This window comes from Collinsella sp. Sow4_E3 (assembly GCF_052116285.1).
Taxonomy (GTDB): Bacteria; Actinomycetota; Coriobacteriia; order Coriobacteriales; family Coriobacteriaceae; genus Collinsella.
This window is the reverse complement of the sequence record NZ_JBQKLJ010000006.1, coordinates 1-57,671: the sequence shown is the minus strand read 5'-3', so window position 1 is coordinate 57,671 and position 57,671 is coordinate 1. Positions and strand designations below refer to the sequence as shown.

Below are 57,671 nucleotides of genomic sequence, written 5' to 3'. Positions count from 1 at the left end.
GGCGTTGTTGATAAGCCACGCGCCCTGGCCCATGTAGGACAGCAGCAAGCAGCACTTAACGAACGGCCAGGTTGCGTAGATGTTGCCACGGCCCACGTGGCCCATGTCGGAGTAGAGCGCCTCGGCACCGGTGGTGGCGAGGAAGCAGCTGCCCAGAATCATGATGCCCGCATGGTTGTTGGGGCTCAACAAAAAGGCGATGCCGCGCACCGGGTTGAGGCACAGCAGCACGGCGGGGTGCTGGAAGACAAAGAACAGACCCGTGCCGCCCAGGAACAGGAACCACAGCGTCATGATGGGGCCAAAGGCGTGGCCGATCTTGGCCGTGCCGATGCGCTGCACCAAGAAGAGCGCAATGATGATGGCAAGCGTGATGGCCACGACGCGGGCCTGATCGTCGCCCAGCACGGCATGGACTGCCGGAATGGTGCGCAGGCCTTCGATAGCCGTAGTCACGGTAACGGCAGGCGTGAGGATGCCATCGGCGAGCAGTGCCGCGCCGCCCAGCATGGCGGGGATGATGAGCCATTTGCCGCAGCGCTTAACCAAGCTGTACAGAGCAAAGATGCCACCCTCGCCATGGTTGTCGGCGCGCAGCGAGATGAGCACGTACTTGACGGTCGTCAGCAGCGTGACCGTCCACACGACGAGCGAGAGCGCGCCGAGCACGAACTCCTCCGTGACGCTTCCGATGCCGCCGTTGCCGGCAACGAGCGCCTTGGTTACATACATGGGGCTGGTGCCGATATCGCCATACACCACGCCCAGCGTGACGAGCATCGCCGAGATGCTCACAGGAATCGCAGCGTGCGAGGCTGCCTCCTTGGCCTTTTGTTCCATAAGCCGGTTTCCTCCCAACTTTAACGTTCGAGGGGATTATAGATAATCGTCCCATGTTTTAATGCACTGTTTTCCCAGCTAGATAAACATTTATACGGCCTTTAGGCCACCGCGGCGATATGGAATGTGACAAAGGGACTGTCCCTTTGTCACATTCGTCATTTTCCGAGCCAGTTTTTGAACCACCACTCCATGGATCGGCTCATCTCGGCCATAAAGGGGCTCGTGTGCTTGCGGGTGTATATATCCACGACGCGCTCCCCCACCTCGCGGGCATGCGGACGGAACATCGCGTCCATCTCGGCCACCTGCGCATCCATGGTCGCGGCATCGGCGCGGCGATAGCGCTCCTCGTGCACCAGGTTCACCACGGGATGCGCAATCGCCGGGCGCTCCTTGCGGGGCGTGCCGATGATGAGCATCGACAGCGGCATGGTATAGGGCGGCAAGTCCAGCAGCGCAGCAACTTCCTCGGCGTTCTCGACGACATCGCCGATATAGCAGCTCCCCAGCCCCAGGGCCTCGGCGGCGACCACGGCGTTTTGGGCAGCGATCACGGCATCCTGCGCCGCGATGGCAAAGTCGCCTAAACCCGGCGCGCGGCGGGGCGCCTTGCCCGTGCGCTCGACAAACTCGGGCTCAAAGCAACCCACGTGCTCAAACAGATCGATCCACTTGGCATAGTCGACCACAAATATAAGTGCCCAGGGCGCCTTGGCGATCATGGGCTGGTGGTCGCACAGGTCGGCCAGGCGATCGAGCGTTGTCTGCTCGCGGATACTCACGATGGAATACATCATCATGGCGCCTGCCGACGGCGCGCGGCTCGCCGCATGCAGAATCGCCGCCCGCTGCTCGTCGGTCACCGCTACGGGACGGTCGTTGTCATCGCGCGCAAAGGCGCGCGTGGACGAACGGTGCTCCAAAACGTCCAGCACCGCGTTGCCCGTGGTCTCGACCGGATAGCCGCCCGCGCCCATGCCAGCGCCCACGTCGCCCGCACTCGTCATACAAACCTGCTCGTTCATCGCCTTAACCTCGCCATTTCTTTAAGAAGCCTTTACGTTTCCGTGTAATTCCCGTCCATTATCGCGCAGGTCGCCACTACATTGTGCCACACCGCCACACATGCGCGCTAATATGGCTGGTTGTTGTGCGCAGCCACCAATCGCAGCGCATATCTTGGTAACAATCGGGTAAACCCCCGCTTTCGTAGTTTTAAGTTTGTGAGGAGTCTCAGCATGTTCGCAGCCGCCATCTCGCTCGTCGGTCTTGCGGCGACCGTCTTCCTTGTCTTGCGCGAGGCCAAGGCCATTCGCGCGCAGTCGGGCACCGTTGCCAAGGGCGCTCTTGGATGGAGCGTCGCCTTCGGCCTGTTCCAGCTCTTTTTGACCATTTGGGGCGCCATGGGCCTCGTCGCCCAAAACGAGCCGCTCGCCTTTGTGATGCTCATCCTGACCAACGCCATCCTCACCGGCTGCGCCTGGGCCAGCATCGCACGCGACCGCATCGCCCCGCGCGTCTTTGCGTTCGCCGCGCCCGACGCCCCCGCCCCCACCGGCAAGCTCGCCCGTCTGCGCGGCGCCTTTGTGGGCAAACCGCTCGTCGCCGCCGTGCTGTGCCTGCTGCTCGCCGGCGTCTTTGCGCTGCTGGGCATGGAGGTCTCGTCCAACCACGACTTTACCTGGGTCTACCCCCTGTGCATACTGCTCGAGTGGGCCATCATCACCACGCTCATGGTCGGCCTGTTCTTCCTGTTCCAGCGCCGCGGCGCAGCTCCCGCCGTCCTGACCTTCGCCCTCTTTATCCTGGGCATTGCCGAGTTCTTCGTCATCACGTTTAAATCCATGCCCATCCAGCCGGGCGACCTTTCGGCCATCTCCACCGCCGCCGCGGTCGCCGGCAACGGCTACACCTACTCGATCTCGCTGTTCTGCGTGCTGTCCATGGGCTTTACCGCCATCGCCATGCTGCTATGCGAGTACGCCGGCCTGGTAGCACCGCACCGTCAGAAGGGCGCCGCCAACGCCAAGCGCATGCTGCTCACCAACCTGCTCGTGGCGGTGCTGTGCCTGGGCGGCGTGACCGCGCATGTCACGCTTATCGACTACTACAACACCCTCGGCATCACCGTCTACACCTGGCGCCCGCTCGAGAGCTACTGGCGCGAGGGCTATCTGCCTGCCTTTATTAGTGCGGCACAGTCCATCAAGCCGCCCAAACCCGCCAACTACTCCGCCGACGACGCCAAGGCAACGCTCAAAAAGTATGCCAAGGCCTATGACAAGTCCGATGCCGCCACAAGCGACGCCCGTACCGCCGCCCAAGAGCAGTTCGATAGCGAGAAGCCCACGGTCATCGCCATTATGAACGAGACCTTCTCGGATCTTTCGATCTATCAGGAGATGCACGCCGGCTACGAGGGCCCGCAGTACTTTAAGAACCTGTCCGACTGCCTCAGCCGCGGCAAGCTCTACGTGAGTGCCTACGGCGGCGGCACCGCCAATACCGAGTTTGAGTTTATGACCGGCAACTCCATGGCCAACCTGGGCTCGGGCGTGTACCCCTACACCATCTACAACATGGAAACGACCGGAAACCTGGCAGAGCAGTTCAAGTCGCTCGGATATTCCACAACGGCCATGCACCCCAACCACGCAACCAACTGGAACCGTGAGAACGTCTACAAGGACTTTGGCTTTGACCAGTTCCTGTCTATCAACGACTTCCAGGGAGCCGACACCTTGCGCGGCATGGTGACCGACCAGGCAACCTACGACAAAATCCTTGAGCTGCTCAACCAGAACGCCGACCCGCAGTTCATCTTTGACGTGACTATGCAGAACCACTCGGGCTACGATACGGGCCTGCTGCCGGCAGATAAGCAGATGCACCTGAACATCGACACGACCGATCTGGACGCCAAGACCATCGAGGACGGCACACTCTCCGATGTCGACGAGTACGTCTCGTGCATCGAGCAGTCCGACCAGGCGCTGCGCTACTTCCTCAATGCCCTGCGCAATCTCGACCGCAAGGTGGTCGTGGTGTTCTGGGGCGACCATCAGCCGTTCTTCCCGTCCAAGTTCAACGATAAGTGGTTTACCGGCGAGGACGACGCTACGCATCAGGAGCGCCTGTGGCAGACCGACTACATCATCTGGGCCAACTACGACGTTGCCGGTTGCGACCAGACGAGCGAGGTCGACGACCTGTCCATCAACTACCTGTCCACCCAGCTGATGCAGCTGATCGGCGCACCACTGACCGACTACCAGAAAGCGCACATGACGCTGCGCAAGTCGCTGCCCGCCATCAACTCGGTGGGCTACGAGGACGCTAGCCTGCGCTGGGCGCTCTCCTCCAACGTCACCGGCGAAGACGCCGTCGCCGCGGCGGCCACCAAGGCGCGCGAGGATTACGCCAAGATGCAGTACTACGAGATGTTCCGCGACGGTAAGAACGTGTACACCGAGCACCTCCAGACCGAGGCCAACGAGACCGACCCCAACCTGGCGCCGGGTACGACCAAGATCAAGTAGCGGCGCGTCTTACCTGGTTCGTCTGCCCGGCGGCGCGGAACGTAAGGTTCCCTGCTCGGACAGTCCTGCTCGCACGGAGAGCACATTGAGTGCTCTCCGGCTCGTGCGGAACTCGCGATGAACCTTACGTTCTGCGTCGCCGGGCAGACGCCTCGGTGTTGAAGCGCGGCTTGTCATGGGGGCATCTGTAACATATATAAGATGAAGGCCACGTCATGTGGCCTTTTTTGCATCCGGAAACCGTGTCCCGGAATCTGCCTTCGGAATGGGACGCAGTTTCCGCTTGAGGGCCTGTTGGGAAAGCGCATCCCACTTCAAGAGTAAATTCCGGGTCGCACATTCCGCTAAGGCTCTCAACCGGAAAGTGCATCCCACTCCAAGCCTTAATTCCGGGACACAGTTTCCGGACAAGGCGTAAAGCGGAAAGTGTATCCCAGTCTGAGCGCCGATTCCGGGACGCACTTTCCGAAACCCTGCCCATCTGGAAAGCCCGTCCCACGCTCAATACATCCAGCGGATGCAGGAGAGCGTGTCTTCCAGGACGGCCTCGTCATCGGGGTGATGGAAAATGTCGCCCCACACGCTTGCCACGGTTGCTCCCGCGAGTGTCAAGAAAAAGCCTCGAGGATTTCGAGGCTTTCGCTTCTGTATTATTTCGCACGCGCGGCAGCGATAGACCTACTCGCCCAGCACGGCCTTCTTGGCGGCTGCCGCCATGTTGTCCAGATCTTCCTTGGTCGGATGGTCCTTCGCGGCAACCCAGTTGTCGAGCAGCAACTTAGCGCGGGCGTTGTCGGGATCTTGCTCGAGCATGGCCTCGTAGCGCTGCTTGACCGCAGGGCCCATCTTGCCCTGGCACATCGCCCAACCTACAAGCTCGGCATCATTGGCCAAATTGGAGGTCACGCGATCGATAATCTGCTGATAATAGCTCTGGTCGGCGCCAAAACCGCAGGTGCCAAACAAAAAGACGCGCTTGCCGTGCAAGGTGGAGAGCAACGCCGCGACCGAAGGCGTGCACGCGCCCTTGTCACACCAAAAACCGACGAGCACCGTGTCGGCCGCACAGGCGCCCTGCGCCTCGAGCGCAACCTGATCTGCATCCGCATCGTCGCTCAACGCCGCGGCATGGACAAACTCAACACCCGCAGCCTGCAGAGCGCGCTTGATCGCGCCCGAAACCATCCTGGTATTGCCGCTCTTACTGTTAACCACCAAAGAGCACGTCATAGTCACGTTGCCTCGTTTCCCCCAAAACTAAAGCCACTAATGCAATTTATTAGATGAATATCTTAGTACCAACGTGACAGATGTAAACCACCGGCCGCTAATCGGTGGCCCCTACTGGGCAAACTGGCTGCGGTAAAGATCGGCATAGAAGCCGTCTGCCGCCAGCAGCTCGTCGTGTGTGCCGCGCTCGATAATCTCGCCGTCGCGCATCACCAAAATGCAGTCGGCGTTGCGAATGGTGCTCAGGCGGTGCGCCACCACAAAGCTTGTGCGACCGGCCATGAGCTCGTCGAATGCCGCCTGCACCTGCAGCTCGGTGCGGGTATCGATGCTCGAGGTCGCCTCGTCCAGCAACAAGATCGCCGGGTCGGTGAGCATGACGCGCGCGATGCACAGCAGCTGTTTTTGACCCTGGCTAAACGTGCCGCCGTCCTCGCCAATCACCGTGTCGTAGCCCTGCGGCAGCTGCACGATAAACTTGTGCGCATGCGCGCGCTTGGCAGCTTCGATAACCTGCTCGCGCGTGGCATCGGGACAGCCGTAGGCTATGTTATCAGCCACCGTGCCCTCGAACAGCCACGTATCCTGCAACACCATGCCAAAGGCACGGCGCAGGCTTGCGCGCGTGTAGTCACGCGAGGAACGGCCATCGACCGCAATGCGGCCGGCATCGATATCATAAAAACGCAGCAGCAAATTGATGAGCGTTGTCTTGCCACAGCCCGTAGGGCCGACCAGGGCAAAGCGCATGCCGGGCTTGGCCTCGATGCAGATATCCTGCAGCAGCTTGCGGTCGGACACGTAGCTAAAGTCCACATGCTCAAAGGCGACCTCGCCCTGCGGTGCGGCAAGCTCTATAGCGTCCGACGCGTCGGGCTCCTGCTCGCGCGCATCGAGCAGCGCAAACACGCGGCGCGCCGAGGCATACGCCGCCTGGATCTGCGTAATAACGTTGGTGACCTCGTTGAACGGCTTGGTGTACTGGTTAGCATAGGACAGAAAGATCTGCACGTCGCCCACCGTAAGCGCCGCGGGCACGCCCGTGATCACGCCCACGCAGCCGATCACAGCGACCACGGCATAGATGATGTTATTGATAAAGCGCGTGCCGGGGTTGGAGAGCGAACCCATAAACTGCGCGCGCTCGCCCGCGGTGTAGAGCTCGGCATTGAGGGCATCGAAGCTCGCTTGCGCGTTGGAGCCATAGGCAAAGGCGTCGACAAGCTTCTGCTCGCCCACGTACTCCTCGATATGACCACCGAGCTGGCCTTGGATGCGCTGCTGTGCCGTAAAGCTTTTGTTGGAGAGCTTGGCAATAGCCCCGGCTGCAAAAATGGAAAGCGGCGTGACGAGCACCACCACGAGCGTCATGGTCAGGTTGATGGAAAGCATAAACGCGAGCGTGCCCACAATGGTGATAACGCCGGTGAAAAGCTGGGTAAAGCCCTGCAGCAGGCCATCGCCCACCTGATCGACATCGTTGACCACGCGGCCCATGAGGTCGCCGTGGGCATGGCTGTCGATAAAGCTGAGCGGCATGCGGCTGAGCTTGTCGCTCGCCTCCACGCGCATGTCGCGCACCGTCTCGTAGGACAGGCGGTTGACGCAGTAGCCCTGCAGCCACTGGAAAGCCGCAGCACCTACGACGACAATCGCGAGCTTGGTGACAAGCGGCAGCAGCGCGTCGAAGTCCACCTGCCCGGCGGCGATGATCAGGTCGATGCCCTCGCCGACGAGGATGGGCGTGTAGAGCTGCAAGATCACCGAAGCGGCGGCACTCACAAACGACGCTACAAACGAAATGCGGTGCGGACGAACATAGCCCAGCAGGCGGCGGGTCACCGCACCCACGGGATAGCGCTCGGGATCGCCGGGCTGACGCGGGCCGTCACCCAAGTCACTGAGGTTATCGTTGCCGGACACGTTGGCCGTCATCGTGGCGACCGAACCGGAGGAAGTGTAGGGATTCATTTAGCAGCCCTCCTTTGCGCAGACGGATGCGGGGGCGGTCGGAGCGCCTGGGGCGGACGCGGGGCTTGGAGCGGGCGTGGGCGCCGTACTCCCCTGCTGACCCTCGAGCTCCTCGCGGCGAAGCTGCGACTGGCAAATCTCGCGGTAGAGCTGGCAGCTTGCATACAGCTCATCGTGCGTGCCCAAGCCCGCGACCGAGCCGTGGTCGAGTACGCAGATCACGTCGGCGTCGCGCACGGTCGAGACGCGCTGGCTCACGATGATGGTCGTCAGCGGCAGCCCGCCCTCGGCGGTACCGCACACGCTTCGTTCGCGAATGGCACGGCGAAGCGCCGCGTCGGTCTTAAAGTCGAGCGCCGAGGCGGAGTCATCCATGATCAGGATCTGCGAAGAGCCCACCAGGGCACGTGCGATGGTCAGGCGCTGGCGCTGGCCACCGCTAAAGTTCTTGCCGCCCGCCTCGACCGGGGCATCTAAGCCCTGCGGCTTGTTGCGTACGAACTCGCTGGCCTGCGCCATATCGAGCGCCGCCCACAGCTCCTCGTCGATTGCCGCCTCGTCGCGCCAGGTCAGGTTGCTGCGGATGGTGCCACTCACCAGCGACGCGCGCTGCGGGACGGTCGCGACCACGTGGCGCAGCTGGTCGAGCGGCCAGGTGCGCGCGTCGGCGCCCATCACGCTCACGCTGCCGGCGCTCGCATCGTACAGGCGCGGGATAAGCGAGACGAGTGTGGACTTGCCGCTGCCCGTGCCGCCGATAATGCCGAGCGTTTTGCCCGCCGGCAGCTCCAGGGTCACATCGTTGACGGCGTTGGCAGCGCCCGCGCCAAACGAAAAGCTCGCATGGCTCAAGCTCAGCGCGGGGACTGGAGCCGAGCCACCCGCCAGTTCGCTCGGCTTGGGCAGCGCGACCGGCTGATTGCCCTCGTCGGTAATGCTCGGCTCACAATTGAGCACCTCGTTGATGCGCGACGCGCTGGCGCTCGCCTTGGTAAAGACCACGACCAGGTTGGCGACGTACACGATGGAGGTGAGCGTCTGCGTCATGTAGTTCACAAACGCCATGACCTGGCCCTGCGTAAGCTCGCCCACGTTGACCTGGATGCCGCCCACCCACAGGATGGCGCACACGCCTAGGTTCATCACCAAAAACGTGACGGGGTTAAGAATCGACGAGAGCTTGCCTACCGCGATGGCAGTATGGGCCTGGTCGTCGGCGGCTTGGGCAAAGCGCTCACGCTCGTGATCTTCGCGTACAAAGGCGCGAACCACGCGGGCACCCGAAAGGCCCTCGCGGCAGATAAGTGCAACGCGGTCGAGCTTTGCCTGCAGCTGCTTGTAGTACGGAATGCAGCGCGCCATGACAAACCAAAACACCAAGCCGATGGCGGGCGTGCAAATCAAAAAGATCACGCCGAGCTTAAGGTCGATGGCGAGGGCCGCGCACATAGAGCCCACCGCCAAGAAGGGCCAGCGAATGAGCATGCGCACGCCCAGCGCCACGGCAAGCTGCACCTGGTTGACATCGTTGGTGATGCGCGTAATGAGCGACGGCGTGCCAAAGCGGTCGAGCTCGGCATAGCTCAGCTTATTGATGTGCTGGTAGAGTGCGCCGCGGATGTCGGTGCCCATGCCCTGCGAGGTGAGCGCCGCCATCTTTTGGCAGACGAGCGTAAACGAGATGCCGATCACAGCCATGGCGGCGAGCACCATACCGTAGTGGACGACGGCGTTGACATCGCGTGCGCCAATACCCTTATCGATCATCTGGGCAATCACGAGCGGCGTAAACAGGTCAAAAATCACTTCGATCAACTTACACGCAGGGCCAATCACCATATACCGGCGAAACTTACCACCAAAACGCCTGAGCAGCTCAATCATAAAAAGGCGCTCCCTATCATCATCTCTCTTCAATCTGATTCATGATAGTACGGCGAGCCCTGGAGATGCGTAAGCAACTCGTTACAGATGTAAGGGCGACGGTCACTAGCGCCCAAGGCATGTAGCAGCCGATGCTTTGGCAACGCCAGCGAGCGCCGCAAGACACGGGATTCAATTCTTCAGATAAATGCGCCCTCTACGGGTGATTTTTGGACGAAGTGGTCCCGGTGCCGGCGGGCTGTTTGGTAGTCGAGCGATCCCGCAGGCAAAGCCGAGGACCAGCGAGACACCAAACAGCCCGCCGGCACCGGGACCGCATCGCGGCACCAAAAAGCGCCCGTGCGCTCGATGGATTCGGATGCCCGACAGAGGCTCCTTATGGCTGCTTCCTTCCGGACCTGACCAGATTCGGAACATGTCGTCATCCGAACCCATCGAGCGCGCTTGGCGCTCGGTATATCTTACCCGCTCCTGCCCGATGGGGCAAGGTAGCTAATTTGGGACGGGGCCAAAAAGACTACTTTTGAGTTGCGGTGGAATAGTTCCTGTTTTACGGCCAAGGCCAAAAACAGGAACTATTCCACCGCAACTTATTGAGACTTGCCTGGATAAACTTAAATACGGCCGAGGTCGTAGGCTCGAGCGGCTGCCTCGCCGGCACAGATGAGGTTGGTTGTGGCTTCCTGGGGGTCGAGCGCTTGGTCAAGGGGCATGGGTCTGCGGCAGACCGGCAGAACCAAGTCGATACCCTGTCCATACACCGCATCCAAGCTGTCGGCACGACCGCCTACGGCGGCGACCACCGGCTTGCTATATCGCTTCGCACGACGGGCCACGCCCACCGGCGCCTTACCGGCGGCGGATTGCTCGTCCATATTGCCCTCGCCCGTTATGACCAGATCGGCATTGCGCACGCACTCGTCAAACCCAATCAAATCGAGCACCGTCTCCACGCCCGAGCGCAGCTCCGCACCGAGCGCCAGCAGCGCGGCACCCAAGCCACCCGCCGCGCCCGCGCCGGGCACGCCGAGCACCGAGCCAAATGCCCGTGCGCCCTCGGGTGTGCGCAACAACCCCTGAGCCCGCGCCCTAGCAATCGCCGCATCGAGCAGGCGGCCATAGCCGACCATCCATCCGTCGTACCCGCGCAGCGCCTCGACGTCACCCGTCGGCAGGCCTTTCTGCCCGCCAAACACCGTCAGGGCTCCTCGGCGCCCCACGAGCGGATTCTCAACATCGGAAAGCACCACGATACGCACGCCATTCAGCGCCCGAAGCGCTGGCGCCAAATCGATACTCACCACGTGTTCGAGACCCGCAAGACCGGGGGCGATATTGCAGCCACGCTCATCGACAAGATGCGCGCCCAGCGCCTGCAGCATACCGGCGCCGCCATCGTTGGTAGCGCTGCCGCCCAAGCCAATATAGATAGTCTTTGCCCCAGCACGGACCGCGCGAAGCATGAGCTCGCCCACGCCATAGGTCGAAGCCGCGATCGCCGCCGATTCCGTGCAGGGCGAATACCCAATGCCCGCCGCCTCAGCCATCTCAACTACAGCCGACTCGTGCTCGCCGTCCACCAGCATCCGGGCAGACACGCGATCGCCCAAGGGCCCTGCAACCTCGCAGGTCACAAGCTCGCCGCCGCGCGCGGCGACGGCATCGAGCGTTCCCTCGCCACCATCTGCCAGCGGCAAAGCGCTCAGCTCGGCATCGGGCCACACCTGGCACACGCCTTCGGCAACGGCCGCCTCCGCCTGTGCACTCGAAACGCTGCCCTTAAAGGAGTCGATCGCCAGCAGCACACGGCGGGGCCGGCGCTGCACAGGACCAAAGTTGAGCGTCTCGTCGGCGAGATTCCCAACACCCGCAAGTGCCTTGGCATGAGCGACATGCGCCTCAAGATCGGCCCCACAACCGCAGACAGCACCATCGGTGTCACGCAGCCCACTAAAATAGCTGCTCAGTACCCTGCGACACTCGTCTGCCAGCACGCCGGCGGTCACATTAAACCGATGGTTCAGGCGCGAATCGGCATTGAGGTCATACAGCGAGCCCACCGCGCCCGCCTTGGCATCGGCCGCGCCATACACGCAACGCCCCACGCGCGCGTTAACCATAAGCCCCGCACACATGCAGCAGGGTTCGAGCGTCACGTAGACTGTACAATCGGAAAGGCGCCAACGCCCAAGCGTCTGAGCGGCGGCGCACAGGGCCAAAAACTCGGCATGTGCCGAAGGGTCCTGGTCGAGCTCACGGCGATTATGCGCCCTCGCGACAATCTCGCCCGCACGCACCACCACAGCACCAATCGGCACCTCGCCCACTGTCGCAGCGGCGCGCGCCTCCGCCAGCGCCTCGCGCATGAACTTCTCGTCGATTTCGGTGATCGTCATCGTTCGCCTTCCCTGTTGCAAATTCAAAACGATGCTATCATTACGACTCACGGAGAGATGGCAGAGCGGTTGAATGCGGCGGTCTTGAAAACCGTTGAGCGCGAGAGCGTTCCGGGGGTTCGAATCCCCCTCTCTCCGCCACCTTAGTGATTCACCGGCGTCATGGTGCGCTCAAACAGCGCATCGACCACGTCGGCCATCTCGGGTCGACGCTCAAGATCGTGGCCCGATTCCCACCAATTTGTGAACACTCGAATAATGCCACCGGCGATAAATTCCGATGTCGTCTCGAGCGAAACGGGCGCCAGGGCGTCTTCGGCAAGCGATCTCATCACGCGCTCACGGATGGAATGCGCGATGCGGTCGCAAATCATGCCGGTCAGCATGCCCGACATGCTGCTCGCCAAAAGGTTATCCATGAGCTGCTCATGCGCCAGAACCATATTCATGGCATCGTCAAAGACCTCATGGCGAAGCGCCTGTACATCCACAAGCGGCTCCGCGTCCGCTGCGTCGGTCTGGTTTTGCGGCAAGCCCGTCATAAGCTCATCGATATAGAAGGCAAAATAATCGTTTTTATCGCGAAAATGCTTATAGAACGTCGTGCGGCGAATCAGGGCCCGGTCGCAAAGCATGGCAACCGTCAAATCCTCAAACCGATGCTCTTCCAAAAGCTCGGTAAAGGCGTCGAACAGGGCACGATAGGTTTTCTTGATGCGAAGGTCCATCCGTATCGCCATCCTCAAGGCGTAGACAGCATTCCGTAATTTGTCGCATATCTTACACCTGTACCAACCGTTCGATATTGGCGCCCCCTCCCTGGTTGAAACAAAACGCTTACCGGAAAGTTCGGCACCGCCAAAGGTTGCGGGTATACTAGATACGTTATACCAACAACGGCCGGCGCAAAACGCCGCTGCCATTCGAAACGGAGACATCATGCTTCCCGTCATCATCGGTATCGTTGTTGTCGTTGTGATCGTCTGCGCCATCGCTGGCATCTACAACAACATGGTTACCAAGCGCAATCGCATCGATAACGCCTGGCAGAACATCGACACGCAGCTGCAGCGCCGCAACGATCTGATCCCCAACCTGGTCGAGACCGTCAAGGGCTACGCCAAGCACGAGCAGGACACGCTCGCCGCCGTGATCAACGCGCGCAACACCGCCGTAAGCGCCACCACCCCCGAGGCCAAAATGGAAGCCGACAACGTGCTGACCGGTGCACTGCGCCAGCTCTTTGCCGTGGCCGAGGCCTACCCCGACCTTAAGGCGAACACCAACTTTATGCAGCTCCAGGCTACGCTCGAGGACACCGAGAACAAGGTGAGCTACGCGCGCCAGAGCTACAACGACTGCGTGCTCAGCTACAACAACGCCATCCAGACGTTCCCGGCCGTTATCTTTGCCGGCATCTTCCAGTTTAAGGAGCGCCAGGGCTTCGAGGCCGCCGAAGCTGCCCGCCAGGCACCGACCGTCAAGTTCTAACAGATCCGCAGCGTATCCTTAATCGGGTATATGCATAAACCGCATAAACCGTCCCGTCGAATGCATACTTCGGCGGGACGGTTGCTTTTTGCCCACAGGTACCCCAGAGGGCGGCGTGCAAATTTTGGAGTTTTCAGCATCCTGGAGCCCAAAGGAACAGGAACGGGCCCACAAAACCGCGTTGAAAACCCTGATTCTGAGCCCTCAGCACCTCAGGGATCACTCATTTTCTACAGGATGCGGCTCACGGCGCCTGACTTTCGCCCAAAATCCCGTATGCATGCGCACCCGGCTGCTGAAAACTCCCAAAAATGTACGCCCCGTCCCACCCCAGGCGAGCGGCAACCGGAAAACCGCGCACGCGCCTCTTCCTGGTGCGCGGTTTTCCTACAGAACTGCACGGGGTCACTAGGGCCAAGCTCCTTATGGAGCCCACACCCAGGCGCACTCCGCAGGACGAAAGAACCCCCGCCGCACGTAGTGCGCAGCGGGGGTTCTTTCATGTCCGAGGACACGCCGGAAAGGAAGGTCGCCCTCGGGCCGAACATACAAGACAGCTTACGCGACGGTGTAAACCCAGTTGTGCTTATCCTCGACAGCACCAGACTGAATACCAGTCAGGGTCTCGCGAAGTTTCTTCATAACAGGGCCGATCTCGGTGCAGCCAGCCGGGAAGGTCACGGTCTCGTCGGCACCATAAACCTTGTTGTCAATCTCGCCGACCGGGGAGATAACAGCAGCGGTGCCGCACAGACCGCACTCGACAAAGGTGCCGGCCTTGACCTCGGCCCACTCGACGGGACGCTGATCAACGGTCATGCCCAGGTCCTGAGCGACCTGAACGAGCGAGCGACGGGTGATGGAGGGCAGGATCGAGTCGGTGTGCGACTGCGGAACGACGAGGGTGCCGTCCTCTTTCACGAACAGGACGTTGGCGCCACCGGTCTCCTCGACATAGGTGCGAGACTCGGAGTCAAGATACAGGTTCTCGGCATAGCCCTCGCGATGGGCCTCCATCGTGGGCTTAAGGGACATGGCGTAGTTCAGGCCGGCCTTGATGTTGCCGGTGCCATGCGGGGCTGCACGGTCATACTCGGAAACGCGCAGCTTAACGGGCTTAAGGCCGCCCTTAAAGTACGGACCGACCGGAGTCACGAGAATGCGGAACGTGTACTCAGGAGCAGGAGCCACGCCAATCACGTCACCAGAGCCAATCATAAACGGACGCACGTACAGGGTCGCACCGGAGCCGAAAGGCGGAACCCAGGCGGCGTTGGCAGAAACGACCTGCTTGACGGCCTCAACGAACTTGTCCTTGGGGAACGGGGGCATCTCGAGGCGCTGGGCAGAGTTATACATGCGCTCAGCGTTCATGTCGGGACGGAAGCAGACGATGCTGCCATCCTCGGCGGTGTAGGCCTTCAGGCCCTCAAAGACCTCCTGGCAGTAATGGAAGATGCCGCCGCACTCGGAGATATGCATGGTGTGGTCGGTGGTCAGGCCGCCCTCGTCCCACTCGCCATCCTTCCAATGAGCCTCGTAGCTGTAATCGGTCTTCATGTAGCCAAAGCCGAGGCTACCCCAATCGATATCCTTCTTCTCGACAGTCATATGTCGCTCCTTACATACACAGTTGCATACTCGCGAACCCGCACGCAAGGACCGAGACCGACCGTGTCGCAACGTCGCACGCCCGGAGCGTAGAGCCGGACGGGACACGCGGGCAACATCGAAGCCGATGGCACGTCGATTCGCATGGACGAGATTGTACTCCCCGCGCGCGTCGGATAAAACGTTTTTCTTTAACTAAGTAAAGTATTTTCATTTGACCGAAGCAAAAGAGGCCCGCCACCGTAAGCGGTGACGGGCCTCTTTGACACTATTATTCGCGCCGGCTCGAGTTAGGCGTTCTGTTTGCCCAGCTTAGCCTTAACCAGGCCGACTACAGTCGGGATGATCGACACGGCTACGATGCCAATGATCAGCAACTCAAAGTGCTCCTGCACAAAGGGGATGCCGCCAAAGAAGTAGCCCAGCAGTGTAAAGACCGTCGACCAGGTAATGCCACCCAGCACGTTAAAGATGACGAAGTTGCGCCAGTGCATGCCACCCATGCCGGCGATGAAGGGCACAAAGGTGCGGATAAACGGGAAGAAGCGGCCGAGGAAGATGGCCAGGTGACCCCACTTGTCCAAGAAGTCCTCGGACTTTTTGATGCGCTCGGGCGTCATGGCCTTGACCTTGCCCGAAGCGATGATCTTTTTGCCAAAGAAGTGACCGATCATAAAGTTGCACTGGTCTCCCAGGATGGCAGCGGCCCATGCTACGGCCAGCAGGGCCACGATGTTAAAGCCACCGTTATGGGCAAAGAAGCCCGAAGCAAACAGCAGTGAATCGCCGGGAAGGAACGGGAAGAACACCACGCCTGTCTCAACGAAGATAATGAGGAACACGCAGCCGTAGGCCATAAGCGGGCCGGCGGCGATCCAGCTGGCAATCGCGGTGCGCGGGTCTTTGAGTAGCTCGGCGATAAAATTGATGAAACCCATGAAGTAAAACCTCTCAGTTGTGGGCGCGGATACGTCCAAGTTGACCAGTATACGGTTACGGTGCCCCCTCGTGCGCAACCCCACAAAAGCATGACTCCATTACCAGCAAGTTTGCATAACTGACACCTGTCATGCAAAGCCGCCAAGATTATTCTTCCTAATCCCTAGCGAATCGCTATACTTTATTGAATCGCATTGCCATGGCGCTAAGGGAGGGCGGCCGGTGAGCTTTATCAATACCATTCGCGAGGACATCAAGACCGTCCAGACGCAGGACCCCGCCGCGCAAAACGGTCTGGTCATCTTCCTTTCCTATCCTGGCCTGCACGCCAAGTGGAACCACGTGCCCGAGCACTGGCTGTGGGAGCACGGTCATCGCTCGCTCGCCCGTGTGCTCTCGCAAATCACCCGCCACATCACCGGGGTCGAGATTCATCCCGCTGCACAGATCGGCAAGCATTTCTTTATCGACCACGCCATGGGCGTCGTCATCGGCGAAACCACCATCGTGGGCGACAACTGCGTGCTCTACCAGGGCGTCACGCTTGGCGGCACCGGCAACGAGACCGGCAAGCGCCACCCCACCCTGGGCAACAACGTCACCGTGGGCACGGGCGCCAAGGTGCTCGGCAACATTCGCATCGGCAACAACGTCAAAATCGGCGGCAACTCGGTTGTCGTCAAGGACGTGCCCGACAACTGCACCGTCGTGGGCGTACCGGGACGCATCATCAAGCGCAACGGCTGCCGCGTGTTCGAGGAGAGCTTCGACGCCAAGCAGCACCGCGAGTACATGCCTGACGATGCCGCCGAGCAGTCCGCCCTCAACCGTCAGGGCATCACCGAGAACGCCCGCCGCGTCAAAGAACTCGAGCAAGAGGTAGCCGAGCTCAAAGCCCTCGTTGCCAAACTTGTGGACGAACGCTAGACGCGGACGGCCAATGACAACATTCACGCCAGCGCAAAGGCGCGCCAGGGAATCTATCCCCGGCGCGCCTTATTTCCGATGCGACAAGGGGGCCGTCCCCATGTCGCATTATGCGAACTGGCTCAGATAGAGGTCGGCGTAGGCGCCCTCGGCAGCCAGCAACTCCTTATGAGTGCCCTGCTCGATAATGTTGCCGTGATCCATGACCAAGATCAGGTCGGCGTCCACGATCGTCGACAGGCGATGCGCGATCACAAAGCTGGTGCGCCCGCGCATAAGCGCGTCCATGGCGCGACCGATGGCGAGCTCGGTACGCGTGTCCACGCTCGACGTCGCCTCGTCCAGGATGAGAATCGCCGGGTTGTTGAGCAGCACGCGTGCGATGGTCAGCAGCTGGCGCTGCCCTTGGCTAATGCTCTCGGCATCGTTGGCCACCCGCGTGTCATAACCCTGCGGCATGGTGCGCACAAAGAAGTCGACCTGCGCGGCGCGCGCAGCCGCCACGATCTCGTCGCGCGTCGCCTCGGGACAGCCGTAGGCGATGTTTTCGGCAATCGTGCCATCGAATAGCCAGGCGTCCTGCAGCACCATGCCAAACTGCTGGCGCAGCTCGCCGCGGTCCATACAGCTCGTGTCCACGCCGTCGAGCGTAATGCGGCCGCCATCGATCTCGTAAAAACGCATGAGCAGGTTGATGAGCGTGGTCTTGCCCGCGCCCGTGGTTCCCACCACGGCGATCTTCTGGCCCGGCTCGGCGGTAAACGACACGTCACGCATAAGCGGCTTGTCGGGCGAATAACCAAAACGCACGTGCTCAAAGGAGACGCGGCCCTCAATGCGACCCGGCAGCCTGGCAGCCTCACCCGGCAGCGGATCGGCTTCCATCTCGGGCTCATCGAGCAGGTCGAACACGCGCTCCGCACTCGCCAGCGCGCTCTGCAGTGAGTTGAAAGTGAACGACAGCTGCGTCATGGGTTCGGACGCCCCGTAGATAAACTGGAAGAACGCCTGGAACACGCCGACGGTCATATGCCCGGCAACCAACATGCTGCAGCCCACAAGTGCAATCACGATCTGCGCCAAGCGGCCGATAAAGCGCACCGCGGGACCGACGGCATTGATCATAAAGTCGGCCTTGGTACTCACGCGCGCTAGCTCCCTCGAGGCCTCGTGCACCTCAGCAGAGCTCTGATGCTCGCGGTTAAATGCGCGAATCACCAAACGGCCCGAATAGCCTTCCTCGACCGCGCTCGTGATTTTGGACACCCACTCCTGACGCTCGCCCGTCACATCATGCGTACGGCGCGAAACCACCTTGGTTACCAGCAGCGATACCGCCGTAAAGCCCAAAAAGACCAACGTGAGCTTGACGCTATAGACAAACATCATGATGATGGCACCCGTCACGGTACCGATCGATACCAGCAGCTGCAGCAATCCGCGCTGCATACTCTCGGACATCTTGTCCAAGTCGTTGGTCGCGCGGCTGACCACTTCGCCGGGGCGATGCGCGTCAAAGTAGGCGAGCGGCAGGCGGCTGAGCTTCTGCGCGATGCGGTTGCGCAGACGCAGGTTGAGTCGCTCGGCGACGCTCGACATCAAAAAACTCTGCAGCGCATAGAACGATCCGGCGGCCGTCCAGATCAAAAAGTAGACAAAGATGGTCTTACCGCACTGATCCCAGGTGATGCTGAAGGTCGTTCCGCTGGCAAACGCCACCTGTATATGGCCCCACAGCTCGTCGATAACATGAGCGCTATATGCCGGCGCGGCGGTGTTAAAGATGACGTAGAACACAATGCTCGCGAATACAATATAGAAGCGCCAATGGTCGCCGGCGGCCTCGCTCCACAAGCGACGCACCGTCGCCCAGGTGTCCCGGGGCGTCTCGTCCTCTTCTTCGTCGTCCACGTCGCGCATACGCTCTGCCTCGGCACGGGCGCGCTCGTCCTCGGCACGCTCGTTTTCCTCGTACAGCGCCTGGCGACGAGCCTCGCGCTCGGCCGCGGCCCTGGCGGCGGCATCCAGCTCGGTCGACGCGGCAGACTGCTCGACCGCTTCCTCGGCCGCGTCCACAACGACGGCATCGATAGCGTCGCTGCGCTTCTTGAGCTCCTCGGTCATGCTACTCACCTCCCTTCATCTGCGATTCCGCGATGGCGCGGTACACCTCGCAGGTTTCCATAAGTTCCTCGTGCGCGCCCAGGCCCACGACCTCGCCATCCTTGAGCACGACAATCTGGTCGGCATGCAAAATCGTCGAGATGCGCTGCGCGATGATGAGCACCGCGGCGTCGCGCGTCTCGTCCTGCAGCGCATGGCGCAAGGCCGCATCGGTTTTAAAGTCCAGGGCCGAAAAACTGTCATCGAAGATATACAGATCGGCATGCTTCATGAGCGCACGGGCGATTGCCAGACGCTGGCGCTGGCCGCCCGAAAAGTTCGTACCGCCCTGGGCAACCGGAGTATCGAGCCCCTGCGGCTGATCGAGCACAAAGGTGCTCTGGGCAACCTGCAGCGCATGAAGCATGTCCGCCTCGGTCGCGTCCTCGTTGCCAAAGCGCAGATTGCTTGCCACGGTGCCCGAGAACAGCCACGCCTTCTGCGGCACATAGGCGATGCGCCCGCGAATCTCATCTTGCGAAAGCTCGCGCAGATCGATGCCGTCCAGGCGAATGGCGCCCTTGGTGGCATCGTGGAAGCGCAGCAGAAGCTTTGCCACCGTCGACTTGCCCGAGCCCGTCGAGCCCACAATCGCGGTCGTCTGACCGCGACGACAGGCAAAGCTCAGGTCGCACAGGGTGTCCTCGTCGGCGTCGTCAAAGCGAAACGACATGTGGTCGAACACGGCAACAGCATCCGCATCGTCCTCGGAGGCAGGCGTCCCGTCACCCAGCGTACGCTCGCCGTCCACGATGCTCGGCTCAATCTCCAACACCTGCTGCGCACGGTTCAGGCACGCGGCAGCACGCGGAAGCGTCAGCACCACCATCTGGGCCATCATCACAAAGAACAGGATCAGAATTGCATACTCCAGCACCGCCGAGATACTCGCAATCTGCATGGCGTGGGCGCCCACCCGGTTACCGCCCACCCACAGCACCGCCACCTCGGCGATGTTCATCAAAAAGAAGCTGGAGCTGTCAAGGCCCACAAACAGGTGGTTAACCTTTATGGCGTTGGCGGCGTAGTCGCTAAACACCTCGTCCAGGCGCCGCTCCTCGTGATGCTCTTTATTAAAAGCACGAATAACGCGCACGCCCACAATATTCTCGCGCAGCACCACGTTCATGCGGTCGATAAAGCCCTGTAGGCGCATAAAAATCGGTGCCGCATTGGCAACCGTAAAGACCGCCGCAACCAGCACGATCGCAACCACGACGCCCAGAAGCACGCCCATAGCCGGATCGATAAACCAGGCGAAGATGATGCCCGCCACAGCCAAGAACGGCACGGGCAGCACCAGCTGAATCGTCTGAAGGACAGCCTGTTGAATCACGTTGATGTCGTTGAGTGAGCGCGTGATCATCGATCCGGTGCCAAAGCGCTCAAAATCGCTGGCAGACAGCTCGAGTGATTTGTCGTAGACGGCATTGCGGATGTCGCAGGCCACGTTAGCCGCCAGACGCGCCGAAAGATAGCAGCCCAGCACCGTGCCGCCGCTAGCCATGCTCGTCGCGATAAACATGTATAGGCCGTTGCATAAGATGTAGTCGACATCGCCCGTGGTAATACCGGTGTTGACCATGTTCGCTAGCATCGTGGGAACCAACAGCGTACCGACGTTATCCACCAGCAGCGCCAGCAGCGTCACTGCGACAAGCCCTCGATAGGGCTTCAAAAACCTCATTAATAGTCGCACGACTCACCCTCACCTTGATTCTCGGCAGCGATATGCTGCTTAAAGACATCGCACTCATCGCCGAGCGCATGGGAAAATTTTTCGATGAGGCGCATGATTTCGCGCTGTTCCCAGGGCTCGAGCACTTCGAAGGCCTGTTGCTCGGCTTCTTGCGCCGGCAGCGCATATTGCTCGGCAAACCGCATGCCCGCTTCGGTCAAACGCACAATCTTGTTCTTACGGCTGCCTTCGGCAAACTCCAACGTTGCAAAGCCCCGCGCCGTCAAGGTTTTAATTGCCGAGTTGATGGTCTGCTTGCTGTAGAACCATTCGCTTGTCAGACGGCTTACGGCAATACTGCCGCCTGCCGTGCTGGTATCGACGAGCATCCAGTAAGCGCAGTCCGAAAGGCCGCAGGCGCGCGAGAACTCCGAATAGATATGGTCGAGTCCATTGAGCAACCGGTCGAAGTCGACCGGCGTAACCGCACTATTCATCTATCCCACCATTCGATTGTCCGATTTTTGACCAATTTCGTGTCTCTAGATTAGTCCGAGTTTTGACTATCGTCAACAGGCTCTCCGCAAATGCTTACGCTTTTATGGCCTATCGGCAGAAAAAGACCGCCGGCGCGGGGGCGGCGCCAGCGGTCACGTGAAAATCGGGTTTCATTGCCTGTTAAGCGGCGACAGCCTCGTAGACCGTAGCGCCCGAGAAGCTATCGTGCAGGCTTTTGCCGCAGATCCAAGGCAGCTCGACGACCTCGCAGAGCGTGTTGACCAGCTCGGAGCAGTCAGTAAAGTGGCCCTTATCGTTGAGGGCCTCGCAATCCTGAACACGCCAATAGCCATCGGTGTGCGTGATGTAGTACTCGTGATCGTCAATCGTCACAAAAGCGCGTGTCTTGGAACGCAGCAGCTTCAGAAATCCTTCGAAATCGGTCTCGACGACATCTCCAGCCTGGAACATGATAGTTACCTCCTGGCCCGGCGCCACCACGGCGCGTTGATAAACGTTGGTACTTCTTTAGTAAAACCTTTATCAGAGGTTATGCGTTCGTCATTTAGGCAAGTGGTAAAAACCGCAGGGCAGACGGGATAAAACGTTTAACCATCCCATTGGTTTGTCACATTTTAAAGGTACTTTTATGCAAACCCACTTTCCCAATTGGAATCTATCCTTTTGCCGGGCAATTGACCGTCTATCGTTTGAGCCCGACGGGTATGAACGGGGCATCTGCAACGCCACCGCAAGGAGACACCATGGAGACTATCGAAGCACTCATTCACCGCCGCAGCTGCCGCAAATACAGCGATCGTCCCGTCGAGGCCAAAAAGCTTGCACGTATTATCGAAGCCGGCCAATATGCACCGAGCGGCATGGGCCGCCAGCCGGTGACGTTTGTCGCCGTCACCGACCCCGCGACCGTCGAGCGTCTCTCACAGCTCAACGCCCAGGTTATGGGCAGCAACAGCGACCCCTTCTATGGCGCCAAGACCGTTGTGGTGGTGCTGGTTGACCGCAGCGTGCCCACACATCTGGAAGACGGCTCACTCGCCATGGGCAACTTGCTCAACGCCGCCTATGCACTGGGTGTCGATTCGTGCTGGATTCACCGCGCGCATGAGGTCTTTGACTCGCCCGAGGGCCTGGAGCTGCTGGCCAGCTGGGGCCTGCCCGCCGACGGCAGCCTGCGCGGTGTCGGTAACTGCATTCTGGGCTATGCCGAGGACACGCTACCCGAGGCAAAGCCGCGCCGCGACAACGTGGTGTACGTTAGGTAACCTGTTCCGCCGTTCTACCGAACGGCGGACCTGCTGACGCTGCGCGGGCCGCATTCACGCCAATCTGACGTTCTTTTTCGAGGGCGCGACCAGAAGGTCAGCGCCCTCTCATTTCACGTCACCTTGGCGCAAATGCGGCCCGCTCGCTGTTGGCGACTGACATCGAATGAGCTGCTGCTGGCATTCGACACTTGGGCAGCTAAAAGGCCCCGTCCCAAATTTGCTACCCCACTAGCAACTTATCTTGCCGATGGATTTGTCGTCGTTTCATTCGTTCGAGTTGCTTTGGCGCCATCGCCCTGTTCGCCCTCGTCCTTTTGCGCATCGGCAATGGTGGCAGCGGCTGCGACCATACCGCGCTGGGGCGCGACGCCCGTCTGGGTCTGAACGCCCTCGACAACTTCTGTGCCTGCATGCGCGAGCTCGGGCGACTTAAACATTGCGTCCAGATTGGCCCCGCCGCCGGCGTAACCGAGCGCCGCGAGCGCGATGACAATCACCGCGACAACGACCGCGATCGGAACATAGCGATGCCAGCCTGCGGGATTGAGGCCGCTACGGCGAGCAGCGCCACGGCTAATGTAGCCGAGCGTTCCATCGTGCTTGAGCTTTGACCCCACCACACGCTTACGGCCCCACAGCGATGATTCGGCCTGCATGGCCAAGCGAGCGCTTGCCGAAGGATAACCATATTTAGTGCGTTTGAACGAGCCGTCGAACCCCGAGGCGCTTTTGCCCCACGTCCGTGAAGTCGTGCGACGGTTGACCGGCGCCGCGGGCTTTCGAACCCGATTTGTTTTTGAAGTCTCCGCCATACTCCCCGCACGCCGTAACACAGTCGAAACAATACTGCTTTGGACTGTATCACACGCGCCGCGCGCGGTCACGGGCGCCTCGCTTAACGGTCGTCGTCCTTCAGCAGGCGCCACAGGGTCGTACGGCTTATGCCTAGCACTTCGGCAGCTCGGGTCCTGTTGCCGTGAAGGTGACCTACGACCAGCCGCGCGATATCGCGCTCGGTATCGGCCAGTGGGCGCAAGATATACAGATCGCTATCGAGCGTCGGGGCACCAAAGGTCGCGGTCTTGATAACGTCCTCCTGAGCGAGCACCTCCTCCGCCACCGCCCGCTCGGCCGTACCCATCCTCACTAATATATAAAGTCGTTCCGAAACCTCACGAAGCTGTAGATAGTTACGGGGCCATCGATAGGCATCGAGTGTCTTTGCCGCCCCGGACGACAAGGCGGGTGTTGCCGTCTCAAACATATCTGCCAGATACTCCAGATAGCGCGCAACCTTTTCCGACGCGCCGCCCTGCTCGGCAATCGCCGGCGCCACACTCACTGCACAGGCCAGACGCTCGGTTACAAAAGCAGCCTGATCGCTTTCGCCGCCGCCTGGCATGTCGTTTGCCGTCAACACCACATGGCAACGAGTTGCGAGCGCCGTGTCGATCATTGCGGACACGAGCTCGCGCAGGCGTTGGGGGCCAACAGCATGCCAGCCGCCCATGCAAAGTGTCAGCCCCGTTTGGAATAGCGGCGATTCGGAACTTTTGAGCAGATGGCGCCAACCGCGATCCGTAAGCTCATCGAGCGCAACGGACACAAAGGGCTGATCGGCATAGGGTCCATCCAGGTACAGGCGTTTTGCAATCTGATCCTGTCCCGCGCCCAGCTCGCCCTCGAGCATAAGGGGCACTCCGTGCGCATAGCTCTCCCGTACGGGGGCAGCGACCGCTGCCGCGTCTTCGACGATGCCGTACGCGCTCGATTCGTAGCGGGCCTCAACTTCGTCGGCGTTAAGCCACTCGATGCCCGCATGCGCCGCGGCGGCGCGCACCTCGCGGACCACGATGACCCAAAGGCCCCCGCCCTCTTTATCGGTGGGGCGAACGGTCAGGCTCAGGCGCGTACCCGCACGCCCCATAACCAGACGCGCGCCGTCTCCTATGCGGTCGAGGCGCTCAGCGACAAAAGCCGCCACATCCCGCTCAAGCGCCGCGTCATTCATGGTCGAGATCGCGACGTCCCCGCGCGCATCGATTGCCAATGCCGAGGCCCCGGCAGCAGCTAGGGCATCGCTCAAGATCTTCAGCTTGGCATCGCTATCCATGATTTGCCCCTGTCCGCTGCGACGTACAACCGCCGACGGTCGCACGACCGAGTGTTTCAAAATTGAACGATATTGCTCACCAAACACTATAGGGCAGAAAGCGCCATCCTGCGAGTATAGGTGTTGCCCCGCATCGCCATCCTGGCGGGGCGATAAGAGCTCTTCGGGATCTATTAACCTGCGGACAAGCCATACCCGCAAGAGCTCCTATCGCTCCACCGCGAGGATGCGGCCACCGGCAACCAGCACGTAAATGGGCTACTTCTCTACCAGATTCCCAGCACGTGCTGCATTCCCAAACCCATGCACGCAATGCCAATCCAGCAGCAAAAGCCCAATGCGATGGGCTTGCCGCCTTTTTTGACCAGCTCGACGATATCGGTATTAAAGCCAATAGCCGCCATGGCCATCACGATAAAGAACTTCGACAGCTCCTTGATGGGCGCCGTAACGGACGCGGGAAGCTGAAACACTGTGGTGACCACACTCGCCAGCACAAAGAACAGCACAAACATGGGAAACGCGCGCTTAAGGGAAAACGTGCTTTTGGCGTCGCCGCCGGCCTTGCGCGCCAGATGCATCTGCCAGCATGCGAGGACCAACGTGATGGGAATAATGGCCAGCGTCCTGGTGAGCTTGACTACCGTAGCGCTCTCGAGCACATTGGCGCCGGGATGCATACTGTCCCAGGCGCTCGCCGCAGCCGTTACAGACGAGGTGTCGTTGATAGCGGTACCGGCAAACAGGCCAAAGCCCTCGTTGGTCAGCCCAAGCATGCCTCCAAGCGTTGGAAACACGAGCGCCGCGATAACGTTAAACAGGAAGATGACCGAAATAGCCTGGGCAATCTCGCGATCGTCGGCATCGATGACAGGCGCGGTCGCGGCGATGGCGGAACCGCCGCAAATCGACGAACCCACACCCACAAGCGTCGCGATCTTGCCCGGCACGTTCATAACGCGGCAGAGCACAAAAGCGATGACGAGCGAGGTCAAGATCGTAGCCACGATAATCGGCAACGACTGGGCGCCTTTGGACAGAATCTGCGAGAGGTTCATGCCAAAGCCAAGCAGAATAACCGCGTACTGCAAGACTTTTTTAGACGTATAGGTGACGCCGGCGGCGAGCTGTTCGCGACGATTCTTGGGAAAGACGAGCGCCAGAACCATGCCAAAGAGGATGGCAAATACCGGCCCACCGACCACCTCAATCTGTTTGCCGAGCAACGACGCAGGGATGGCGATGATCAGGCAGAACAAGACACCCTTCCAGCGCTCGCGTACGATATTTACCAGTTGCATACGGGATTCCTTCTTTCTATTTCACGTTTGCGACGGCTTATGATACGGCAACATCGAGCACAGCCATGCGCAAAAACAGACTAAAATGCCGCAATAGTTCTCGGGCAACAACCGAATTACCCAGCGCGGAGAGCTGATTCGCGGCATAATTAACAACTGACATATGAGTGTGATAGAACAGTTGCGAGGCACTATGGAAGAATCGATGCACGTCGGCGAGCAGGAAACGAGCCTACAGGACCAGTCCTACCACACCATTCGACGCAAAATAGTCTACCTGGACTACAAGCCGGGCGAAAAGTTGGGCGTCAAGCAGCTTTGTGACGACCTAGATATGGGGCGCACCCCTGTGCGCGAGGCACTGGTGCGTCTGGCGCAAGAGGGCCTAGTGCGCACCGTGCCCCAAAGCGGCACCTATGTCTCGCCCATCAACCTCACCCTTGCCGAGAGTGCCTGCTACATTCGCGAACACCTGGAAAAGCAGGTGATTGTGGAGTGCTGCGCCCGTGCCACCTCGGTAGGCGTCGAGCAGCTCGACCGAGCCATCGCGCTGCAGGAAAAAGCCATGGCCGAAGAGGACCGCATCGGCTTCTTTTTAAGCGACAACCTCATGCACCGCATGATCTTTAGCATCGCGTGCCGCAGCACCGTGTGGTCGTGGCTCGAGGCGACCAATGCCGACCTGGAGCGCTTCCGCTGGCTGCGCGCCGCTACGCAGGCGCTCGACAATCAGGAGATTGTTAACGAGCACAAGCAAATCCGCCGCGCCATCGCCGGTCGCGATCCTATCGAGGCAAGCTTTTTGGTCAGCAAGCACCTGCATATGATGTTCCGCAACCAGACCGAGGTCCTGGACCAATATCCCGAGTACTTCGAGACCAGCAAGCTCCGCTAACCTGCCAAAAAGGGACAGGTTTATTTTGGCAGGTTTTATCTGGGCAAATGCAACAAGGCCCAGCTCCGCCGCAACGAAGCCGGGCCTTAGTTGTTAGGACGTAGGAACTCGATTACTCTACTGTGACACTCTTGGCCAGGTTGCGGGGCTGGTCAACGTCGCAACCGCGCAGGATGGCAACCTCGCGGGCGAGCAGCTGCAGCGGAACGCTCGCCGTGATGGGGCTGAATACGTCGCGGACGGCCGGCACGCGAATGACGCAGTCGGCGATCTTGTTGATTTCCTCGTCGCCCTCGGTAGCAACGACGATGACCTTGGCGCCGCGCGCCTTGCACTCCATGAGGTTCGACACCGTCTTGTCGTATGTTGCGCTCTTGGTTGCAACCGCGATAACGGGGAAACCCGGGTCGATCAGCGCGATAGGGCCGTGCTTCATCTCGCCGGCAGCATATGCCTCGGCATGCAGGTAGCTGACCTCCTTGAGCTTGAGCGCGCCCTCGTAGGAAATGGCGGCGCCCATGCCGCGACCCACGAACAGTGCAGACTGCGCGTCCTTGCAGACAAGCGCGGCCTCGTGCACGGCCTCGGTCTGCGTATCCAGGATCCACTGGATCTGCTCGGCCGTATCGGAAAGCTCGCGGAACAGCATGCGCGCCTGCTTGGTGGTCAGACGGTACTTAACCTGCGCCAGCAGCAGGGCCAAAAGCGTAAGGCTCACGACCTGACCGATGAAGCTCTTGGTCGAGGCAACTGCAATCTCCTTGTTGGCCTTGGTGTAGATAACGCCGTCGCTCTCGCGCGCCACCGGGCTGCCCAGCACGTTGGTGATGCCAAAGACCTTGGCGCCCTTGATGCGCGCATCGCGAATGGCGGCAAGGGTGTCGGCCGTCTCGCCCGACTGGGACACGGCCACGACAAGCGTCGTCGGCGTGATGATGGGGTTGCGATAGCGGAACTCGCTTGCCGCCTCGACCTCGGTAGGAATACGAGCCCAACCCTCAATAAGGTTCTTGGCGATAAGTCCGGCATGGTAGCTGGTGCCGCAGGCAATCACATACACGCGGTCGATATCGTTGAGCTCCTCGAGCGAAAGGCCCAGCTCGTCGATATCGAGCTCACCGGCGGGGGTCATGCGGCCCACCAGGGTATCACGCACGACGCGAGGCTGCTCATGGATCTCCTTAAGCATAAAGTCGGGATAACCGCCCTTTTCGGCCATATCCAGGTCCCAGTCGATATGGGTAAGCTTGGGCTCAATCACGTTGCCAGCCTCGTCGGTATACTCGACGCCTGCGGGCGTAAGCTTGGCAAACTGACCGTCTTCGAGCACCACGACATCGCGGGTGGCATCGATAAGCGCGATCACGTCGGAGGCAACGTAGGAGCCGGTTTCGCCGACACCGACCACAATCGGGGAGTCCTTGCGGGCCACGGCGATCACGCCGGGCTCATCGGCAGAAACGGCGGCCAAACCATAGGCGCCCACCACGTGGGCGCAGGCCTCGCGCACAGAAGCCATCAGGTCGTGTGTCTCGGCATAGGCCTCTTCGATCAAGTGCGCAAAGACCTCGGTGTCGGTCTCGCTCTTAAAGTGATGGCCGCGGCCCTCCAGCTCCTCACGCAGCTCGGCGAAGTTCTCGATGATGCCGTTGTGGACGATGGCGATGCGACCGTCGCAGCTGGTGTGGGGATGGGCGTTGACAACGGAGGGCTTGCCGTGGGTAGCCCAGCGGGTGTGGCCGATGCCGCAGGTGGCGTCGCTGTCGACATTGGTAAGTTCGCTCTCCAGGCCCGCGACCTTGCCCACGCGGCGAATGACGTCGAGGTGAGCCGCCGTGCCCTCGCCCACCTCGAGTGCGACGCCCGAGGAGTCATAGCCGCGATATTCCATACGCTTAAGGCCCGTGACAAGGATGTTCTTTGCAATATCAGAGCCGGTGTAGCCGACAATTCCGCACATAGGATAAATCCCTTCGCTCGCGTGACTGTAAAACGTCCACGCACAAGGGGCGCTGAGACGTATAACGTTCGAGTATTGTACTCACGCAAGCGCAAGCTGATATACCAGAAGTGGTATCTCAACTTAGATACCACCCGATGCACACACGTTCAGCCGGTCCAAACCACCACAAAGGTGCCTGCCCCCTTCGTGGTGGTCGCGTTGGCAATAGCGTTTCCCCAGATAAAACCTGCCAAAATAAACCTGTCCCTAATTGGCAGGTTTTGACACCCCAGGGACGGGCGATGCTACAATCTGGCTTGTACTTGAAACGCATCAAAGGGGCCGCTATGGCAAAGGTAAAAATCAGCGACGTCGCGCGCGAGGCAGGGGTCTCGCTGGGCACGGTATCCAACGCGCTCAACCATCCTGAAAAGCTGCGCCCCGAGACCCTCAAACTCATCAACGAGACCATCAATCGCCTTGGCTACCTGCCCAACCAAAGCGCCCGCCAGCTCGCAGGAGGCACCACTAAGTCCTTTGGCCTGGTCCTCCCCCGTCTCGACCACGGCTTCTCGCTCCAAATTGCCAGCGGTGCCCATAACGAGGCCCGCAAGCACGGTTACGACCTGCTTATCGCCAACGCCGATAACGACGATATTCTCGAAGACCATTACCTGCGCTACTTTATGGGCACGCAGATGTCCGGCGTCATGGTTCAGCCCATGGCATCCCCCGATTGGCACCCCGCCATGACCATGATGCCCGTGCCGATTGTCCATCTGGACATCCACTGTTCCGAGCCCGGTTACTACGTGGCCGCCGACAACGAGGCACAGGGGCGCATTATCGCCGAGCTCGCCATTGCCCGCGGCGCACGCCATATCACCGTTGTGGGCAGAGCGGCATTTATGCAGCTCACCCTGCGCGTGCTTGGCATTCACAAGGCCCTCGCCCTTCATCCCGACATCAAAATTGAGGTCATTGACGCCGGAGAATGGAATACCGCAGCCGACGGCTACAGTATCGGCACTCAAATTGCCGAGCGTTCCACCGATGAGCGTCCGGATTTTGTCATCGGCCTAACCGACGTATTGGCCTCGGGTGTTATCTCGGCGTTGATCGACAAAGGCATCTCCGTCCCCAAGCAGGTTCGCGTGGCCGGCTGCGACGGCAACCCGCTTGCATGGAGCGGGTCGGTCCCTCTCACCACAGTGGCACCGCCGGGTTACGAAATTGGCCGCAAGGGCGTGCAGCTGCTCGTGGAGCAGATCGAGAACACGGCGCCGACAAAAACCAAACGCGTCCGTATCGGCTCCGCCGCACGCACCGTCACCGAGGTCACAGCCGCCGAGGACATCAACCGTCAGGAACTCGTGCGGCCGTTCCTCTTAGAGCGCGCCAGTACCCAGGCGGGCAGCCAAGCCGAAGCCACCGCCATCAACCTGGGCGCGTATCTATAGCACGTCGACCAGTATGCCAAAACGCAGCTTAAGCAAAAGAGGCCCGGCCATTGCCGGACCCCTTATGCTTAAGCGTAAATGTGGGCAATTGCCCGTTTCAACGCCGCAGCTGTCTAGCGCACGGCCTTGACCGCCGCCGCAAGGTCGAACAGCGTATCGAGCACGGCCTCGCAGCCATCCACCACATTCTGCGGCAGCGGCACAATGTCGGGGACGGCAAAGACATGGCAGCCGGCCGTAATACCCGAGACGCAGCCGTTGCGTGAATCCTCGACCACGGCGCATTCCTCGGGGGCGAAGCCCGCGCGCTCGCAAGCAAGCAGATACATCTCGGGGTCGGGCTTGCCGTGCACGACGTCCTCGCCGCAGGTCACCGTCTCAAACTTGTCAAAAAGGCCGACCATCTTAAGGTTGCGCTCGGCCGTAGCGAGGCGCGACGACGTCGCTAGACCCACGTGATAGCCCGCAGCCAGCAGCTCGCCTATGCACTCGGCGGCACCGGCCTTAAGCTCCAAATCGGTCTTGACCATCTCGTCGCGAATCTCCTTGTGGCGAACATAGATCGCCTCGGTGGTTTCATGGCTGCCGTAATGCTTATCAAGGATGTCCATGACATCGGGCAGAGTGCGGCCGATAAACTGATGGATCAGCGCATCATCAATCGCGACCCCCAGCTCGGCAGCGCCCGCCTTCCATGCCTTGATGCCCAAACGCTCGGTATCGACCAGCGTTCCGTCCATGTCAAAAATTACAGTCTTGATCATATCGGTCCCCTAACCGGATTGCATTACGGCCACTCTAGCGCACTTTACAAACTTGTATATAACGTATATAGCATATTGCACTATCGTTACATAGGCAAAAGTCATATGACGAGCAGTCCGATAGGATTATAGTTTTCGACCGAGTACTCAATGGTAAGGATTGTTTTATGCTTTCAGACACTACCGCACCTGCAAAGGAGCTTCAGGACAAACTCGCGGCGCTCGAACAGCTGCTTTTGGCATACGGACGCGTCGCCATCGGCTTTTCCGGTGGCGTCGACAGCAGCTTTTTGGCCGCGGTCTGCGCCCGCATCATGCCTGCCAGCACGCTTCTCGTTCACCTCACCACGCCGCTCATCGGCACGCCCGAACAGACCTCGTTTGAGCGATCCGTTGACAGGCAAACCAATGAGGGACCGCATTTTAAGCTCCCCGTGCTCAATCTTTCGGTCGATCAGCTGCAGCTCCCCCAAGTAGCCTGCAACGACGCCAACCGTTGCTACCACTGCAAGCACGCCGGCTTTACCGCCATCGTCAACCACGCTAAGTCGCTCGGCTTTCCCACCGTCATCGATGGCAGCAATGCAAGCGATCGCGGTGACTACCGTCCCGGCATGCGCGCTGCCAAAGAGCTCGGCGTACGCTCCCCTCTTATGGAGGTCGGCTTTACCAAGGACGAAGAGCGCGAGCTGCTGCGCGCATGGGGCTATCCCGTTTGGAACCTGCCGGCGGGAGCCTGTCTTGCCACGCGCGTCCCCACAGGCGAGGAGCTTACGCACGAGAAGGTCGATTTAATCCGCGCCTGCGAGGACTACCTGCACGATCTTGGTCTGTCGCAGGTACGCGCGCGCTTGGTCGGCGGCCGCATGCGTATCGAGGCCGCTCACGCAGATGTCGCCAAAATTGCCGCCCTCGGCGGTGCTACCGTCAATGCCGAGGGCAAGACCCCGCTGCCCGCCGCCATCGAGTCCGCGCTGCGCGAGCTGGGCTGCGCCCACATCTCCCCCGAGGTCACCCCCTACATCCACGGCAATATGAACCAGTAACCTACCAAAAAGGGACAGGTTTATTTTGGCAGGTTTTATCTTGGGAAACGCGAAGAGTGCCACGCCAAATCACCGTTACGGACAGGGAGGCATTCATGCAGCTCGCCCTGCGCATACTTGGCATCCACAAGGCCCTCGCCCTGTATCCCGATATCAAAATTGAGATCATTGACGCCGGAGAGCGGAATGCCGCAGCCGACGGCCACGGCATCGGCGCCCAGATCGCCGAGCGCGCCGGCACCCAGGCAAGCGGCCACTCCGAAGCCACCGTCATCGATCTCGGCGCATACCTTTAGCGCACGGCCTTGACCGCCGCCGTCAGGTCGAACAGCGTATCGAGCACGGCCTCGCAGCCATCCACCACATTCTGCGGCAGCGGCACAATGTCGGGGACGGCAAAGACATGGCAGCCGGCCGTAATACCCGAGACGCAGCCGTTGCGCGAATCCTCGACCACAGCGCATTCCTCGGGGGCAAAGCCCGCGCGCTCGCAGGCAAGCAGATACATCTCGGGGTCGGGCTTGCCGTGCACGACGTCCTCGCCGCAGGTCACCGTCTCAAACTTGTCAAAGAGGCCGACCGTCTTAAGATTGCGCTCGGCCGCGACGCGGCGTGACGACGTCGCAAGGCCCACGTGATAGCCCGCAGCCAGCAGCTCGTCGAGGCACTCGGCGGCGCCGGCCTTAAGCTCCAGGTCGGTCTTGGCCATCTCGCTGTGTAGCTCAATGTTGCGGGCAAAAATCGCGTCGGCGGTTTCGCCCTTGCCGTAATGCGCCTCAAGGATGTCCTTAACATCGGCATTCGAACGGCCGATAAACTGATGGATTAACGCATCATCAATCGCGATCCCCAGCTCGGCCGCGCCCACCTTCCATGCCCTCATGTCCAAACGCTCGGTATCGATCAGCGTTCCATCCATGTCAAAAATAACAGCCTTGATCATATCGACCCCTTCATCGGCTTGCGTTACCGCAAATCTGCTGCGAGTTACAAGCTTGTATATAACGTATATATCATATTGTACTTTTATTACATAGACAGAAGCTTTATGACGCAGCCTGCCAAAAAGGGACAGGTTTATTTTGGCAGGTTTTATCTGGGGAAACGCAAACAGGGCCGCGACACCTCTATGGCGTCGCGGCCCTTTTCCTTGGAGAAGGATCGATTGATTGAACGGGATGACCGTTCTAGTCTTCGAGTCCGCTATTGATGAGCTCCGCAATCTCAACGGGATCGGTGCTCGCGCGCACCTTGTCACGGAAGCCGGCGTCCATCAGCATCACGGCAGCCTTGGAGAGCAGACGCAGGTGCGTGGTTCCAGCCTCGCCGGCGGGCACGTACAGCGCGAGCGCAACATCGACGGGCACCCCATCGAAGCTCGGCCATTCAACGGGCTCGGCCAGTTTAAGCACGGCAACGCCCGGCGTGTGGATCGCATCGCTTTTGGCATGCGGAACGGCAAAACCGGCGACAAGGCCGGTCTCGGCCTCGTTCTCGCGAGCAATAAAGGCAGCCTCTACGGCAGATGCGTCATCGGCAAAACCGAGCTCGATGGCCTGCTCGGACAAATAATGCAGGGCGTCCTCGCGCGAGGCGGCGGTATACCCGATCGTCACTTGGTTGGCAGATACAAATCCCATGGAAACCTTCCTTACAACACAGACCTGACCGCAGCTTCGATACCGTCGGCGTCCAAACCGTATTCGTGCAGCAAATCGACCGCAGGGCCGGACTCGCCATACACATCGCGCACGCCGACACGTCGCATCGGCACCGGATGCTGTTCCGCGAGTACCGAGGCCACGGCCTCGCCAAGACCGCCGATAATCGAGTGCTCCTCGGCAGTGACCACGCGACCAGTCTTCTTGGCGCTGGCAACCACCAGGCGCTCATCAAGCGGCTTGATCGTGTGCATGTTGATAACCTCGGCATCGATACCATCGACAGCGAGCGCCTCGGCAGCCTCAAGTGCCTCGGCAACCATAAGGCCACAAGCGATGATGGTCACATCGGACCCCTCGCGCACGACCACGCCGCGACCAATCTTGAACTCATAGTCCTCGCGATCGTTGATGACCGGTGTTGCCAGGCGGCCGAAACGCATGTAGACCGGTCCCTCAAACTCATAGGCGGCGCGCACGCAAGCGCGAGCCTCGATGTCATCGGCGGGAACGATCACCGTCATACCCGGGATCGTGCGCATGAGCGCGATATCCTCGCAGCACTGATGCGTGGCGCCGTCTTCGCCGACCGAAATGCCCGCGTGCGTGGCGCCGATTTTGACGTTGAGGTGCGGATAGCCGATGGAATTACGCACTTGCTCGTACGCGCGGCCGGCGGCGAACATGGCAAAGGTGCTCGCAAAGGCGACGTGGCCCGTGGTTGCAATGCCGGCGGCAAGCCCCATCAAGTTGCTCTCGGCAATGCCGGCGTCGTAGAAGCGCTCAGGGTGCGCGGCCTTAAACTTACCGGTCTGTGTGGCGGCGGCCAGGTCGGCATCGAGAACCACAAAGTCATCGTGCTCATTGCCCAGCTCGACAAGTGCCTCGCCATAGCTAACGCGCGTGGCGACTTTCTTGACGTCTGCCATTAGAGCTCCTCCCCTGCTGCTGCGAGCTCGGCCATGGCCTGCTCAAACTGTTCATCGTTGGGTGCCTTGCCGTGCCAGCCCACCTGATTTTCCATAAAGGAAACGCCCTTGCCCTTCACCGTCTCGGCGATAATGGCCACAGGCGAGTCGCTCACTTTGCGGGCCTCGGCAAAGGCCGCGGCAATCTGCGCCATGTCGTTACCGTCGGCGAGCTCAATCACATGCCACTTAAAGGCACGAAACTTGTCGGCAAGCGGCATAGCCGAGTTAACTTCGTCGATACTGCCGTCAATTTGCAGGCCATTGTGATCGACGATAGCGACGAGGTTATCCAGGTCGTGGTTGCCGGCGAACATGGCCGCCTCCCACACCTGCCCCTCCTCGCACTCGCCGTCGCCCAACAGCGTGTAGACGCGATAGCTGTCACCCCAGTGCTTTGCGGCGAGCGCCATTCCAACCGCGGCGGAGATACCCTGACCGAGCGATCCGGTAGACATGTCGACGCCCGGCGTGTCATTCATATTGGGATGGCCCTGCAGGCGGCTGCCGATATGACGGAGCGTCTCGAGCTCCTCTTTGGGAAAGAACCCGCGCTCGGCGAGCACGGCATAGAGTGCCGGAGCGCAATGGCCCTTGGAGAGCACAAAGCGGTCGCGGTCGGCGCGGCTCGGATTTGCCGGGTCGACATCCATTTCCTCAAAGTAGAGATAGGTCATAATGTCGGCGGCGTCAAGCGACCCGCCCGGATGCCCCGACTTGGCGGCGTGGACACCCGTGACAATACCGCGGCGAACCTCATTGGCAATCTTGGCCAGTTCCTGATCGGTCATGGAGTTTCCTCTCTTGAGCACGCCGGCCCGGCATAACAAATGCTGGGCCGGCAGAACCATCGTTACTGTGCCTCGACGACCTTTTTCCAGTCAGCTTCGAACGAGGCAAGGCCCTGGTCGGTCAGCGGGTGATGCAGGCATTTCTTAAGAGCGGCCATGGGGACGGTCGCAATATCGGCACCGAGCAGCGCCGCCTGGGTCACGTGATTGGGCGTGCGGACGGATGCGGTGATGATCTCGACGGTGTCGTCGACGTTCTTACCGGTCCAGTCATAGTTCTTGATGCAGGTCACAACGTTGTCGAGCTGCGAGATACCGTCCTCGGCGATGTCATCGAAGCGTCCCACAAACGGGCTGATGTAGCGAGCGCCGGCGTTGGCGGCCATGAGGGCCTGCGTCGGCGAGAAGACGAGCGTCATGTTGACGCGCACGCCCGCATCGGCCAGCGCGCGGCAGGCGGCGAGGCCGGCCTCGCAGACGGGGAGCTTGACCACAATGTTGGGAGCCAGGGCGGCAAGACGCTTGCCCTCCTCGATCATGCCCTCGGCAGTAGTCGCGGTAGACTCGGCAGACACGGGCAGACCCTCGCAGAGCTCGGCAATCTTGAGCATATGGGGCTCAAAGTCGGCGAGCTTACCGCCGGTCTTGGCGTACAGGGACGGATTGGTGGTGACGCCGGCAAGGCAGCCCCAGCTCTTGGCCTCGGCGATCTCGTCAAGGTTGGCGGTATCGATAAAGAACTTCATGGTACAAACTCCTTCGAATGAATAGCTAGCAATCTAAGGACAACGGCTCAATCACTGGTCGAACCAACGTCAGCGAGCGGGCAGCTGCCGTGGCAAGGTGGTGCGAAAGAGGAGCGAAGCGTACTTTGGTACGCGAGCGACGGCTTGAGCGCCAGATTGCCCGGCAGATGCTCGCGCAGCGTCGACCGGTCCGGCGTTTGTCAAAACGCCGGAACTACCTAGTCCTCGAGAGCCTTCTCGATGCGGCTCGTGACGCCCTTGAGGTTAAGACCGACGACGTACTGCTTAATCGGGCGCTTGATATGCTCGATCACAAAGCGCTTGCCGTCGATGTCCTGGGCAGCGAGGTTGCGATAGAGCTTCTCGACCTGCTCCTTGACCTCGGGATCGTTGAACGCGTAGTGGCCGGAGACATCCAGAATCTTCAGGCTGAGCTCGTCGTCGGCCAGAATGTCGTCAACCTGCAGGTTGACATCATCGCCGGTCATCCACTTGCGCCAGCGCTCGGTCTTGATAGCCTTGACCAGCAGCGTGTGATACAGGTCGGAGGGATCGTCGCACAGGCCGTTGTCGACCAGAATCTGCTCGGTAGCGCAGAGCTTGAGGTAGGCGCGGGTCTCCTCGGTGCCGTACTGAGGGGCGACATTGGAAGCCGTCACGTGAGCCGGAATGTGCTCGAGCAGCGTCGCGTCGTCCAGGTAGTCGGCGTTGTGCTCCTTCAGGCCCACGCCGTAGCGCTTTGCCATGTCGGCGAGCTCGCGGGCGTTCTTAAAGTTGTAATGGCCAACCTGCTCGGTCCAACGGGTGAGCGTACCGGTCTGGCCGACGATAAAGGTGGGCATGGGGCAGCCGCGCTTCTCGAGCTCGGGCTGCAGCTGAGAAATGAACTCCTCGTACTTATCGGTAGAGGTCAAGCCGCCATTGGTCTCCTCGGTACCGACCTCATAGGCGACCTCGGGCAGGTTATGCTCGCGACGGTACTGCTCAAGGTAGTCGATAAGATCGATCGTGCGGCGAAGCACCACGTCGAGCGGAATAACCTTGCCGATCTGATAGGGGTCCTTGGTGGGGTCGACCATCAGCAGGTCAAAGCCTGCCTCCATGTCGGCGACGAAGGACTTGCGGGCGAGCTCCATGGCCTCGTCCTCGGGCAGGTGGGCGTTACGCTCCTCGTCGCGCTGCCACGGACCGCCGTGATCGCGGCACAGGTAGTACGGGCCGGTGTAGCCCACCTCGTCGGCAACCTTCTTGATGTCGGCGGCAAAGCGCTTCTGGTCCCAACCGTTGACGTAGCCGGCGCCCATCTCGTCCATATCGACCTGGTTGCGGCTGGCGATAAACATGGGCGGGAAATCCTCGTCCTTGGCAAGCTCGAACACGGCCTGAATCAGGTTGGGGCTCATGGGGCCAATGCCGACCATGGTTGCGTGATCGCCGCTATCTTGCAGCTTGAGCATGCCCTGAACGGCCTGGCGGATGGTGAGGTTGGACATTTTGTTCTCCTTCTCCAGAGGATTTTTGACAAAAGTTCCCTGGGACCCAGATGCGGGCCCTATCAGTACGGATGGATTTTGTTGTGTAGGGGCGGTTGTGCGGAGTCAAATCCATCCCTCCGCACAACCGGAGTCCTTAAAGGTTTACTTGGCCTGCTTATCGAGCGTGGGCTTCATGGCAATCAGGATTGCAGCGGCGACCACGGAGCCAATCACGATGTCCAGGCAGAACAGCGCGACGTTGTTGGTGGCAAGGGCGACAATAAAGCCACCGTGCGGGACGTAGCAGTCGATACCCTGGAAGGCGGCAAGCGCCGCACCCACGGCAGAACCGATGCAGATGCCGGGAAGGGTGTGACCGAGATCCTTGACCGCGAAGGGGATAGCGCCCTCGGTAATACCGATGCAGCCCATAAACAGTGCGGAGATACCCATCTGACGGTCAGCGTCATCGAACTTGTTCTTGGCGATGAGCGCAGCGAGGCCGCAAGCAATCGGGGGAATGGCGACAGCGACGCGGAACATACCGTTGGGGCCGTAGATGCCGGAGGCCATGATGGCCATGGTAAAGGTCGAAGCGGTCTTGTTGACGGGACCACCCATATCGAAGGCGGTCATAACGCCAATGACCAGGCCCAGGACGACGGCGGAGCCGCCCTGCAGGCTACCGAGCACGCTGGTGAGCCAATCCATCACAAAGCCAAGCGGCGTGGCCAGGATGTAGATGTAGGCCATGCCCAGGACGAGCGAGGTCAGAATCGGGATGATCAGGATCGGCATGATGGTCTGGATGGTGTTGTTGACCTTCCAGGTCTTCATCCAGCGGACAAAGTAACCGCAGATGACAGCCATGATCATGGCGCCCAAGAAGCCGGTCGAAACGCTGTTGCCACTCGGCGTGACGACGGCGTTGTTGACCAAGTAGCCCAGGACAAAACCAGGGGCAAGCGCGGGCTTGCCGGCCATCGAGTAAGCGATGTATGCCGCAAGCACCGGAATCATCATAGAGATGCCGGCCATACCGATGGTGTTAAGGCTCACCATCAACGGGTTGGTGACCTCCATGCCGTTAGCACCGGCAGTACCGGATGCCAACGAGAAGGCGAGGAACACGCCACCGATAACGACAATGGGGATAAAATAGGAAACGCCGGTATTGAATGCATTGAGCAGCGTCTTGCCAGGATCGGCAAAGATAGACTGCTTGGACGCCGGTGTCGGGGCCTGCGGGGCAGCGGAGACGGCCTTCTTCTCTGCCTTGGCCTCGGCCTTGGGCGCGTCAACGGCGCCACCCGTCGCCTTGATAATCTCAACAGCCTGGTCGATGATCTTGACCGGATCAGCGATCACATCGGAAGTACCGACCTTGAGGAACTTGCCCTCGGCCATCTTCTGCTCAAAACGGTCCTCGTTCTCGACACCCACGTCGACGGACTCCAGGACCAGGTCGGCGGAGTCCACGTCTTCCTGCGTGAGCTCATTCTCGATACCCAGGCCACCCTGAGCCTCGACCTTGCACTCGATGCCACGGGCGGCGCATTCATCCTGAATCGCCTTCTGGGCCATATACGTGTGGGCGATACCCACGGTACAGGCGGCAACGCCTACGATCTTCATTGCTTCCCTCTTTTCATAGAGTTGCGTGCGCAAGACACCGTTTGCGGAGGCCTCCGGAGCATCCCCTGCCGTTTGGACTTGCTGTCTTTTCGACAAGACCAATATAGGTGCTCATTTTTCTTAATACCAGCTTATTTCGGTAAACGCGCAGGTCAGAGCGTTGGTTATGCAATTTAGTTATGCGTTTAACCAAAAATGAATCCTGCGTTTTTGATCTCTTTTTTAAAAGTCAAGAAGTATTTAGATTTCTCGGTAGACGGCAGGCTTGCATAACCGCCACGAATTTCGGACCCCACGGATACGGTATTGTTGCATACTCATAAAAGGGCGAAAGGACAGGCAGAATCGTGTGCCCGCAACCCGAACGTGAACCACCGCGCCAAACAACGCAATTTGTCGGAAGGAGTCGCTGTGACCAAACAGCGCGTTACGATCGCAGACGTCGCCCGCGAGGCGGGAACTTCAACAGCCAGCGTCTCGTATTACCTCAACGACAAACGAGACAAGCTCAGCGACAAAACGCAGGCAAAGATCGCGCGCGTTATAAAGGAGCTGGGATACGTCCCCAACGCCCAGGCGCAAACACTCACCGGCAAACAGACCCGCGTCATCGCCATCATCATCTTGGATAACACCAACAAATGGGCGGGCCTCGTCCTCAACGGTATGGAGCAGGTCATGCTCCCCGCGGGCTACCAGACGGTCGTTTGCACGAGCAACTTTAACCCCGAGACCGAGCTCATGTATGTCGACAAAATGCTCTCGCTGGGCGTCGATGGCTTTATCATCCAGCCCACGGCAAACTTCAAAGCCGTGCACGACCGCATTAGACGCGCCGGCAAGCCGGTCGTCTTTTTCGATGCGGCCATCTATAGCCCAGGTACCAGCTGGATCAAGACCAACCTTTACGACGGTGTGTACAACGCCACGCAGGTACTCCTCGACGCCGGTTACGAAGATTTCTTTTCCATTGCCGCCAACATGACCGAAATGCGCACCCGCATGGAGCGTTTTCAGGGGTATGCCGAGGCGCTGGCAGCGAACGGACAGCTCTACAAAGCGATTTCCATCGACCACAACAAGCCGTCGGTCAGTGAGCTTACCGAGTACTTTAAATACAAGCTCAACCCCGCCAAGCGAACCCTTATCTTCGTGCAAAATCAGTGGGCACTTCCCCGTGTCTACAAGGCCCTCCAGCCCATGGCCCATCTGCTTCCGCAGCAAATCGGCCTTTTGGGACTCAACTGCGAAGACTGGACCAACCTCACCACGCCGACCGTCTCCACCATCATCGAGCCCGTCGACCAGGAAGGCAGAGAGGCGGCCGAGATGCTCCTCGCGCTACTCGATGGCAGCAGCACGCCCGGTGAGCAGCGTATTCTCGAATGCAAGCTCAACTGGCTCGGTTCTACCTCGATCTAGCCATACGTCAAATATGAGGCAAATGAATCCGTAGCGTTTGTCCCAAATCTTAAGTATTTGTTCGATAGAACGGCCCTCGACGGCTCCTGCTAGACTGGTAGACTCCCAACCGTCCGTCCAGGAGTCACCATGTCGCGCAAGTCCGCCTACAAGCAAGCACTTTCTATCGGCACCGCTGTGGTGCTGGGGTTTGCGCTGTTTACGGGATCGCTCGACGGGGCGCCCAGACTGCTCTCGCCGCAAAGTGATGAGCAGGCGGTGGCCCTGGCCGAGAAGCAAGACGAGAGTCCCAGCCGCACCGACGACGAGGCAGACCTGGTTGCCCGACTCGAATCGGGAACGGCAAACTCCACAGACTCCCAAAACAGCCCGTACTCTAGCGACAAGCCACATTCCGCCGCACCCGACACCGGTGATGACGTTTCCGCGGACAGCGCCGCCACCCCCATCGACGAGGTCGAAAACCCCAATCTCGACCGCGCCCGCGGCGTATACCTCAGCAGCATTCCTGACTACGCGGGCAACCCCTATGTTGCCCTGCGAGCCGACAGCACGCACCCGTTGGGCACACCATCATTCACGCTCGATGAATACGAGCGCGCTACAGAAGAAGGTTACTTTAAGAAGTTCTCCAAGCTCGACGGCCTGGGCCGCACCCGCAAAGCGCTCGCCTGCGTGGGCCCCGAATCGCTCGGTCAAGGCGAGCGCGGCGATATCTCGCGTATCCATCCCGCCGGATGGCGCCAGCAACGCTACGACTTTATTCCGGGCCAGAGCCTCTACAACCGCTGTCACCTCATCGCCTGGTCGCTCTGCGGCGAAAACGCCAACCGCAAGAATCTCCTCACCGGCACGCGTTATCTCAACGAAACGGGCATGCTGCCATTTGAGGAGCAGATTCTCGGCTACATCCGCGAGACGGGCAACCATGTGCTCTACCGTGTCACGCCCATGTACAACGAAGAGGAACTCGTCTGCCGTGGCGTGCGTCTTGAGGCGCAATCGGTCGAGGACCACGGCAAGACCCTGTGCTTCCACGTGTACTGCTACAACCTGCAGCCGCATGTGCAGATCGACTACGCTACCGGCCGCAATCAGGCCTCGGGAGACTAGGTCTGGCCAAGCTGCCCCAAAACCTAAATGGACCGTTTTCCTCCATCCCCCAGGGATCAAAAAGGGCCGCCTGGATTGCCCAGAGCGGCCCTTGCATCGGCATGTATGTTACAGACAACGCCCAACGCTACTTGGCACGGCCCTCCTCATAGCGCTCGACCAGCTTGGCCTGAACGTCATAAGGCACCTGCTCATAGCCCGCAGGCTTCATGGTAAAGTCGCCCGTGCCGCGCGTGATGGAGCGCAGACGCGTCGAGTAATCCGTCAGCTCGGCGAGAGGCGCCTGAGCGATGACCACGGTGTCTCCGCGCTCATCGGTCTCCATACCCGTCACGCGACCGCGCGAGGCCGAGATGTCGCCCATCACGGCGCCGGCGTAGCTCTCGGGAATAGTCACCGTGATTTCCTCGATGGGCTCCAGCACCACCGGGTCGGCGTCGGCGCATGCCTTGCGCAGGCCAATGCGAGCCGCCGCGCGGAACGCCATCTCGTTGGAATCGACGCTGTGATACGAGCCGTCGTACACAGCCACGCGAATGCCCGTAAGCGGGTAGCCGGCAATGATGCCGTCCTTCATGGTCTCCTGAACGCCCTTGTCCACGGCAGGGATCAGCGAGCGCGGAATGCGGCCGCCTACGACCTCGTCCACAAACTCATAGCCGTCGCTCGTACCGTCGGGCCCAATGAGCGGCTCTACGCGCAGCCAGCAGTCACCATACTGTCCGGCGCCGCCGGTCTGCTTCTTGTGGCGGCCCTGGGCAGTTGCCGTGCGGCGAATGGTCTCGCGATACGGGATGCGAATCGGCACGCTCTTGGCCGCGACCTTGGTACGGTCCTCAAGACGATTGAGCAGGACCGAAACCTGCGCCTCGCCCACCGCCGAAATGATGGTCTGGCCGGTCTCCTCGTCGCGGTCGATGCTCATGGTCGGATCGGCCTTGCATGCCTTCTCGATAAACGTGTAGAGCTTCTCTTCGTCGCCGCGATTCTCGGCCTCGATGGCGATGCGGTACTGCGAGTTGGGGAACTTAAACGCCGCAGCCTCGACCTTGCCGGTAATCGAGAGCGTATCGCCCGTCTCGGCCGCCAGCTTGGGCGCCACGATGATATCGCCGGCATAGGCGTGACCGACCTCGGTCATGTCGCGGCCGCACATCACATACAGGTGAGCCAGACGATCGCTCTTGCGGGTGCGCGCGTTGATCAGCTCAAGGCCCGGCTCAAGCGTGCCCGTCAGCACCTTGATGAAGCTGATGCGACCCTGCTGAGGATCGGCCAGGGTCTTAAACACAAACGCCACCGGGCGGTCATCGTCGCTCGAGATCTTGAGCGAATCACCGTCGATGAGCGGCATCTCGCCGTAGTCCGTCGGCGCCGGGAAGTACGTGGCGATGTCGTCCATCAGCGAGTTGACGCCCTGCTCCTTAATGCAATCGCCCGCAAAGACCGGCACAAAGATGCGCTCGGCGATCGCCTTCGACAGCAGGCCTTCAAGCTCCTCCTGCGTCAGCGTCTCCTCGCCTTCCAAGTACTTCATCATCAGTTCGTCGTCAGCCTCGGACACCAGCTCGCACAGATGGTCATGGGCCTCCTCGGCCTGGGCACGATACTCCTCGGGAATCTCCGACTCAACGGCTTCGGCGCCGTTGCAATGGCGCGCCTTCATGCGCACCAGGTCGATGATACCGTCAAAGTCCTCGCCCTCGCCCCAGGGAAGGGTCACGGCGCCCAGGCGCGTGCCAAAGCGCTCCTGCAGCAGGTCCATCGTGGTCGCAAAGCTGGCCTCGGAGCGCGACAGGCGGTTTACGAACACCGCACGCGCCAGACGCAGGTCCTCGGCGGCATACCAGAGCTTAACCGTCGTAGGCTGCGGGCCGGCCTCGGCGTCGACCACAAACAGAGCCGTCTCGCAGACGCTCATCGCGGCAAAGGCGTCGCCGATAAAATCGGGGTAGCACGGGGCATCGAGCACATTGATGCGCGCACCCTTCCAGTCGATCGGCGCAATGGTCGTCGAGATGGAAAACGCACGCTTGACCTCTTCGGGGTCATAGTCGAGCGTGGGCTTGGTGCCGTCGTGGCCGCCCAGGCGGGCGGTCTTGCCGGAAAGGTGGAGCATGGCCTCGGCGAGTGAAGTCTTGCCCACCCCACCTTGGCCTACGAGCACCACGTTCCTTACGTTACCGGTCTTGGGAGCACCCATGATGACCTCCTTGCAGGGCCGCGCGCAATGCGCGACGCCAACGGGGAGAGTTCGCGGTCGATGCCGTCCCGGGAGCAGCATGGTCGGCAGCCGATCCGGCTTACCCTCCAAATGTCCTATGCCACCACCCTACCCTCGCGGGCGACTGTCCATGCACACCTTTCGGCGCACGTATGAATACGGGCGGCGAGAGGAGGGGGCAAACGCATGAGGCGGTTATTAAGCCCCATCGGCGCAAATAAAAACCGCCGCAGGCCATAAGACCTGCAGCGGTTTCGCCTCAATGTCTACTTGAGCCTAGCCCTCGATACGGCTCAGGAACTCGCGCGTGCGCCGTTCGCGCGGATGGCCGATAACCTGCTCGGCAGGACCCTCCTCTACAATGCGACCGCCGTCCATAAAGACCACGCGATCGGCAACATCGCGCGCAAACTGCATCGCATGGGTCACGATCACCATCGTCATATTCTGCGCGGCAAGGTCTTTAATGACACGCAGCACCTCGGCCGTTAGCTCGGGATCGAGTGCCGAGGTCGGCTCATCGAAGAACAAGATCTCTGGATCGAGCGCCAAGGCACGCGCAATACTCACACGTTGCTGCTGACCGCCCGAAAGCTCGCATGGCACCTTGTTCTCGTTGCCCGTAAGCCCCATCTGCGCGATCAACTCATGCGCACGTGCTTCGACCTGCTCGCGCGGGCGCTTGAGCACGCGAATCGGAGCGTCGGTAATGTTTTTCATCACGGTATAGTGCGGGAACAAATTGTAGTTCTGAAACACCAGGCCAAAACGCGAGCGCGCCTGCTTGGGCACATCGCCTTTCGCATACACCGTGCCCGATCCCGCATCCGTCGCAACGGCTAGATCACCAAACGAAAGCGAGCCGCCGTCAAGCGTCTCGAGCAGCGTGGCGCAGCGCAACAGCGTTGACTTACCGCCGCCCGAAGGTCCGATAATCGCCACGACCTCGCCGCGCTTTACCTCGAGCGAGATATCCTTGAGCACCTCATTGCCACCAAACGCCTTGCGCGCGCTCGTTATATTCATTACCGTTCCGGACACGGGAACCTCCATGTGTTTGAAAAGCACGACGGAACAGGCTAGTCGTGGTAGTAGTCAAGTCGCTTTTCGGCGGCGCCCAGCAGCATCTCGACCACAAAGTTAAAGACCCAGTAGATCAGTGCCGCAATCGCAAACGGCACCATGCTCACTTGCGAGGCAACCAGTGCCTTGGCCGTCGAGAACATCTCCCCCACGCCGATGGCAAACGCCAGCGACGTGTCCTTGACCAGCGTGATGATCTCGTTGCCCATCGCCGGCAAAATGCGCTTGGCGACCTGCGGCATCACAATGTACAAAAATGTCTGCAGGCGTGAGTAACCCAGCACCTCGGCGGCCTCATATTGACCACGCGGGATAGACTGCAAACCCGAGCGATAGATCTCGGCAAAGTAGCCGGCATAGTTGATGATGAATGCCACGACGCACGCTGTCCACTTGGAATCGGGCGTGAGCGAAATACCAAAGACGTAATACGGAGCAAAGTAGATGGCAAACATCTGCAGCATGAGCGGCGTACCGCGCATGACCGAAATGTAGATGCGCGCAATCCAACGCAGCGGCGCGATTTTGCTCATGCGCATAAACGCCACGGGAATTCCCAAGGGAATCGAGCCCAACAGCGTGAGCACAAACAACTGCAAACTGACCAAGAAACCCTGGCCAAGCATCTGCATCATGACCTGAATAGACAACCCAAGCTCTCTTTCACAGCAACAGAACAGCAGGTGTTAATTGAAATAGGCACAGTGCCCAAGATTGCGAGCGACAAGCCCGACGAAGCGTACTTTGGTACGCGAGGAGGGTTGGAGCCGCAAGGTTGGGTGCTGTGGCTATTTCAAAACCCAGTTATCGAAGGACAGGCCATAGCTCGCATACTTGTCGCACAGGTCCTTGACTGTACCGTCCTCATAGAGCGCCTTAAGCGACTCGGTCACGGCGTCGGCCGACTTGGTGTCGCCCTTTTTAAAGCCAACGGCGTAGTGCTCGCTGGACAGCGGCTTGTCAAGTTGCGTATAGGCATCGGGCTTGGCGGCAAGCTGATACTGGGCGATCGAAAGGTCGCAAGCCACCGCATCGACCGCGCCGCTCTCGAGCTGCATAAAAGCCGTGTTGTACTCGCCGATGGTATCGAGCGTGGCAAACGTCGCCGCCAGATCCTTCTGGTCACCTTCTAGCACATCCTGTGCGGCAGAATCGGTCTGGGTAATCACGGTCTTGCCGGCAAGGTCGTCCCAACTCTTGATGCCCGCATCCTTCTTGACCACCAGCACCTGCTCATTGAGCATGTACGGCTCGGAGAACGTGTAGTCGTCCTCGCGGCCCTCCATGGTAAAGCCGTTCCAGATGCAGTTGATGGCGCCCGAGTTGAGCAGCGTATCCTTGGCGTCCCAGTCGATGGCCTCGTACTTGACCTCCCAGCCCTGCTTATCGGCAACTGCCTTGGCCAAATCGAGATCAAAGCCGGTGTACTCGCCATCGTCGCCCACAAAGCCATACGGAGGATAGGACTTGTCAAAGCCCACCACGAGCTTCTTAGACTCCACAACGCCCTTGGCGTCCTTTGCCGCGGCAGAGCCGGCAGTGGAACCCTTGTCGGCACCACCGCCGCAGCCGACAAGACCAAGGCCAAGCACCGTGGCGAGCGAGCCGGCTAGACCAACAAACTGACGACGAGACATATCGGTATTCATGGTATTCCCCCTTGATGGCACTTTAGCTAAGTAAAGTGAGTCATGTAACGTTCAGAATCATACACTTTACCTTGATAGAGTACAAGGGAGAAGTTGCCCGGCGCGGGCGGGGAGCGGCGCGTAATTAAGTTTCCTGCTCTACAGTCCTGCGCAAGACGGAAAGCACATTAAGTGCTTTCCTTTGCGTGCGGAACTCGCGATAAACTTAATTACGCGCCGCTCCCCGCCCGCGCCGGGCAAACGTCGTTGGACTTATCACTAACGTGAAGTGGACGCTTGCATATCGTCTGCTGGCTTGGCACGGTACAATACTTGCAGCTTTAATTCATGAATTAGTGGAGTTATTGATGGCAGAATCTCGTGCGGAGCGTAAGGCTCGTCGTGCTTTGATCGAGGCGGCTGAGGGGTCGGAAGAGAAAAAATCTTCTAAGAAATCCAAGTCGTCTCAGGACACGAAGGGTAAGTCGGCCAAGGGCAAGGCTAAGGCCAAGCGCCCCAGCTTTCGTCGGGGCGAGGATAAGGCGCCTCAAGCTCGTTCCAAGCGCTCGCATAATGAGTCGTCCCGGTCCGCTCATAAGGCCGTTGATCCCAAGTCGCCCTGTTCCATCATGAAAGCTTGCGGTGGATGCACGGCGCTCAACAGGCCTTATAAGAAGCAGCTGGCGGCCAAGCAGGCTGCTATGGATGAACTTTTTGCTGCTCTTTGCGAGCGTGAGGGCATAACCGTCGATCCCATTCGCGGTATGGACGTTACTCTGGGCGACCCGGGCAAATATCCTGCGCCGCGTGGTTTTCGCCATAAGGCCGCCACTCCCTTTGCCCCCGGCAAAGGGGGCGCTGTCCGCTGCGGCTTTTTTGAGCGCGGCACGCACAGAATCGTCGCTGTTCCCGAATGCCCCGTCGAGGCACCGGGAGCCCGTCAGATTCTTAACGGCATTGCGCGTGAGGCCGAGCGCCTGCACATTCCCGCCTTTAACGAGGACAAGCATCTGGGCCTGCTTCGCTATGCCGTCGTTCGCTGCGGCTGGCGCACCGACCAGATCATGATCACCCTCGTTACCGCCCAGCGCGACCTGCCGCATGCGCAGGAATTCTTTGAGGCCATCGCCGCACTCGATCCGCGTATCGTCACCGTCGCCCAAAACATCAACGGACGCCCTGGCAACGCCATCCTGGGTGAGGAAACCCACATCGTGTATGGCGCTGAATGCATGCGCGACCAGCTACTCGGCTGCGAGTTCGATATCTCCCCCACCGCGTTCTACCAGACCAACCCGCAGCAGACCGAGCTGCTCTACCAGCTCGCTATCGACGGTATGGATCTGCACCAGGGCGATGTTCTCATGGATGCCTACTGCGGCAGCGGCACCATCGGTCTTTGCGCAGCTAAAGAAGCTCAGAACAAGGGCATCGGTATCATGTTACTTGGCGTGGAGCGCAACCCGGCGGGCATTGCCGACGCACGCCGCAACGCCGAGCTCAACGGTCTTACCCGCAGCGCCTGGTTTATGGCCGACGATGCCACCGACTACATCCTAGATGCCGCCGACAACAACGAGCGCATCGACGTCCTTTCCATCGATCCGCCGCGTGCCGGCTCTACCCCCGAGTTCCTCGAAGCCGCCTGCGCGCTTAGACCTCGCCGCATCACCTATATCAGCTGCAATCCCGTGACCCAAGAGCGTGACCTGCACCAGCTCCTCGACGGTGGTTATCGCCTGCTCAAGATCACGCCCGTCGACATGTTCCCCCATACCGACCACACCGAAACTGTAGCGGTCCTCGAGCGCCGCTAATCCACCGGTACAAGAAGGGGGCGACCCGTCTGGACCGCCCCCTTACTTGGTTTATGAACTCCGCTACATCCTCTTGCGCAGGTCACACACGCCGGCTGCCGCCATCTCGCGCAGTAGCGTCTCGCGATCGCGCGTCACGATCAAATCCAGCGGAAAGTGAATCTCGTCGAGCATCTTGCGCGCTTGGTCGAGCTTACCAATTGCCATACCAATGTGCGCATCGGTCGAGACGCCAATTCCCACGCCCAGCTCGGCGCACCGCTCGGCAATCTTGCGGCACACGTCCCAATGCTCGGCATCCGCGCCATGCTCAAGACTGTGATTGTTGATCTCGATGATCTTATGCTTAGCCTTAGCAGCAAGCAACACCTCGTCGATATCGAACGGCACGCCCGATCGACCCGTATGCCCCAGCATAAACACCTTGGGGTGCTCCAGAGCATTGATATACATCTCGGTCGTCTGGGCCAGCGTCGCGCCTTCAGCGAACTGCGGATTATGCACGCTTGCAACCAAATAATCCAAATTACGCGTAACCCGATCGAACAGCGAATGCTGACGGCTGTACGAATCGCCGGCAATATCGAGCGTGACAGGAGTGTCCTCACCAAACAGGCTTCCGTCCAGCGAAACGATATCGGCCTCGGCGCCACGCAGCACCAACACGCCGCTCCAAATGCGCGGCCATATATCCTGGTTGATAAAGAACTGGTAACTGCGCAGGTCATTGGGGCAAGCCGTAACCATAGAGCTCAGATGGTCGGCAGATCCAAGCACCTGCAGGCCACGCTCTGCCGCCCAGTACACATTCTCCTCAGTGGTCGAATATGCATGCGCAGAGAACATCGTATGGGTATGAATGTCACAGGAAAGCAGGTAGGGCATCAGGTCTCCTTATCTGGTATGGCCGTCGCGTATATTCATTGTACGCATAGCCTTCGATAGTCGTAAAACCGCTCCATCCCAAAGACACAACGTCCATGACAACGGGGTCCGGTTTAACACCAAACCCCGTTTCACGTAAAACATTGTAGGCAGAGCGCTCTGCTTTTAACGATACTCGTCCGCCAACTGTTTCCAAGCGGGTAGCGAATTGATAATCGTTTCGTAACTCACGCAATAACCCAAGCGGAACCAACCCGACATGCCAAAGCTATCCGAAGGCACCGCGAGCAACTCGTACTTCTTTGCACGCTCGCAAAAAGCGTTTGCGTCGGGCTCGAGCGCCTTCACCCACAGATAGAAAGCGCCGTCCGGCTCAACGTAGGTGTAGCCGTACTCCGCCAATGCGTCGGTGAGCGCCGTTCGGTTGCGAGCATAGGCTTCGACATCACTCGGCTCATCGATGCAGTCGATAATCACGCGCTGGAAGAGCGCCGGTGCGCACACAAAACCCAGTGTACGGGCGGCACCGGCGACGGCCGGCATAAGGCGAGCAGCCTGCGGATTGGTGTTGGGAACCAAAATCCAACCCACACGCTCACCCGGCAGCGACAGCGACTTGGAATAGGAATAGCACACGACGGTGTTCTCGTAGATTGAGGGTACCCAGGGCACCTCGGCACCGTACACGATCTCGCGGTACGGCTCATCCGAGATGAGCATAATCGGATTCTCGGGATCACGCTCGGCATTGACCTCGCGCAGAATATTGGCCAGTCGCGTCAGCGTGTCACGCGTATATACGGCACCGGTCGGGTTGTTGGGCGAGTCGATAATGACGGCCGCCGTCTTATCAGTAATCGCCTTGAGCACGTTGCCCACACTCAGCTGGAACGTGTCTTCATCGGCGGGTGCCTCGACACACGTACAGCCGGCCTTCTCAATCCACACGCGATACTCCGGAAAGTACGGGGCGATAACAATGACCTCGTCACCGGGATTGGTAACAGCGTTGAGCGTGCAGGTGAGCGAAGCCGCCGCACCCACGGTCATAAAGACATCTTTACCCTCATAGCTCGTGCCAAAACGACGGTTGAGCGACTCGGCCACAGCGACACGACATTGCGGCAGGCCTGGTGCGGGCGTGTATCCGTGCAGTTGGTCGCTCGGCAGCTCCAAGGCCTTTTTGATGGACTCCGCCACGGCAGCGGGCGCCGGAACGCTCGGGTTGCCCAGCGAAAAATCGAATACGTTCTCCGCACCGATCTGTGCCTTGCGTTCAAGTCCATAGCTAAAGATCTCGCGGATGATAGAGCTTTCCGCGCCGCGAGCAAACATGGTTTCGTTGATCATCTGTTCCCCTTTCGCATAGGCGGTATTGTACGCTTTAGTCAAGCAAAGTACCGCAGCAATGTTAATTGGGGACAGACTTAAATGCGTGAAAACGCTCATTTAAGTCTGTCCCCAATCAACAGATGGCCCCATATCGCTCAAAAGAAAAAGCCTCCGCAGGTTTTCCCCGCGGAGGCTCTCGCGACAAAGACTACTCGTCGGCCTCGGTGTCGCCATCGGCCTTTTTTGTGTCAGCAGCCTCGACATCGTCAGCGCTATCGGATGCGACTTCGGCATCTTCCTGCATGGCCGCCTGCGCAAAAGCTGCGGCATCAGCTGCCAGCTCCTCCTCGCTCATACGAGGCGTGCGCTTTTTGGTCGGCACGCCGCCCGCCTTGGCGTTGCGCTCCTCCTTGGCTGCCAGAATGTCGCCCTCGCGCTCAAGGTAGGCATCCCAGTCGTTGTCGAGCAGGGCGTTCACGGCGTCGCCTTCGACGGTCTCGCGCTCAAGCAGCACCTTCGCCATCAGATCGAGCTGATCGCGACGGGCATCCAAAATCTCAACAGCACGGCGATGGGCCTCACGCATGATGCGCTGAACCTCGATATCGATGCGGCGCGCCGTCTCCTCGGAGTAATCCTGGTGATCGGCATAATCGCGACCAAGGAACACCTGATGCTGCGCCTCGCCAAACACTTGCGTGCCCAGCTCCTCGCTCATGCCCAAACGCGTAACCATCTCGCGCGCCATCTTGGTCGCGCGCTCCAGATCGTTGCTCGCGCCCGATGTAATGTCATCGCACATGAGCTCCTCGGCAACGCGACCGCCCAAGAACACGGCAAGCTCGTCGAGCATCTCGTTCTTGGTCTTGAGGAAGTGATCCTCCTGCGGAAGCTGCAGCGTATAGCCCAGAGCCTGACCGCGGCTGACAATCGAAATCTTGTGAACCGGATCGGAGTGCTCCAGGATGTGACCCACCAGAGCATGACCGCTCTCGTGGTAGGCAATCGTGGTGCGCTCGGCTTCGGTCATCACGCGCCCCTTGCGCTGCGGTCCTGCAATCACGCGCTCCATCGATTCTTCGACCTCGTCCATCGAGATCACGGAGCGATGACGGCGAGCGGCAAGCAGCGCGGACTCGTTGAGCAGGTTTGCCAGGTCGGCACCGGTAAAGCCAACGGTCATCTGGGCGAGCTTCTCAAACTTAACGTCCTCATCCATTGGCTTGTTCTCGGCATGCACGCGCAAGATCTGCTCGCGCCCCTTCACATCCGGGCGGTCGACCGTAACCTGGCGGTCAAAACGACCGGGGCGCAGCAATGCCGGATCCAGAATATCGGGGCGGTTGGTCGCGGCGATCAGGATGACCGATTCGCTTTCCTCAAAACCGTCCATTTCGACCAGCAGCTGGTTGAGCGTCTGCTCGCGCTCGTCGTGACCGCCGCCCAGACCGGCTCCGCGCTGACGTCCCACGGCATCGATCTCGTCAATGAAGATGATCGACGGAGCCTGAGACTTGGCCTCCTTAAAGAGGTCGCGCACGCGGCTGGCGCCGACGCCCACGAACATCTCGACAAAGTCAGAGCCCGAGATGCTAAAGAACGGGACACCGGCCTCTCCGGCAACGGCCTTGGCCAGTAACGTCTTACCGGTACCCGGAGGGCCCACCAGCAAAACGCCGCGCGGGATCTTGGCACCCAGCTTGCGATAACGGTCCGGATCGCTCAAGAAATCGCGAATCTCTTCGAGCTCCTCAACAGCCTCGTCCACGCCGGCAACGTCTTCGAACTTGACCTTGGGACGCGTAGCCTCGTTGGTCTTGGCGTTGGTCTTGCCAAACTGCATGTTCCTATTATTGGCGCCCATCATCTGGCGCATAAAGTAGAACATGATGGCGATCAGGGCAATCGTCGGCAGTACGCTCATCGCCAAGTCGCCCCAAAAATCGGGGTCGTTGGTGTTGACGATGTACTTAGTGTCGGGATGCTCCGCCATGAGCTCGGCAAGCGAATCGGAGCCGACATAGCTCGAGGAAAAGCTCTTGAGCTCACTCGTGTCGCCCTTGTCCTTTTTCGCCTTCCAGTAATGACCCGTCACGCTTCCGTCCTGAACCGTATAGGTCAGATCTTCGACGCGATCCTGCTTGATGGCGCTCACCATCTCGCTCGTCGCGAGCTTAACGGTATTGCTGGAGCTGGCAAAGCCGGAGCCCATATTAAAGAAGGCGTAGCCCAGAAGTGCGCAAGCCAAAAGAAAATACAGCCAGCCCGTACGTGTGGGTTTCTTGCCTCCGGGCATCCCCGGAATCTTAGGGTCCCGGGGTGTCTGGGAATTGTAGTCGTTACGGTCGTCGGGCATCTTACGAATAAACCTCCGGTTTCAAAATGCCCAGATACGGAAGGTTACGATAGCGCTCGGCATAGTCGAGGCCGTAGCCCACCACAAAGGCATCGGGGCAATGGGTTCCAACATACTTGGGCGTAATGGCCGAGATGCGATCCTCAACGTCCTTCCACAGGAAGGCGGCGACCTCCAGAGAAGCGGGCTTGCGGCTCTCAAGGTTCTTCATCAGATACTTGAGCGTCAGGCCCGAGTCCAGAATGTCTTCAACGATCAGCACGTCACGACCGCGGATATCGATATCAAGGTCTTTGATGATACGCACGATGCCCGAGGACTTCACACCGTCGCCATAGCTCGAAACGGCCATGAAATCGATATTGGTCGGCAGCTCGATCTTGCGCATCAGGTCGCCCATAAAGACCACGGCGCCGCGCAAGACCGCAATCAGCACCAGATCCTTACCCGCGTAGTCGCGCGTAATCTCCTCGCCCAGGCGAGAGACGATACCGTCGATATCCTCCTGCGTAAACAGAACCTTCTCGATATCCGGATGTTGAGAAGCCATGACAACCCTTTCTTGTGCTTAATCGCCCACACACCGCCGTATGGACGCGAACTACACATTCTAGCAGCGCACGGGGTATATTTTCCAGCCCGTGCACCATCAGCGCGGGAATACCGTCAACGCCGCACAGAAAAACTGGTGCGAGGGGCTAATCCGCGTCAACCACGCGAAGCAGATAGGCCACACGCGTCGCCGCCGTGCACTTAAAGCGTTCGTCCGCGCGAACTCCGGCGACCCACACCACGACACCCCCCGGTGCCGTCCTTACCATGGGCACGCCGGTACGCTCGGAAACGGGAATACGAGCCTCGCACAACAAGTCGGATACCTTCTTGCTTCGGCCACTCATGCCTAACGGGCACATCACGTCTCCCGGTGCGGGACCGTCCACCCACAGGCGCGCCAATCGCCCCTCGGCAGGAACCTCGCCGCGCGAGCCCGCCAAGATCCGCTCGCTATCGCTGTTGGCAAAACCCAGGGCAGCCGCGTCCACCAAAGCTGTCACTTCCCCAGCAGCCGCAAACTCACGGGCGCGGCGCACGATATCGCATCCCGGCTCAACGGCTATCGCTTCTGTGACCAGCATGCGTCCCCCGCCCAACGACATACGGCCGGGTATGGTAATCCAGTCCGCAACCAAGCCCTCACGAGCCGCCGGCGCCTTAAACGCCAGCATGCCAAACTCAACACGTGCGTCAATCCCCGCCGGAAGCGTAACCGAACCCGCACCCTCGGCAACACAGGAGAGGACTCGCTCCACATGGCGCATCTCTGGGCGAGCGTCCGGATCGATGCGTTTAATCGCCAGTCGCACGATGCGCCGCGCGATTACCACCTCGGCCGCAGCAAGGCGTCTGGCATCGAGCACCAGCGCGCCCGCTGCCTCTTTGCGCAGGCAGCTTCGAAACGCCTGTGCCGACAACTGGGATAGAAACGCATCCTCATCACCCAAGATCTCACAGGCGGCGCCAATCGTCTTGCACACGCTCGCATTACGCTGCGCCAGCACTGGCATTACCCGGTGGCGAACGTAGTTTCGCAGATACGTGATATCTTCGTTGGTCTCGTCCTCGCGCCACGGCTGACCATGCACCTGCAGATAGCCCACAAGCTCGCCATGAGTTAGGTCGAGCAAGGGGCGTACCACAATATTCCTTCGGCGGGGAATGCTCGAGAGCCCAGCAGGGCCCGATCCCTTAATGGCGTTCATCAAAAATGTTTCCGCGCGGTCTGAAGAGGTATGGGCAGTGCAGATGCGCGCCGCCGTTCTCGGCGCCCCCATCTTGGCACAAAGCTCGCGAACATACCTTCGCGCCGCGGCATAACGCACCTCGCGCGCAGCCGCCTCGATATTGCCCGACTCCCCATCAAAATAGGCGTGCTCCACGCACAGCGGCAAGCCATATTGTGCGCAGAGCTCGCGCACAAAGGCCTCGTCGCCGTCGGATGCCTTGCCTCGCAGGTGATGGTTTACATGAAGCACATGTAGGCGCTCGCGAGCAATGGGGGCAACGCCGCGTCCATCTTGGATATCCAGCTTTGATGTGCACGCCATAAGAAGCAGCGCCGTCGAGTCCGCACCACCTGATACCATGAGCACCACAGGAGCAGCCTGCTGCCTCGTCCGGGTCTCATCGGCTGCCCCGGGTACGGCATGGTGTCCGTAATGCTGTGATACCGTTGGCATTCGCTTCCTCCTCTATTCGTCAGCACTCATTGTATCCTTTGGAATCTTATGTCTCGCCTGCACCTTCATATCCTCGGCAGCGGCTCTAAAGGCAACTGCGCACTCATCGAGGGCCCGCAGGGGCTCATTATGGTCGATGACGGACTGTCCCGCCGCGAAACACTCAAACGCATGGCTGAGCTCGGCCTTTCGGCAGACGACGTGTCCGCCCTTGTTGTCACCCATGAGCACGGCGACCACATTAAGGGGCTTGAGGTGTGGTGCAAACATTGGAACGGACCGGTCTTTTCCAGCAGGGGCACGCTCGCATCAAAGGAAAGCCTTGCACATCTGTCTGTTGAGGAATTCGACCCAGGTGACGCCCTCTCTATTGCCGGGGTCCGCATTCAAACGTATTCGACATCGCACGACGTCGTCAATCCTGTCGGCTACCGTTTTGATGCCCAGGGTGATTCGGTTGGCTTTGCCACCGACACCGGCGAGTTGTCGAAGCGTGCCATCGATACGCTCAAGGACTGTCGCATTCTCGCGCTCGAAAGCAACCACGATGTAGCCATGCTGCGACAAGGAGACTATCCTCGCTTTCTTCAGGAACGCATCCTGTCTGCAAAAGGGCATCTCTCCAACGATCAGGCCGCCGATGCCGCACGCGCGCTGGTAACCGATCGCACCGAGCAGCTTATCGCGATGCACATTAGCCAAGACAACAATCGCCCAAGCCTTACCGTCAAAAGCTACGCAAGCTCACTTGGGGCGACACTCGACAACGAGCTTGGTAGCACCGCCGCCCGCATTGAGGGGCCACATAAACTCACAATACGTCCCGCCGGGCAATATCGGCCCATGACCATTCAGTAGGTCGTCTCAAATAGAAAAGGGGGCCGGGAATCGCTTCCCAGCCCCCTTAACTCAGGCACCGATGTTAATGGCCGATAACGTTAGTCGATGAAAATCTTCGTAACGTTCTTCTTTTCGACAATCTTAGGAACCGTAACGGTAAGGATGCCGTCAGCATACTTTGCAGAAAGTCCCTCGCTCGAAGCATCCTTCAGGTACACACCGCGCGTCGCGCTGTAAGAGCAAAACTCCTTCTGCAGGTAGTTCTTGTCCTTGTTCTCTTCGCTCTCCTCAACATTCACGCTAATGGAAAGACGACCCTCATTGAGCTCAACGTCGATGTCGTCCTTCGCGACGCCGGTCAAATAAGCCTTGACCTCGTAACCGTCGCCCTTGTCCTCAACATCAACGGGAAACGCCTTGGAGGCGATCGAGTTGTTTGCCAGATCGGTCATATCATCAAACAGATCGAACAACGAGCTAGCAGAGGGACGAACACCAAAAACCGAACGATAAGGAACCATGCTTGCCATGACTACCACTCCTTTAAGGGACTGCCGAGCCATCTTCTAGGTGGCAGGGACTTCTTTTGACGCTTTAATATATGCCCATCCATTTCTTATATATACATTTTGATATAAAGTTTTTTGAGTCTCTATCTATAAGCATATCTAAGTCTGTATGACTAAGGTTTAATGAGATCAAGCTTCTTTGAACCGTGTCTTAAATACCATATGTGCCCTAGCTAAACAAAGCTGGGGCTTACAATGAGCGTATACACAATATTAATGACAACCTAAGGGCATCATGGACGATCAAGCCTCCGACAATTCGTATGATCAGATGCAGAACGATAAATCAACCTATCCGCGGACCATACGCTACCATCGTCCCCATATTTCCCAAGAGCCTATTGACGATACAGAGCCTGAATATGTAACTCGCAATCGTTATCAAACCCTTGAAGAATCTCAATCAGGTCGCAAACATATGGGCGTCGCACCGAGCGAATCGGCGTATCTCAAAGATGCCCCCTTATCCAAAAACAGCGCATGCAACCAGGAGCAGGCCCAAACACCCGCTAAGCAACAACGAAGAGGGCCTCGCCCTAAGCAGACCCTAACGCATTCTGCCCGCTATTTAGAGACGCCGAAGCAAGGAAAATCGATATTTATATCGTCTAGCAGACGACGCAAACAGCACCGGCTCCAAATCGCGCTCTTGATCATTGCCATCGCGGCAATCGCGCTGGTCATTCGTTTTATTTTCTTCAAATAGAAAAGACAATTAAGCCGTAGGGGCTTTAAGTTTACAACGCCCAAATGAAAAAGGGGGAGGCCGCGAGGCCTCCCCCTTCTCAGTCCAAGCGTACGGCTCGGTGCCGTCCACCGGTCAGCGGCGCCCTGGCCTCCCACGGGCTGGCCCCGCAGTACTCTCGGCGCGATGGGGCTTAGCTTCCGGGTTCGGAACGGGACCGGGCG

48 protein-coding genes, 1 tRNA gene, 1 rRNA gene and 1 other RNA gene (1 of these 51 running past the window's edge) are annotated in these 57,671 nt (G+C 59.7%); 14 read left to right on the top strand and 37 right to left on the bottom strand.

Annotated elements, in window-relative coordinates:
* A protein-coding gene (locus ACTQ48_RS05425; RefSeq protein WP_427719648.1) for a KUP/HAK/KT family potassium transporter crosses the window boundary here: on the bottom strand, positions 1–840 show its start. Its footprint begins 1,188 nt before the window's first position; 840 of the gene's 2,028 nt are visible here — the first part of the coding sequence; it begins with the start codon at positions 838–840; its stop codon lies beyond the left edge, outside the window.
* A gap of 158 nt (positions 841–998) precedes the next feature.
* Positions 999–1,868 carry a nitroreductase family protein gene (locus tag ACTQ48_RS05420; protein ID WP_441057575.1) on the bottom strand — a complete coding sequence of 290 codons (870 nt, stop codon included), beginning with the start codon at positions 1,866–1,868 and terminating at the stop codon, positions 999–1,001.
* 213 nt (positions 1,869–2,081) lie between these two features.
* On the opposite strand from ACTQ48_RS05420, the gene ACTQ48_RS05415 reads away from it, so the two are divergent.
* Complete coding sequence (locus ACTQ48_RS05415) at positions 2,082–4,382, top strand: LTA synthase family protein (RefSeq protein WP_441570326.1); 2,301 nt, start codon at positions 2,082–2,084, stop codon at positions 4,380–4,382.
* A gap of 678 nt (positions 4,383–5,060) precedes the next feature.
* Here the strand turns inward: ACTQ48_RS05415 and bilS are convergent.
* From bilS to tadA, 5 genes are all read right to left on the bottom strand, one after another.
* On the bottom strand, positions 5,061–5,612 hold the full coding sequence (bilS, locus tag ACTQ48_RS05410; protein ID WP_427795315.1) for a flavodoxin family protein BilS: 552 nt from the start codon (positions 5,610–5,612) through the stop codon (positions 5,061–5,063).
* A gap of 111 nt (positions 5,613–5,723) precedes the next feature.
* Positions 5,724–7,583, bottom strand: coding sequence for an ABC transporter ATP-binding protein (locus ACTQ48_RS05405; RefSeq protein WP_441570325.1), 1,860 nt, complete (start codon positions 7,581–7,583; stop codon positions 5,724–5,726).
* The gene (locus ACTQ48_RS05400; protein WP_441570324.1) at positions 7,584–9,467 is read right to left on the bottom strand and encodes an ABC transporter ATP-binding protein; all 1,884 of its coding nucleotides are present in this window, start codon (positions 9,465–9,467) and stop codon (positions 7,584–7,586) included. It abuts the gene before it with no gap.
* 342 nt (positions 9,468–9,809) lie between these two features.
* An RNA gene (gene ffs, locus ACTQ48_RS05395) (signal recognition particle sRNA small type) lies at positions 9,810–9,905 on the bottom strand.
* A 176-nt stretch (positions 9,906–10,081) separates the two neighbouring features.
* The gene (gene tadA, locus ACTQ48_RS05390; RefSeq protein ID WP_441570323.1) at positions 10,082–11,863 is read right to left on the bottom strand and encodes a tRNA adenosine(34) deaminase TadA; all 1,782 of its coding nucleotides are present in this window, start codon (positions 11,861–11,863) and stop codon (positions 10,082–10,084) included.
* Positions 11,864–11,914: 51 nt separating this feature from the next.
* Between tadA and ACTQ48_RS05385 the strand changes: the two genes are divergently transcribed.
* Positions 11,915–12,004 (top strand) — tRNA-Ser (locus ACTQ48_RS05385).
* Between the two features lie 2 nt (positions 12,005–12,006).
* Here the strand turns inward: ACTQ48_RS05385 and ACTQ48_RS05380 are convergent.
* Positions 12,007–12,591, bottom strand: coding sequence for a TetR/AcrR family transcriptional regulator (locus tag ACTQ48_RS05380; protein ID WP_441017081.1), 585 nt, complete (start codon positions 12,589–12,591; stop codon positions 12,007–12,009).
* A gap of 211 nt (positions 12,592–12,802) precedes the next feature.
* On the opposite strand from ACTQ48_RS05380, the gene ACTQ48_RS05375 reads away from it, so the two are divergent.
* On the top strand, positions 12,803–13,354 hold the full coding sequence (locus ACTQ48_RS05375) for a LemA family protein (RefSeq protein ID WP_427719860.1): 552 nt from the start codon (positions 12,803–12,805) through the stop codon (positions 13,352–13,354).
* A 558-nt stretch (positions 13,355–13,912) separates the two neighbouring features.
* Here ACTQ48_RS05375 and ACTQ48_RS05370 read toward each other — a convergent pair.
* Positions 13,913–14,965 (bottom strand): branched-chain amino acid aminotransferase, encoded by a 1,053-nt coding sequence (locus ACTQ48_RS05370; protein WP_441570322.1) that lies wholly within the window; start codon positions 14,963–14,965, stop codon positions 13,913–13,915.
* A gap of 290 nt (positions 14,966–15,255) precedes the next feature.
* The gene (locus tag ACTQ48_RS05365) at positions 15,256–15,903 is read right to left on the bottom strand and encodes a DedA family protein (RefSeq protein ID WP_441570321.1); all 648 of its coding nucleotides are present in this window, start codon (positions 15,901–15,903) and stop codon (positions 15,256–15,258) included.
* 223 nt (positions 15,904–16,126) lie between these two features.
* Here ACTQ48_RS05365 and cysE point away from each other — a divergent pair, with 223 nt between their 5' ends.
* Entirely contained in the window at positions 16,127–16,831 is a 705-nt protein-coding gene (gene cysE, locus ACTQ48_RS05360) for a serine O-acetyltransferase (RefSeq protein ID WP_370450655.1), read from the top strand.
* Between the two features lie 108 nt (positions 16,832–16,939).
* Here cysE and ACTQ48_RS05355 read toward each other — a convergent pair whose 3' ends face one another.
* The 4 genes from ACTQ48_RS05355 to ACTQ48_RS05340 all read right to left on the bottom strand — a co-directional run bounded on the left by ACTQ48_RS05355 (position 16,940) and on the right by ACTQ48_RS05340 (position 21,641).
* Positions 16,940–18,955, bottom strand: coding sequence for an ABC transporter ATP-binding protein (locus ACTQ48_RS05355; RefSeq protein WP_441563656.1), 2,016 nt, complete (start codon positions 18,953–18,955; stop codon positions 16,940–16,942).
* Position 18,956: 1 nt separating this feature from the next.
* Positions 18,957–20,681, bottom strand: coding sequence for an ABC transporter ATP-binding protein (locus ACTQ48_RS05350; protein ID WP_427728840.1), 1,725 nt, complete (start codon positions 20,679–20,681; stop codon positions 18,957–18,959).
* On the bottom strand, positions 20,681–21,169 hold the full coding sequence (locus ACTQ48_RS05345) for a MarR family winged helix-turn-helix transcriptional regulator (RefSeq protein WP_441570320.1): 489 nt from the start codon (positions 21,167–21,169) through the stop codon (positions 20,681–20,683). Before ACTQ48_RS05345 ends, ACTQ48_RS05350 begins: the two co-directional genes overlap by 1 nt.
* 181 nt (positions 21,170–21,350) lie before the next feature.
* On the bottom strand, positions 21,351–21,641 hold the full coding sequence (locus ACTQ48_RS05340; protein WP_154517819.1) for a CDP-alcohol phosphatidyltransferase: 291 nt from the start codon (positions 21,639–21,641) through the stop codon (positions 21,351–21,353).
* 293 nt (positions 21,642–21,934) lie between these two features.
* Here ACTQ48_RS05340 and ACTQ48_RS05335 point away from each other — a divergent pair, with 293 nt between their 5' ends.
* Positions 21,935–22,456: a nitroreductase family protein gene (locus tag ACTQ48_RS05335; protein WP_427794362.1), complete on the top strand. Its 522-nt coding sequence runs from the start codon at positions 21,935–21,937 to the stop codon at positions 22,454–22,456.
* Between the two features lie 239 nt (positions 22,457–22,695).
* Here the strand turns inward: ACTQ48_RS05335 and ACTQ48_RS05330 are convergent, their stop codons facing one another.
* From ACTQ48_RS05330 to ACTQ48_RS05320, 3 genes are all read right to left on the bottom strand, one after another.
* Positions 22,696–23,271 (bottom strand): hypothetical protein, encoded by a 576-nt coding sequence (locus ACTQ48_RS05330; protein WP_441064072.1) that lies wholly within the window; start codon positions 23,269–23,271, stop codon positions 22,696–22,698.
* 83 nt (positions 23,272–23,354) lie between these two features.
* Positions 23,355–24,572, bottom strand: coding sequence for a helix-turn-helix domain-containing protein (locus tag ACTQ48_RS05325; RefSeq protein ID WP_441570319.1), 1,218 nt, complete (start codon positions 24,570–24,572; stop codon positions 23,355–23,357).
* A 266-nt stretch (positions 24,573–24,838) separates the two neighbouring features.
* Positions 24,839–25,873: a YeiH family protein gene (locus ACTQ48_RS05320; RefSeq protein WP_427719780.1), complete on the bottom strand. Its 1,035-nt coding sequence runs from the start codon at positions 25,871–25,873 to the stop codon at positions 24,839–24,841.
* A 193-nt stretch (positions 25,874–26,066) separates the two neighbouring features.
* Between ACTQ48_RS05320 and ACTQ48_RS05315 the strand changes: the two genes are divergently transcribed.
* Positions 26,067–26,768 carry a GntR family transcriptional regulator gene (locus tag ACTQ48_RS05315; RefSeq protein ID WP_441041386.1) on the top strand — a complete coding sequence of 234 codons (702 nt, stop codon included), beginning with the start codon at positions 26,067–26,069 and terminating at the stop codon, positions 26,766–26,768.
* Positions 26,769–26,880: 112 nt separating this feature from the next.
* Here ACTQ48_RS05315 and glmS read toward each other — a convergent pair whose 3' ends face one another.
* The gene (gene glmS / locus ACTQ48_RS05310; RefSeq protein WP_441565620.1) at positions 26,881–28,728 is read right to left on the bottom strand and encodes a glutamine--fructose-6-phosphate transaminase (isomerizing); all 1,848 of its coding nucleotides are present in this window, start codon (positions 28,726–28,728) and stop codon (positions 26,881–26,883) included.
* A gap of 329 nt (positions 28,729–29,057) precedes the next feature.
* Here glmS and ACTQ48_RS05305 point away from each other — a divergent pair, with 329 nt between their 5' ends.
* On the top strand, positions 29,058–30,170 hold the full coding sequence (locus ACTQ48_RS05305; RefSeq protein ID WP_441570318.1) for a LacI family DNA-binding transcriptional regulator: 1,113 nt from the start codon (positions 29,058–29,060) through the stop codon (positions 30,168–30,170).
* A 113-nt stretch (positions 30,171–30,283) separates the two neighbouring features.
* Here ACTQ48_RS05305 and ACTQ48_RS05300 read toward each other — a convergent pair whose 3' ends face one another.
* Positions 30,284–30,934: an HAD family hydrolase gene (locus ACTQ48_RS05300; RefSeq protein ID WP_441555001.1), complete on the bottom strand. Its 651-nt coding sequence runs from the start codon at positions 30,932–30,934 to the stop codon at positions 30,284–30,286.
* Positions 30,935–31,101: 167 nt separating this feature from the next.
* Between ACTQ48_RS05300 and ACTQ48_RS05295 the strand changes: the two genes are divergently transcribed.
* The gene (locus tag ACTQ48_RS05295; RefSeq protein WP_441540786.1) at positions 31,102–31,980 is read left to right on the top strand and encodes a hypothetical protein; all 879 of its coding nucleotides are present in this window, start codon (positions 31,102–31,104) and stop codon (positions 31,978–31,980) included.
* A 95-nt stretch (positions 31,981–32,075) separates the two neighbouring features.
* Positions 32,076–32,276 carry a hypothetical protein gene (locus ACTQ48_RS05290; RefSeq protein ID WP_441016603.1) on the top strand — a complete coding sequence of 67 codons (201 nt, stop codon included), beginning with the start codon at positions 32,076–32,078 and terminating at the stop codon, positions 32,274–32,276.
* Here the strand turns inward: ACTQ48_RS05290 and ACTQ48_RS05285 are convergent.
* The 7 genes from ACTQ48_RS05285 to ACTQ48_RS05255 form a co-directional block, all read right to left on the bottom strand.
* Positions 32,273–32,923 (bottom strand): HAD family hydrolase, encoded by a 651-nt coding sequence (locus tag ACTQ48_RS05285; protein WP_427795280.1) that lies wholly within the window; start codon positions 32,921–32,923, stop codon positions 32,273–32,275. The genes ACTQ48_RS05290 and ACTQ48_RS05285 overlap by 4 nt on opposite strands.
* 244 nt (positions 32,924–33,167) lie before the next feature.
* Positions 33,168–33,620: a PTS sugar transporter subunit IIA gene (locus ACTQ48_RS05280; protein ID WP_195503788.1), complete on the bottom strand. Its 453-nt coding sequence runs from the start codon at positions 33,618–33,620 to the stop codon at positions 33,168–33,170.
* Between the two features lie 11 nt (positions 33,621–33,631).
* Positions 33,632–34,570: a transketolase family protein gene (locus ACTQ48_RS05275; protein ID WP_441570317.1), complete on the bottom strand. Its 939-nt coding sequence runs from the start codon at positions 34,568–34,570 to the stop codon at positions 33,632–33,634.
* Complete coding sequence (locus ACTQ48_RS05270) at positions 34,570–35,400, bottom strand: transketolase (protein WP_441570316.1); 831 nt, start codon at positions 35,398–35,400, stop codon at positions 34,570–34,572. The genes ACTQ48_RS05275 and ACTQ48_RS05270 overlap by 1 nt, the downstream gene beginning before the upstream one ends.
* Before the next feature lie 62 nt (positions 35,401–35,462).
* Positions 35,463–36,146, bottom strand: coding sequence for a fructose-6-phosphate aldolase (gene fsa, locus ACTQ48_RS05265; protein WP_117757862.1), 684 nt, complete (start codon positions 36,144–36,146; stop codon positions 35,463–35,465).
* Positions 36,147–36,364: 218 nt separating this feature from the next.
* On the bottom strand, positions 36,365–37,639 hold the full coding sequence (locus ACTQ48_RS05260) for a class II D-tagatose-bisphosphate aldolase non-catalytic subunit (RefSeq protein ID WP_427719788.1): 1,275 nt from the start codon (positions 37,637–37,639) through the stop codon (positions 36,365–36,367).
* Between the two features lie 144 nt (positions 37,640–37,783).
* Entirely contained in the window at positions 37,784–39,256 is a 1,473-nt protein-coding gene (locus tag ACTQ48_RS05255; protein WP_441016594.1) for a PTS fructose transporter subunit IIC, read from the bottom strand.
* A 411-nt stretch (positions 39,257–39,667) separates the two neighbouring features.
* Here ACTQ48_RS05255 and ACTQ48_RS05250 point away from each other — a divergent pair, with 411 nt between their 5' ends.
* Positions 39,668–40,678: a LacI family DNA-binding transcriptional regulator gene (locus ACTQ48_RS05250; protein ID WP_441048885.1), complete on the top strand. Its 1,011-nt coding sequence runs from the start codon at positions 39,668–39,670 to the stop codon at positions 40,676–40,678.
* Positions 40,679–40,807: 129 nt separating this feature from the next.
* Positions 40,808–41,791, top strand: a complete 984-nt coding sequence (locus tag ACTQ48_RS05245) for a DNA/RNA non-specific endonuclease (protein ID WP_441570315.1) — start codon at positions 40,808–40,810, stop codon at positions 41,789–41,791.
* A gap of 127 nt (positions 41,792–41,918) precedes the next feature.
* Here the strand turns inward: ACTQ48_RS05245 and ACTQ48_RS05240 are convergent, their stop codons facing one another.
* The 4 genes from ACTQ48_RS05240 to ACTQ48_RS05225 form a co-directional block, all read right to left on the bottom strand.
* Complete coding sequence (locus ACTQ48_RS05240; RefSeq protein WP_154517778.1) at positions 41,919–43,994, bottom strand: elongation factor G; 2,076 nt, start codon at positions 43,992–43,994, stop codon at positions 41,919–41,921.
* Between the two features lie 297 nt (positions 43,995–44,291).
* Positions 44,292–45,056, bottom strand: coding sequence for an amino acid ABC transporter ATP-binding protein (locus ACTQ48_RS05235; protein WP_441570314.1), 765 nt, complete (start codon positions 45,054–45,056; stop codon positions 44,292–44,294).
* Between the two features lie 38 nt (positions 45,057–45,094).
* Positions 45,095–45,748 (bottom strand): amino acid ABC transporter permease, encoded by a 654-nt coding sequence (locus ACTQ48_RS05230; protein WP_233502679.1) that lies wholly within the window; start codon positions 45,746–45,748, stop codon positions 45,095–45,097.
* Between the two features lie 138 nt (positions 45,749–45,886).
* Entirely contained in the window at positions 45,887–46,747 is an 861-nt protein-coding gene (locus tag ACTQ48_RS05225) for a transporter substrate-binding domain-containing protein (protein WP_427719754.1), read from the bottom strand.
* Between the two features lie 347 nt (positions 46,748–47,094).
* On the opposite strand from ACTQ48_RS05225, the gene rlmD reads away from it, so the two are divergent.
* Complete coding sequence (rlmD, locus tag ACTQ48_RS05220; RefSeq protein WP_441570313.1) at positions 47,095–48,543, top strand: 23S rRNA (uracil(1939)-C(5))-methyltransferase RlmD; 1,449 nt, start codon at positions 47,095–47,097, stop codon at positions 48,541–48,543.
* Between the two features lie 63 nt (positions 48,544–48,606).
* Here rlmD and ACTQ48_RS05215 read toward each other — a convergent pair whose 3' ends face one another.
* The 5 genes from ACTQ48_RS05215 to tilS all read right to left on the bottom strand — a co-directional run bounded on the left by ACTQ48_RS05215 (position 48,607) and on the right by tilS (position 55,353).
* Positions 48,607–49,428: a phosphatase gene (locus ACTQ48_RS05215; protein ID WP_441570312.1), complete on the bottom strand. Its 822-nt coding sequence runs from the start codon at positions 49,426–49,428 to the stop codon at positions 48,607–48,609.
* A gap of 165 nt (positions 49,429–49,593) precedes the next feature.
* Entirely contained in the window at positions 49,594–50,778 is a 1,185-nt protein-coding gene (locus ACTQ48_RS05210; RefSeq protein ID WP_441570311.1) for a pyridoxal phosphate-dependent aminotransferase, read from the bottom strand.
* A gap of 190 nt (positions 50,779–50,968) precedes the next feature.
* Entirely contained in the window at positions 50,969–53,116 is a 2,148-nt protein-coding gene (gene ftsH / locus ACTQ48_RS05205; protein ID WP_441016580.1) for an ATP-dependent zinc metalloprotease FtsH, read from the bottom strand.
* A 1-nt stretch (position 53,117) separates the two neighbouring features.
* Positions 53,118–53,666, bottom strand: a complete 549-nt coding sequence (hpt, locus tag ACTQ48_RS05200) for a hypoxanthine phosphoribosyltransferase (RefSeq protein WP_154517754.1) — start codon at positions 53,664–53,666, stop codon at positions 53,118–53,120.
* A 148-nt stretch (positions 53,667–53,814) separates the two neighbouring features.
* Entirely contained in the window at positions 53,815–55,353 is a 1,539-nt protein-coding gene (tilS, locus tag ACTQ48_RS05195) for a tRNA lysidine(34) synthetase TilS (RefSeq protein WP_441570310.1), read from the bottom strand.
* A gap of 48 nt (positions 55,354–55,401) precedes the next feature.
* On the opposite strand from tilS, the gene ACTQ48_RS05190 reads away from it, so the two are divergent.
* Positions 55,402–56,211 carry an MBL fold metallo-hydrolase gene (locus tag ACTQ48_RS05190; RefSeq protein WP_441570309.1) on the top strand — a complete coding sequence of 270 codons (810 nt, stop codon included), beginning with the start codon at positions 55,402–55,404 and terminating at the stop codon, positions 56,209–56,211.
* A gap of 80 nt (positions 56,212–56,291) precedes the next feature.
* Here the strand turns inward: ACTQ48_RS05190 and ACTQ48_RS05185 are convergent, their stop codons facing one another.
* On the bottom strand, positions 56,292–56,723 hold the full coding sequence (locus ACTQ48_RS05185) for an Hsp20 family protein (protein WP_427728790.1): 432 nt from the start codon (positions 56,721–56,723) through the stop codon (positions 56,292–56,294).
* 274 nt (positions 56,724–56,997) lie between these two features.
* Between ACTQ48_RS05185 and ACTQ48_RS05180 the strand changes: the two genes are divergently transcribed.
* Positions 56,998–57,468: a hypothetical protein gene (locus tag ACTQ48_RS05180; protein WP_441570308.1), complete on the top strand. Its 471-nt coding sequence runs from the start codon at positions 56,998–57,000 to the stop codon at positions 57,466–57,468.
* A gap of 112 nt (positions 57,469–57,580) precedes the next feature.
* On the opposite strand, the gene rrf is transcribed toward ACTQ48_RS05180, so the two are convergent.
* A 5S ribosomal RNA gene (rrf, locus tag ACTQ48_RS05175) occupies positions 57,581–57,671 on the bottom strand; the annotation flags it as partial.

Bases quoted from the DNA above. Each gene is read 5' to 3' on its own strand.
- bilS (WP_427795315.1), bottom strand. From the start codon at position 5,612: ATGACGTGCTCTTTGGTGGTTAACAGTAAGAGCGGCAATACCAGGATG.
- glmS (WP_441565620.1), bottom strand. From the start codon at position 28,728: ATGTGCGGAATTGTCGGCTACACCGGCTCTGATATTGCAAAGAACATC.
- ACTQ48_RS05255 (WP_441016594.1), bottom strand. From the start codon at position 39,256: ATGAAGATCGTAGGCGTTGCCGCCTGTACCGTGGGTATCGCCCACACG.
- ACTQ48_RS05335 (WP_427794362.1), top strand. From the start codon at position 21,935: ATGGAGACTATCGAAGCACTCATTCACCGCCGCAGCTGCCGCAAATAC.
- ACTQ48_RS05305 (WP_441570318.1), top strand. From the start codon at position 29,058: ATGGCAAAGGTAAAAATCAGCGACGTCGCGCGCGAGGCAGGGGTCTCG.
- ACTQ48_RS05355 (WP_441563656.1), bottom strand. From the start codon at position 18,955: ATGACCGAGGAGCTCAAGAAGCGCAGCGACGCTATCGATGCCGTCGTT.
- ACTQ48_RS05290 (WP_441016603.1), top strand. From the start codon at position 32,076: ATGCAGCTCGCCCTGCGCATACTTGGCATCCACAAGGCCCTCGCCCTG.
- ACTQ48_RS05240 (WP_154517778.1), bottom strand. From the start codon at position 43,994: ATGGGTGCTCCCAAGACCGGTAACGTAAGGAACGTGGTGCTCGTAGGC.
- ACTQ48_RS05185 (WP_427728790.1), bottom strand. From the start codon at position 56,723: ATGGCAAGCATGGTTCCTTATCGTTCGGTTTTTGGTGTTCGTCCCTCT.
- ACTQ48_RS05280 (WP_195503788.1), bottom strand. From the start codon at position 33,620: ATGGGATTTGTATCTGCCAACCAAGTGACGATCGGGTATACCGCCGCC.
- ACTQ48_RS05300 (WP_441555001.1), bottom strand. From the start codon at position 30,934: ATGATCAAGACTGTAATTTTTGACATGGACGGAACGCTGGTCGATACC.
- tilS (WP_441570310.1), bottom strand. From the start codon at position 55,353: ATGCCAACGGTATCACAGCATTACGGACACCATGCCGTACCCGGGGCA.
- ACTQ48_RS05375 (WP_427719860.1), top strand. From the start codon at position 12,803: ATGCTTCCCGTCATCATCGGTATCGTTGTTGTCGTTGTGATCGTCTGC.
- ACTQ48_RS05295 (WP_441540786.1), top strand. From the start codon at position 31,102: ATGCTTTCAGACACTACCGCACCTGCAAAGGAGCTTCAGGACAAACTC.
- ACTQ48_RS05275 (WP_441570317.1), bottom strand. From the start codon at position 34,570: ATGGCAGACGTCAAGAAAGTCGCCACGCGCGTTAGCTATGGCGAGGCA.
- ACTQ48_RS05400 (WP_441570324.1), bottom strand. From the start codon at position 9,467: ATGATTGAGCTGCTCAGGCGTTTTGGTGGTAAGTTTCGCCGGTATATG.
- ACTQ48_RS05365 (WP_441570321.1), bottom strand. From the start codon at position 15,903: ATGGGTTTCATCAATTTTATCGCCGAGCTACTCAAAGACCCGCGCACC.
- ACTQ48_RS05345 (WP_441570320.1), bottom strand. From the start codon at position 21,169: ATGAATAGTGCGGTTACGCCGGTCGACTTCGACCGGTTGCTCAATGGA.
- ACTQ48_RS05330 (WP_441064072.1), bottom strand. From the start codon at position 23,271: ATGGCGGAGACTTCAAAAACAAATCGGGTTCGAAAGCCCGCGGCGCCG.
- tadA (WP_441570323.1), bottom strand. From the start codon at position 11,863: ATGACGATCACCGAAATCGACGAGAAGTTCATGCGCGAGGCGCTGGCG.
- ACTQ48_RS05420 (WP_441057575.1), bottom strand. From the start codon at position 1,868: ATGAACGAGCAGGTTTGTATGACGAGTGCGGGCGACGTGGGCGCTGGC.
- ACTQ48_RS05380 (WP_441017081.1), bottom strand. From the start codon at position 12,591: ATGGACCTTCGCATCAAGAAAACCTATCGTGCCCTGTTCGACGCCTTT.
- ACTQ48_RS05285 (WP_427795280.1), bottom strand. From the start codon at position 32,923: ATGATCAAGGCTGTTATTTTTGACATGGATGGAACGCTGATCGATACC.
- fsa (WP_117757862.1), bottom strand. From the start codon at position 36,146: ATGAAGTTCTTTATCGATACCGCCAACCTTGACGAGATCGCCGAGGCC.
- hpt (WP_154517754.1), bottom strand. From the start codon at position 53,666: ATGGCTTCTCAACATCCGGATATCGAGAAGGTTCTGTTTACGCAGGAG.
- ACTQ48_RS05245 (WP_441570315.1), top strand. From the start codon at position 40,808: ATGTCGCGCAAGTCCGCCTACAAGCAAGCACTTTCTATCGGCACCGCT.
- ACTQ48_RS05225 (WP_427719754.1), bottom strand. From the start codon at position 46,747: ATGAATACCGATATGTCTCGTCGTCAGTTTGTTGGTCTAGCCGGCTCG.
- ACTQ48_RS05180 (WP_441570308.1), top strand. From the start codon at position 56,998: ATGGACGATCAAGCCTCCGACAATTCGTATGATCAGATGCAGAACGAT.
- rlmD (WP_441570313.1), top strand. From the start codon at position 47,095: ATGGCAGAATCTCGTGCGGAGCGTAAGGCTCGTCGTGCTTTGATCGAG.
- ACTQ48_RS05415 (WP_441570326.1), top strand. From the start codon at position 2,082: ATGTTCGCAGCCGCCATCTCGCTCGTCGGTCTTGCGGCGACCGTCTTC.
- ACTQ48_RS05350 (WP_427728840.1), bottom strand. From the start codon at position 20,681: ATGAGGTTTTTGAAGCCCTATCGAGGGCTTGTCGCAGTGACGCTGCTG.
- ACTQ48_RS05260 (WP_427719788.1), bottom strand. From the start codon at position 37,639: ATGTCCAACCTCACCATCCGCCAGGCCGTTCAGGGCATGCTCAAGCTG.
- ACTQ48_RS05405 (WP_441570325.1), bottom strand. From the start codon at position 7,583: ATGAATCCCTACACTTCCTCCGGTTCGGTCGCCACGATGACGGCCAAC.
- ACTQ48_RS05215 (WP_441570312.1), bottom strand. From the start codon at position 49,428: ATGCCCTACCTGCTTTCCTGTGACATTCATACCCATACGATGTTCTCT.
- ACTQ48_RS05190 (WP_441570309.1), top strand. From the start codon at position 55,402: ATGTCTCGCCTGCACCTTCATATCCTCGGCAGCGGCTCTAAAGGCAAC.
- ACTQ48_RS05315 (WP_441041386.1), top strand. From the start codon at position 26,067: ATGGAAGAATCGATGCACGTCGGCGAGCAGGAAACGAGCCTACAGGAC.
- ftsH (WP_441016580.1), bottom strand. From the start codon at position 53,116: ATGCCCGACGACCGTAACGACTACAATTCCCAGACACCCCGGGACCCT.
- ACTQ48_RS05370 (WP_441570322.1), bottom strand. From the start codon at position 14,965: ATGACTGTCGAGAAGAAGGATATCGATTGGGGTAGCCTCGGCTTTGGC.
- ACTQ48_RS05340 (WP_154517819.1), bottom strand. From the start codon at position 21,641: ATGTTCCAGGCTGGAGATGTCGTCGAGACCGATTTCGAAGGATTTCTG.
- ACTQ48_RS05210 (WP_441570311.1), bottom strand. From the start codon at position 50,778: ATGATCAACGAAACCATGTTTGCTCGCGGCGCGGAAAGCTCTATCATC.
- ACTQ48_RS05320 (WP_427719780.1), bottom strand. From the start codon at position 25,873: ATGCAACTGGTAAATATCGTACGCGAGCGCTGGAAGGGTGTCTTGTTC.
- ACTQ48_RS05270 (WP_441570316.1), bottom strand. From the start codon at position 35,400: ATGACCGATCAGGAACTGGCCAAGATTGCCAATGAGGTTCGCCGCGGT.
- ACTQ48_RS05325 (WP_441570319.1), bottom strand. From the start codon at position 24,572: ATGGATAGCGATGCCAAGCTGAAGATCTTGAGCGATGCCCTAGCTGCT.